Raw genomic sequence first — 55,292 nt, forward strand, 5'->3', positions numbered from 1 at the left:
CCCCCTTCCCGGTGGAGATTCGACCCCGGGCAGGTCCGGCCACGCGCTGCTCAGCAGTCGACAGCGTGTGAGCGATGCGTGAGCGGACGGTCCGGCAAGGGGCGGCACGAGCCGGATCAAGTGGCTCGCGGGGCAGGGGGAGGGGTGAGCCTCGTCGTAGCGACGTACGAGACCACGACGGCGACGATCACCAGCGGCATGACGGTGAGCCCCTGCGACCCGATCAGCAGTGTGGCGAGCAGGACGGAGACCAGCGGAAGTCTCAGCATTGCGGCGCTCATCGCTCCGATGCCCATCGCGAACCCCGCGACCAGGCTCAGGCCTGGCAGGTGGGAGAACAGGATGCCGCCCGCCGCTCCCACGAACATCGCGGGAAAGATCGGGCCTCCCCTGAAACTGCTGAGCGATACGCAGTAGGCCAGGCCCTTGCACAACACCAGCAGCGACAACGCCCCGACCGAATACGCGGCGCTGTGCGTGAGGAGTGGATCCAGCGCCGTCTGCCCCGAGTACAACACGTCGGTCGCTTCTTTGCCGGTGCCCTCCGCGTAGCCGATCGCCAGCCCCGCCACGACCAGGCCCATGACCATCGTGGCCGGCACCCGTCGCCTCTCGACGTGCGCCTTGAGCCGGACGGCGAGCCATCGGATTCCCACGCCCACGAGTGCGGCTGAGAGTCCGATGACCAGAGCCCAGCCGAATTCCGCCGCTGTCGGGCGCGTCGCTTCGGGTACGGCGTGCAGGGCCAGCGAGTAGGTGCCCAGACCGGTCCAGTTTCCCAGTCCGACGAAGACGAGTGCGCCGATGCCGGCGGCCAGCAGGCCGGGCACCAGCACCAGAGCCATCATCGGACCCCCCAGCCCCAAGGCTTCCATCAGGAGGAACGCTCCGAGCAGGGGGGATCCCAACAGGGAGCTGACGGCCGCGAAACTGCCCGCCGCGCCCAGCAGCGCGCTCGCCTGCTCCGGCGGGTCCCGCTCGATCATGCGCACGGCGCCGGCGGCGAGCCCCGCGCCGAGCGCCAGGAGAGGGGACTCGGGCCCGAGGACGGCGGCGAAGCAGAGCGTCGCCAGGGCGGCGAAAAAGATGCCGGGCAGCTCGACGGGTGTGGGCGGGCCGGCGGTCCTGAAACCGGCCGTCGGCTCATGGCCGCCGTGTCCCGGCAGGTATCGAATCGTCAGCCCGGTGAACAGGCCGCCCAGGGCGAGCAGCGGCAACGGCCACCAAAACGGCGTTCCCCCGAACCCCAGCGACTTGGGCAGATCCGTGTAGAGCAGTGACTGGAGTTCATCGACCAGCGCGAGAAAACCGAACGCCGCCGCGGACACCGGCACGCCGATCAGCGCGGCCAGCAGCAGGAGCACCAGGTACTCGCGGCTCCGAAGAAGGGTCTGCGGGTCCGGGGGTGACGCGGCCTCGGGTCCAGCCCTGGCGACCGGCATGCGCATTGCCTCCTCGCGAACGCGGACCTCGTCGGTGGTCTCACCGGCCGCTTTCGGCGAACCTGAAACGCCCTGCCACCTGGTGCGGGAGGCGCGGTTCCGAGCCTGGCAGGCCTTTCCCTCGCGGGCACTTCAACGCCGCCCATGCGGGTAACTCCGACGCGTCGCCCTCGACCGACCGGATCTTTTGGGCCGGGTGGCCCGCCGAGCCGGCCGGCCGGGCATTCGGACCGCTCCGGCCCCGTCGGACGCTCTGGAGGCCGAGGTCGCGCATCAGCCGGGCGACCGTGCGGCGGGCCACCGGTATGCCCTCGCGGTGCGGCTGTCTGCGGATCTTCCGCACTCCGTGGGCGCCGACGTCGTCCGCGTGGACGCGGCCGATCCGTGTCTTCGGCTTCGCGTCTTCGGCTTCGCGTCTTCGGCTCCGTGTCTTCGGCTCCGTGTCCCGCACCGACCGCGGGCTGGACCGCCTCTTCTCGGCGGCGCAGTAGGTGCTCGTCGCGATCTTCAGCCCGTAGCCGGCCAGGACCTTGCGGACCGGCTCGGCTCCGGACACCTGCCGATGCCCGTCGATGAACGCTGCGAACGCTTCGACGGCCGGTCGGGCTCGGCCGCGAAGAAAGCCGAGGCGGCCTCGATCACCGGGTTTGGGTGGCTCTTCGCGCAGGTCACGGACCGTCCGGCGCCGGCGTGGAACCTGTACCGATGTCGCTGGGACGCCGGCGTGGCAGTGTCGCTCCACCCGAAGGATGATGGGTTGGGGGGACAGGAAGGGGCTACTCATGGATGGCACAAGGTCGCCGGATGTCGATCAGATCGTTGTCGGCGTCGACGGGTCGGAGGCGTCCAAGCGCGCACTTCGCTGGGCACTGGAGGAAGCGGAGGTACGACACGCGACGGTCAAGGCGGTTTCCGCCTGGCAGCTTCCGGATGAGGCGCGCGGACTGGTCCCGCACCGTGATTCCTTGACGGCGTACGAGAGCGCCGCACGCCGGACGCTGGACGAAGCCGTCCGTGATGTCGCCTCGGCGGCGGGGCTGAGCGCGCCGGGGAGCGCCGTCCTCGAGGGCAACCCCGCCGAGGTCCTGGTCAGCGAGGCACGGGATGCCGAATTGGTGGTCGTCGGGAACCGGGGGCACGGCCGCTTCGCGGAAACCCTGCTCGGGTCGGTCGGCCAGCGTGTCGTAGAACACGCGACCTGCCCTGTGGTGGTCATCCACTGACGCGGCCTTCGCCCGATGGCCTGTGGGCCTGTGTGCCTGGGGCCTGGGGAGCCGGGGCACGCTGTCCTGCAGCACCGCGGTCTTTCGGAAGGACACAGGCGCGGGGCCGGCGGCAGTGAGGCGGTTGCGGACCTCCACGACGCCTTCGACAACGATGGCGAGAGGGCCCCTGGTGCCGTGGTGCCTGGTGCCCTCCCGTGGACCGGCGCTGTCGGGCCGAGCACGGCGGCCGGCACTGCCCGCCGCATCCACGAAGCCCTCCTCCCCACACGGAAGACCTCCCCACACGGAAGACCTCCTCACGCGGAAGGCCTCCTGCCCACCCGCGGCCGGCACCCGTCATCCCCATGGTCGACCCGGCCGCCGGGGACGGGGAAAGGTCCACGCGCTCTACAGGTCGTGGGGGTGTTGGGACATCGGGCGGAGCCGGCCGTCGCCGTCCTCGCCGGTGCTCACCGTGATGATCCGTGCCGGCCGCTGACCGGTGTGACGCCGTCCCGTAGCCGGCCGTTCCGGTTCGTCCCCGTAGCCGGCCGTTCCGGTTCGTCATCGGCCGCTCGTTCGCCGACCGTCAAACGAACGTTTCACCAGTTCCCACCGGAGGACCGCCCCGGGTGGAGGCGTCGGGAATCCTGGCCACGGCCGTAGGGCCCGGCGGGCGGCCAGTGCCCACGGCGCGGAGTCGGTGGAGTTCGGTCAGGCCACGGTGACACTGTCGTCGAGGTAGACGTCCTGGACGGCGTGGAGGAGTTCGACGCCCTCCTTGGTGGGCCGCTGGAAGGCTTTGCGGCCGGTGATGAGCCCGGTCCCGCCGGCCCGCTTGTTGATCACCGCTGTCCGTACGGCCTGCGCGAGATCCCCCTTTCCCGCGGAGGCGCCGCCGCTGTTGATGAGTCCGACCCGGCCCATGTAGCAGTTGGCCACCTGCCAGCGGGTGAGGTCGATCGGGTGGTCGGTGGTGAGCCCGTCGTACAGGCGTCTGTCCGTCTTGCCGAAGTCCAGTGCGGGATAGCCGCCGTTGTTCTCCGGCTGCTTCTGCTTGACGATGTCGGCCTCGATGGTCACGCCGAGGTGGTTGGCCTGACCGGTGAGGTCGGCCGACACCGAGTAGTCCACGCCGTCCTTCTTGAACGCCGCATTGCGCAAGTAGCACCACAGCACGGTGAACATGCCCAGCTCGTGGGCGCGCGCGAAGACCTCGCTGGCTTCCTGCAACTGGCGGTCCGACTGCTCCGAACCGAAGTAGACCGTCGCGCCGACGCCGGCGGCACCGAGCTCGAAGCACTGCTCGACGTTGCCGAACATGATCTGGTCGTAGTGGTTCGGGTAGGTCAGCAGCTCGTTGTGATTCAACTTCACGATGAAGGGAATCTTGTGCGCGTACCGCCGCGACACCGCCCCGAGTACGCCGAGTGTGCTGGCGACGGCGTTGCATCCGCCCTCGACGGCGAGTTCGACGATGTTCCTGGGATCGAGGTAGCGGGGGTTGGCGGCGAACGCCGACGCCGCGGAGTGCTCGATGCCCTGGTCGACCGGCAGGATCGACACGTACCCCGTGCCGGCCAGGCGGCCGTGGTCGAAGAGGGACTGCAGGTTGCGCAGCACCCGGGGTGAGCGGTCGGTCGCCGCCACGGTCCGGTCGACGAAGTCATGACCTGGGAGTACCAGGTCCTCCTGGGGAATCCCCTGGGCGGTGTAGGTCAGCAGATCCCCGGCCTCGTCGCCCAGCAAGCGTTGGATGTCGGTCATCGGCTCACCTCTCCGGTCGTTCGGAAGTGCCAGAGGCGAGTCCCGGGTTCCCCCGACCGCGGGGCCCACACGAATCCGTACCCGCCGTGCCGGTGTCCTTCTCCAGGTGCCGGTCCCGGCCGTACGCGGCGGTGCGGTCCTTCCGCCCCGACGACGGCGGCCGGCTGTTCGCGGCGGTGCGGTCCTTCCGCCCCGCCGACGGCGGCCGGCTGTTCGCGCACACGGTGTCGTCGCCCACGCTCCGCCGGCCGCTCGGCCCGCCGGCCGTCCGCCCCGTCGTGAGGCCGGGGCGCGGTGCCGCGTCCTGTTCCCGGCGGACGGGCCGTCCCTGGGCCGGGAGGTGAAGCGAGTGCCGCGGTGCGCATGCGGGATGTCGCCCACGGTGACGGCCGGAGCGTGGCACGTGTGGTCCCGTTGCAGGCGCAGTCCTCGACCGTGCGCACGGTCACGACGGGTGTTTCCATGACGGACCTCTCCTGGCGTTCGTGTTTCCCCGGCTCGTTCACGGCGAGCGGTGAGCCGCCGGCGCGGGCACGGGCCAACCGGATCGAGCGTGGCCGTCGGCGCCGCCGACGGCCAGTGGTCCGCCGCCGAACGGGACGACACCCGTGGGCTGTCCCGCGGGCGCTCGACGTGCGGCGTCCGGTCCGGGGGCCGGAGCTGTCCTGCCGTGGAACAGTGGAACAGGGGAGGCAGGGCGGTGTGCCGCCCGTGGAGGTGCGGGCCGGGCGAAGGAGGACAGGATGAGTCACCCAGTGCTGGCGGGTGTCGACGGGTCCGAACACAGTGCGACGGCAGCCGACTGGGCGGCACGGGAGGCCGCGCTGCGCGGCCTTCCCCTGCGCCTGTTCCATGCCTTTCCGTCCCTTCCGGGCACCGTCGTGCCCCGCCCGGCCCTGGACCGGCTGCGTGACGTCGGTGCGCGCATGCTCGAGCGGATGGTCACCGGCCTGGTCGACCGGTATCCGGATGTCGAGGTGCGGGGCGAGCAGGCCGACGACGCTCCGGCCCCGGCTCTCCTCGCCGCGGCCCGCACGGCCGGGCTCCTCGTCGTCGGCACCCGGGGGACGGGTGGTTTCGACGGTCTCGCGGTCGGTTCGGTGGCCCTGCGGATGGCGGCGGCAGCCCCCTGCCCCGTCGTCCTGGTTCCGCGGCGGCCCGGCGCCTTCGCGGAGGGGACGCGCGCGGAAGGCGGCGCTGCCCGGCTGGTGGTGGGGTTCGACGCGCATCGCCCGGTCGGGGAGGCGGCGGACTTCGCGTTCTCCGCCGCCGAGGCGCGTGGAGCACGCCTGCGGGTGGTCCAGGCATGGGCGTTTCCTGCCGAGGCGGTCTCCCCGATGACGCTGGTGGTGACCGAGGGGGACCGCGCCACGTGGGAGGACCAGGAGGTCCTGCGGCTCTCGGACGCGCTGCGCGGCTGGCGGGAGAAGTACCCCCGCGTGACGGTCCGCACCGATGTCATGTTGCTGCAGCCCGCGGAAGCACTCCTGAACGCGTCCCGGGAAGCGGCCCTGCTCGTCGTGGGCCGCCGCACCGACCCCCGGGCGGCCGAGGGCCGGCTGGGCCCGGTCGCGCACGCCGTACTGCACCACGCCCGCTGCCCGGTGGCGGTCGTACCGCACGGCGGATGACGGCCGTCCGGAGGTCTGCCGGGGAGACGGCGGAACGGCGGATCGCGGACCGGGAGCGGCCCGGTGGGCGGCGGGCCGGTCAGCCGAAGAACACCTCGAACTCGTCGTACAGCGCCGGGTCGACGAGCTTGGTCGTCGCCGTGGCGTCGGCGAGGGGGACGCGGACGATCCGGGTGCCCTGCAGGGCGACCATGACGCCGAAGTCACCGTCCTTGACCGCGTCGACGGCGTGCAGCCCGAAGCGCGTGGCCAGCCAGCGGTCGAAGGCGCTCGGGGTGCCGCCGCGCTGAATGTGCCCCAGCACCGTGGTGCGGGCGTCCTTGCCGGTGCGCTCCGAGATCTCCCGAGCCAGCCACTCGCCGATGCCGGACAGCCGCACATGGCCGAACTCGTCCAGCGACTGGTCCTTGAGGACCACCTGCCCCTCTTTCGGGGCGGCCCCCTCGGCCACCACGACGATCGGCGCGTAGTTGATCTTGAATCTGTTCTTCACCTGCTCACAGACCTCGTCGATGTCGAAGGGCCGCTCCGGGACGAGAATCACGTTGCCGCCGCCCGCGACGCCGGCGTGCAGGGCGATCCACCCGGAGTGCCGGCCCATGACCTCCACCACCAGGGCGCGCATGTGCGACTCGGCGGTGGTGTGGAGGCGGTCGATGGCCTCGGTCGCGATGCCGACCGCGGTGTCGAAGCCGAAGGTGTAGTCGGTGCCCGAGACGTCGTTGTCGATGGTCTTCGGCACGCCGACCAGGGGAATCCCCTGACGGCTCAGTTCGGTTGCCACGCCGAGCGTGTCCTCGCCGCCGATCACGACGAGCGCGTCCACGTCGTGCGCGGCGAGGGTGTCCTGTACGCGTCGCAGCCCGTCCTCGTGTGTGAACGGGTTCGTGCGGGAGGAGCCGAGGATGGTTCCGCCGCGGGGGAGGATCCCCCGCACGCCGGCGATGTCCAGTGGTACGACGTTGTCCTCGAGCAAGCCGAGCCAGCCGTCCCGCAGCCCGACGAAGTCGAAGGCGTATGCGTCGACGCCTTTGCGGACGACGCTGCGGATCACGGCGTTGAGGCCGGGGCAGTCACCGCCGCCTGTCAGTACTCCGACTCTCATGGGTTTTCTCCCATCCGCTGGACGGCCCGCGCGGTCGCGGCCTCCTGGGCGATCAGGACCGCTGCCGGAACGCCGAGAACACCAGGAACACCGGAAACGCCGGGAACGCCGGGAACGCCGGGAACACGGATCGCCTGCTTCCAGCGTCCCCCCGTTCGGTCCGCAGTGGCCACTCGACGGACGCCGGGTCCGGACGGCTCTCCCGTGGGGAGTTCTGTCCGGCTTCCGGGCGGCCCGGATCCCGGTGAACAGGTGCGGGCCGCGTCGATCGGTTCGTCCGGTCGACTCCGCGCGGGGCTCCCGCCTCGGCGGGGCCACCGTGGAACGGCGGTGCCCTGACCGGCCACCACATCGGCGTTCACCGAGGTGACATCCGGACGTCGGTCCGTCCTCGGCACGGAAGGGGACCACCGCCGTGGCCCACCGGCTGCGATGTCAGGTGTCGGGCGTCAGGTGTCGGGCGTCAGGTGTCGGGCGTCGGTTCGGGCGCGGGGCGGAGGTGATGCGTGACGTCGACGACACCGTCGACGCTCTCGGACAGGCGTACCGCGATGGGGATGAGGCTCTCCTGCGGCACCGTGCCGCTGAGCGTCACCCGGCCGTCGCTGACCTGGACGGTGACCTCGCCGGGAGGCAGGCCGAGGGTGCGGGTGAGGACCTCCGTCGTGATCTCCTCGTAGATCGTGAGGTCCCGCCGCAAGAAGACACGCAGCAGGTCACCACGGCTGACGATGCCCACCATCCGGTCGGCGTCGTCGACGACGGGCAGCCGTTTGACGTGGTTGCGGGCCATGACACGGGCTGCCTCCACGACCGACCACTGCGGCCGGGCCGTGACGGCGGGGCTGGTCATCAACCCCTGTGCGGTCAGTGCGCGGGCCTTGGCCCGTTCCGCGGGCGGCAGGTGCGCGGCGGTCAGGTGTCCGCCCGGATCGGCTTGACTCTCCTGTTTGCGCAGCAGATCCGCCTCCGACACCATCCCGACCGGGTGGCCCTGCTCGTCGATGACGGGTACCGCGGTGATGTCGTGCTTCGTGAGGCGCTCGGCGACGTCCTTGAAGCCCGTGTCCTGCCGCACACTCACCACGGCCGAGGTCATGAGGTCTCCGACCAGTCGATGCAGCATGTCCCGCTCCCTTCCCGGATGCCCGCGGCACAGGTCCCCCCTCCACTGTCCGCCTCCCGGAGAACGTCCGCACCGCCGGGAGACGCCGGGCCGGGCTCGTGGCCCGGCCTCCGCAGGGCGCCGGCCCGATCGACGGTCACCGGTGCGGAGAACACCTCCCTGAGGCCGGCACCCGGCGCTCGGCGTTGCCCCGGTGGCCGCAGCACCGGATCCCTCCGGCTGTACCGGCCGATGAGCTGTACCGGCTGATCAGCCGTACCGGACGGCGCCGGCGGTCTCCAGGGCCCGGCCGCGCCGGCGCCGAGCACGAGGGGCCGCACCGTGTATCGGGCGATCGTGGAGCGGGAAGCCGCTTTCCGGCACCGGCCCCCGCACGTCGTGTGCGCCGTCACGCCGTCGGTCCGGCCCCGGGGTGCTCTCCGTGTCTCCGGACCCGGTCGGCGCGCGATGCCGTGGGCCCGAGGGTGTACTGGAAGTGGGCAGGATCCGCGCGGCGGGAGATTCCGGGCGAGCGTGTGATCGACGACGACCTGGTGCGCACACCGCGCATCACTCCCGGTGGGCACGGCGACGGAGATCGGGAGACGTGTGCTTGCCCCGTCCGACGGTACGAGGCGGACGACGGTGGGCCTAAGCGGTGGCCGGAGCGGGACGCCTGCCTTTCGGATGACGGCTCGAGCAGGGGAGATTGCGGTGAGGGCGACGTTCGTTCTGGGGCGGATCGCCGGAGTCCGGGTCGGCGTGCACTGGAGCGTGCTGCTCATCTTCGGCATCATCGCGTTCGGCCTGTCGCAGGGCCGCCTCCCGGAGACGTATCCGGGGCATGCCTGGGCGGTGTACTGGGCGGCCGGCCTCTGTACCGCCGTGGTCTTCCTCGCCTCCCTGCTCGCACACGAGCTGGCGCACGCCGTCGTGGCCCGGCGCAACGGCGTCGAGGTGGACGACATCGTGCTGTGGCTGCTGGGCGGAGCGGCCCGGCTCAGGACCGAGGCGTCCAGCCCCGGCGCGGAGCTGAGGATCGCCGGCGTCGGCCCCCTCGTCAGCCTCCTGCTGGGCGGGCTCTTCGCCCTCGGTGCCTGGCTGCTCGACCTGGCGTCCGCGTCCGGGATCGTGGTGGAGATGGTGGCGTGGCTGGCGGGCATCAACGTGCTGCTCGCGCTCTTCAACTCGGTGCCCGCCGCCCCTCTCGACGGAGGCAGGCTGCTGCGCGCGTTCCTCTGGTGGCGCACGGGGGACCGGCTTCGGGCGACCGCCGGGGCGACCGCTGCGGGGCGGGTCTTCGGGTGGTTCCTCGTGGCGCTCGGTGTGATCACGTTCCTGACGAGCCGCGCGTTCGGCGGCCTCTGGCTGGCGCTGATCGGCTGGTTCCTCATCGCGACCGCCACCGCCGAGGGACAGCAGGCCCAGCTGCGCGGCGCGCTCGCCGGTGTGCCGGTGCGGGACGCCATGACGCCCGAACCTCTCACGGTTCCCGCGGACACCACGGTCGCGGACTTCCTCACCGGTCCGCACTTCCGCTACCGGCATTCGGCGTTCCCGGTGACCGACGACGGGGTCCCGGTCGGTCTGGTGACACTCGACAGCGCCAGGCGGACGCCGCAGACCGAGGCACGCTCCGTGACGGTGAGGCAGGTGATGGTGCCGCTGTCGCAGGTCACCGTGGTGGGGCCGGAGAGCCCGCTGGCGGATCTGCTGCCGCGCATGGAGCCGGGCGCCGAGCACCGGGTCCTGGTCGTGGATGACGGCAGGCTCGTCGGGATCGTCTCACTCTCGGACGTCAGCCGAACGGTGACCTGGCTGATGCGTCCCGCACCGGGGAAGCGCGGTGGTCCGTGACCGCGGGGGCCGGCACCTGGACGGGCCGTGTCACAAGGCGCCGTATCGCTCATGTGGCGCACTGCGCCGATTGGCGGCCGCTCGTTGATCGGGGCGTGGCAAGCCGGAAGCCGCCGGTCCCGAACGAGGCCGGCACAACAACCGTGTCCGCGGGCTACGCGGATCTACGGGACGGGCTGCGTCGTGCACTGGCGCGCAGCGAGGAGGCGTTCGCGCGGCGTCTGGGCTTCGCGGCCGCGGCCGTGGCCGCGGCCGACCAGGGTGATGGGCTTCTCCAGCCGCCGCCGAGGGCGGAGGGGCACGGCGGGGACCTCGCCGCGGTCGTCGCCTCGGCCCGTGCGGGAGGGCCGACGGCCGGCGCCCGTCAACGGCGACCGTCGCCCCCGGACCGGCCTGCCTGACCCTGACCCTGACCCGGGACCCGCGACCCTGACCCGGGACCCGGGACCCGCGACCCTGACCCGGGACCCGGGACCCGGGACCCGGATCAAAACGAACCGAAACGGCTCCGGCACCGCGGCTGGCGGCTGGTGACTGATGGCTGCCGTGACGCGCCCGCTCCACTGCGGACGTCGCAGCCCTCGGGCGCCTCCGGCGGCGGCCGGTCGGACGCGGCGTGCCGTCACCGCTTCACCGAAGCGGCCGGCCTCGTTGCAGGGAAGGCGTCGCGCGAGGTCGGCTCCGCTTCCCCGCGCCGGTGCGTCAGCCGTCCTCTTCGGGTCGCCGTCGGCGGCCGGGCCGGAGCGGGTCGCGTCACGATGCGCGTCTGCTCGCTGCGCGAGTGAGGATGGAGGTACGGGGCGGGTGTCGCCCGCCGTGTTCCTCCGGGACGAGGAGGTCGGGTCGTGTTCTTCAGGGATCGTCGTGATGCCGGCCGGCAGCTGGCCGTACGGCTGGGGCATCTGAAGGGGGCCGAGGTGGTGGTGCTGGGGCTGCCCCGTGGAGGGGTGCCGGTCGCCGCGGAGGTCGCAAGGGCGCTCGGCGCGCCGCTCGACGTCTGCCTGGTGCGCAAGCTGGGCGTGCCGTTCCAGCCGGAGCTGGGGATGGGGGCGATCGGCGAGGGCGGCGTGCGTGTGATCAACGATGACGTGGTGCGCACCGCGCGCGTCGCCCCGGACGAGCTGGCCCAGGTCGAGGCCCGTGAGCGGGAAGTGCTGGAGCGCCGGGCACGGCGCTACCGGGCGGGGCGGGAACCGGTCGGCACGGAGGGCCGCACGGTGTTGGTGGTCGACGACGGGGTGGCCACGGGGTCGACGGCGCGTGCGGCCTGCCGGATCGCCCGTGCCGGGGGCGCGGCACGCGTCGTGCTCGCCGTCCCCGTGGCACCGCACGACTGGACCGCACGGCTCGGCGAGGACGCCGACGAACTGGTGTGCCTGCACACCCCGTGGGACTTCTATGCGATCGGGCAGTTCTACGCCGACTTCTCCCAGACCGACGACGACGAGGTCGTCGCCTGTCTGGAAGAAGCCGTGGCCCGTCCGCCGACCACCCGCAGGACCGAGCCGCGTCACGCGGTGCCGGACGACCCGGAGGTGGACGTGCGGGCCGGTGCGATCGTGCTGCGCGGGCAGCTGACGTTGCCCGCGGACGCGGCCGGGGTGGTGCTGTTCGCGCACGGCAGCGGCAGCAGCAGGCACAGCCCGCGCAACCGGTTCGTCGCGCTCGGGCTGAACCGGGCCGGGCTCGGCACTCTCCTGTTCGACCTGCTCACCGAGGAGGAAGAGGCGGACAGGGCCAACGTGTTCGACACGGGTCTGCTGGCCCGGCGGCTGGCGGACGCCACCGACTGGGTGCGCGGCCGGCCGGAGACCCGGGGGCTGGCTGTCGGCTACTTCGGTGCGAGCACCGGCGCGGCCGCCGCGTTGTGGGCGGCCGCCGAGCCCGGCGCGCGGATCGCCGCAGTCGTCTCCCGGGGCGGCAGGCCCGACCTGGCCGGGCCACGGCTGCCGGCCGTGACGGCGCCCACACTGCTGATCGTCGGGGGCCACGACGAGTTGGTGCTCGAACTCAACCGCGACGCGGAGGCCCGGCTGCGCTGCGAGAACCGGCTCGCGGTCGTCCCCGGCGCGACCCACCTCTTCGAGGAACCCGGTGCCCTGGAGGAGGTCACCGATCTGGCCCGTGACTGGTTCACCGACCACATGGCCCCGGCCACGCACGCGGCGCGCTGAATCCTGAACGCGTGCTCCGGCCACGGGCCGGGTGCGGCGAGTGGGCCCCTCCGGGGAGCGTGCACGGCGTCACGGGGCAGGCGGGAAGGCAGGGAGGTGACGAGGTGACGAGGTGACGAGGTGACGAGGTGACGAGGTGACGAGGTGACGAGGTGACGAGGTGACGACAGGGTCTAGCGGTGTCCGTACAGCCGGTCGAGGCCGACGAGGACCACGTGTCCCTCGGCTTCGGCGGCGCGCAGGGCGGGGGTGAAGCCGGCTCCGCCGTAGCACGCGGGACGGGCGCGGGTGACGTCGTCCCCGCGGTCGGCCAGGAGGGCGAGCAGGCTGCGCAGCTGTTCGAGGTGGTGCGTGTCCATGACCTCGTCCCAGCGGGCCAGGCCGACCGACAGGAGGGCCGCCTCACGCCCCGTGCCGTGGCCGTGCACGACCACGTCCGCCGCCACGTCCCGCCCGCCGGAGTGCTCCGGGTCGGGCAGGGCCCCTCGGGCGGCGGAGACCGGGTGCGCGCCGAAGACGTCCGGGCCGGCGAAGCCGAGGACCCAGTCGCGGCAGATCTGGGCGAAGTGGGACCGCGCCACCACGGAGTCGAAGACGGGTCGTGCGCGCTTCCAGACCCCGGCGGCGTCCTGCTGCTCCAGGGCCGACCGGCGGGGGCCCACGGCCACGTGCTCGAAAGCCAGTAGCGGCTCGGCGACATGCAGCCGGATCAGGTGCGGCCGGAACGCGTCGGGCGCGCTGTGCAGCAGTCCGTTCTCCACCAGGAGCCCGAGGCAGCGCGCGGTGTCGGTGAGCGGGGCAGCCAGGCAGTCGGCGACCTGGCCCTGCGTGGAGCAGCCCGAGGCGACCGCCGAGAGGGCCGAGTGGCACAGCGCACGGTCGACGTGGTCGGTCTCCTCCTGCAGCAGGTGGTAGGCCTCCCGGAACAGGGGCTTACGGGGGTCGAGCACGGTCCTGCACACCCAGGCGTCGAAGTCCTGCCGGTCCCCGGGAGCATCGTCGCAGACGTAGTCGCGCCGGTACGCCGGAGTACCGCCCACGACCGCGTGCACCAGCAGGGCGAGGGCGGGATCCTCGATGCCCCAGAACCGTGCCGCCCTCCGGAAGTCGAACGGCCCCACGGTGAGGTCCAGGCCGGCCAGTTCGCGCAGCGGCGAGGCCGTGCTGAAGACCCGTCGCATCAGCGGCAGGTCGCTGCCGCTGAGCAGCAGGCGAGCCTGCCCGGAGCGCCCCCCGTCATGGCTGCGGAAGGCGCTGTGCAGGACGGAGGGCAGCGAGGGGCTCTGCCGCACCAGGTGGGGGAACTCGTCGATGACCACGGGCACCGCCCCCCGGCCGCCCAGTGCCAGCAGGGCATCCACGGCGTCCTCCCAGCCCCGCCAGTGGCGTGAGGAGGGCTCGTTCGTGTACCGGGCGAGCTCGTCGGCGAGACGGCTCAGCGCATCGGCCTGCGTCACCTGCTGCGCCCCGAAGTAGAAGCCGCCGAGAGCACGCGTGAGCGCCTCGAGGAGGAAGGTCTTGCCCTGCCGCAGACGCCCCGTCACCACGCCGAGACGCGGCTGGGCCCCGCCGTCGCGGGCGAACGCGACGAGCGCGTCCCACTCGTCCTCACGGTCGAAGACCCTTTCCGGCTTCTCCGGCAGGGAGGCTTCGGTCGACGACACGGTCGTTCCCCTCGCTCTCCGGTATCCCCGACTCCAGTACACCCCCGGATGCCGGGCACCGCGACACGCACTGCCGGGGTCGGCCGGGGTCGGGTGTCGGCCGGACCGAACGGCTCCGCGCCGCCCTTCCTCCTCCTGCCCGGCCTTGCGCCCCGTCCGGGGGGGCGAGAACGAGGCGTCGGCCTTCCCCGGGCGCGGGGCCGCACGGCCCCCTGGGGGTACCCGATCGGCCCATCCCACGGGCTGGTCCATGGGCGACCCTCGAAAGGGAGAAATTATTAAATATCGGACAAAAGTGAAGACATCTGTCCCCGAGACGGGCGAGGAGTGAGCGACAATGCGCGCACAGGCCGGTGACGTCATGCGCTTCACCAGCAGAAAAACCGGAGACCCGGAACACCGTGCCACCGTGGTCGAGGTACTGGGCCGAAACGGGGAACCGCCCTACCGTCTGCGTTACGACGACGGCCACGAGAGCGAGATCTTCCCCGGCCCCGGCTGCGTGATCGAGACCCGCCCGGCACCTGATGCCGCGCGGCCGCACACGATTCGGGAGAGCCCGTGACCAGCAGCGACGGAGAAAAGCCGTGGGCCGGCCGGGACGCCGGCGGTGCCAGGCTGCCGGCACGCCGCGCCGCACGCGACGCGGGCGTGGCACCAACGGCGGGCCGCACCGCACGGCCGGGCGGTCCGGGCGTCGCGGGTCCCCGGCTGCGGCTGCCGGGGACCGGACGGAGAGGTATCGACACGATCAGGGTGCGACGGTTCTTCGGCTGACGCCGCCCGGGTGGCGCGGTGACGCGACGCCCGCCCGAAGGTCACCGCTGGAGTCGCCCACGATCAGGAACAGGAGGACGCCGTCATGACCGGAGCGAGATGGACGACGAAAGGCGTGTTCACCGGGCACGGAGGCGCTCGTGCGGACGGGACCGGGATCATGACCGGCAATCTGACGGTACGCACCACCTGGGACGGCAAGCAGGCCGATGTCGCGGTGCGGTACACGGACACCGAGCGGTGGTTCGCCCTCGCCGGCAGCCCGGTGCCCTGCCACTCCGAACAGGACAGCAGGCAACTGCACCAGGCGGTGGTGGAAGCCGTGCGGGCCGGCGGCGGCGCTGCCGTTCCGCAGCCCACGCAGCTGGGCGGATGGCTCTGAGCACCGGAATCCGGCAGTTCCAGGCCGGGAGCGCGGGAAGCGCCGCAGGCCGGACGCACCGTGCCTGAGACGCCCGCGGTGCTCGGAGCACCGCGGGCGTCACGGCGGGCGCCACCGCGGGCGTCACGGCGGGCGTCACGGCGGGGCGACGGGCTCCGTTCGGGGCTCGTCGGCCACCGGCCGGCCCCCTCCCCCGCGATTCGCCCGCGCCCCGCACGGGGTGGAGATCGCCGTACGCGTACCCGAGGGACCGGTGTACGGCGACGACGCCGCCGGCGGAGCGGCACAGGCGTCGGTCACCGGGACGAGATGCCCGGCGCCACGCAGCCGTCGTTCCCACCGTCGCACACCGCACCCGGGACGGGGAGCCGACAGCTCGGGCCGCGTCCGGCCGGTCGTGCGGACGTGCCCGGAACGGCGATGACGGGGCAGCAGGCGCCCGTCGAGTCGCTCGGTGGCGCGCTGCGGACGGGGAGGGGACGCTGGTGGTAGGGGCAACGTGAGGGAGGGACACCCCATGGTTCAGAGCAACGACCGCAAGGCCCACACGCCGTTCCTTTCGCGGCCCGGTGTCCGCCGCCTCGCACCGTTCGTCGTGACCACCGCGATCGCCCTGATCTTCATCTTCGAGAACCGCGCGAGCGTCGAGATCCGCCTCCTCGTCCCGACCGTGACCATGCCGCTCTGGGGCGCCCTCCTGATCGCCTGGGGCCTGGGCATGCTCGCCTGCTTCTTCAGCGTGCACCGACGGTCGAAGCGGCGCTGACGACGGGCGGGGCGAGTCCTCGGTGCCCGAGTGGCCGGCGGCCTCGACGACCGCCGCCGGCGGGCGGACACCCCGGCGGGGACCGTGCCGGACGGCCCGGTGACGGCCGGCCCCGTCGGAGAGCGCGCAGACGGCGCCGACGGGCCCCGCGGCAAGGTCAGTAGACGCTGACCCTCCACCGCTCCACCCACCGCAGCCACGCGCCGCCCGCGCCCCGTACCTGGACGCGGTCGGGTTCGACCTGCCAGGCGGTGCCGTAGAGGGTGGCGTCGGGGAGGTCCACCCGGACGGTGTCGAGGGTTTCCAGGTCGTCGTCGAGGGGGCGGGACCAGGTGTGCGCGCAGCGGTCGCAGGTGCGGGCGACGGCGGTGTGGGGGCCGGCCGCCGGTGTCGGGGTGCCCGGACGGAACGCCTCGGTGCGGCAGCGGGGGCACGGGTCGGCCGTCCGGGTGCCTGTGGTGCGGGACATCACCCGATCCTTCGGTGTGCGGCGGCGGACGGCAACCTCCGTCTCAGCCCGACGCCCGCTTCGCGTCGTACTCCTCGCGGGCCTTCTCGACCGCCGGCATGCGTTCGTCGACCCACCGGCCCAGGGCGCGGACCTGTTCGGCGGCCTCCCGGCCGAGGGGTGTCAGGGAGTAGTCGACGCGGGGCGGGATCACGGGTTTGGCGTCGCGGTGCACCAGGCCGTCGCGTTCCAGCGTCTGGAGGCTCTGGGTCAGCATCTTCTCGCTGACCCTGCCGATCGCCCGGCGCAGTTCGCTGAACCGGTAGGAGCGGTCCAGCAGCGCGATCAGGATCAGGGTGCCCCAGCGGCTGGTGACGTGTTCCATGACCAGGCGGTGGGGACACGGGCCGTCGCCGCCCTCGCCGCGGACGCGGTCCACGAATGTCAGGTCGCTCACTCCCATGCCCATACCGTACGGGGGAGACGGCGCTTTCCAGCGGTCGGTGCCGCGTGCGGGGGCGCCGGCACGCTCCCCGCGGTCATCCCGGCCGGTGCCGTCGCGCGGCCGTCCCGCCCATGGCCCGCGCGCCCGCGCCGACGCCCGCCGCGGTCAGGGCCAGCACCAGGACGCCCGGGTTGACGTACGCGGGGACGGTGTCGCTGCGGTAGCTGCCGCCGCCGGACGTCTCGCAGACGAAGCCGAGGGGGACGTAGGACACCGTGTGGTCGACGACGTGCGACGCCCGTTCCTCCCGGCCCGGGGTCAGGCAGGGCGGCAGCGGGGCGGATTCGGTGCCGCCCTCCCACGTCTCGGCGACGGCCGCGACGACGTGCAGCAGGCCCCAGGTGTAGAGCAGGGCCGCCACGGCGGCGGCGAGTGCGGCGGCGCTGCGGAGCCATGCGGTGCGGTCGGCCGCGCGCAGGCCGACGCGGCCGAGTGAGCCTACGGCGTAGCCGGTGAAGGCGAAGGCCGCGACCGGGCCGGCGGGGACGATCAGGAGGAGCAGGAGCGCCATCCGCAGAGTCCAGCAGCAGGCGTGGCACGTGGACCGTGACGCGGGCCACTCCACGGGTAACCGTTCTGCTGCAGAAGCGGCCCGGCGCGGGTCACGTGGCGCGTCCGTCGGCGAGGCGGGGCTCGGCGGGGCTGCGGACCTGTCGGCGGGAGGCCACCGCCAGGGTCAGTGTCACCGTGATCGACGCGAGCGCCAGCGTGGTCATCGCCGTGGCGGGTGAGGTGAGTTCGGCCGCCGTGCCCGCCAGGGCCGCGCTGACGCCCTGGAGGGTGAGCATGCCCGCCGAGTGCAGCCCGAGGGCGTGGCCGCCGAGTTCGGCGGGTGTGAGGGCCATCAGGTGTTCCTGCTGGACCAGGCTCGCGCCGAAGCCGACCGAGGCGAGCGTGGCGCAGAGCGCGGCGACGGGCAGCGGCGGGTGCAGGACGAAGAAGACGTACGGGGTGGCCAGGAGCAGCAGGAGGGGGGTGGCCAGGCGGGTCCGGACGGCGGGCGGGAGCAGTCGGCCGACGGCGAGGTCGCCGGCCAGCATGCCCAGCGCCCCGCACGCGAACAGGGTGCCCGCGGCGCCGGGGTCGTACGACACGAAGAGGGCCTCGCAGCCGACGACCAGGCCGTTGGGGAGCCACAGGCCCAGGTAGACCAGGCGGCGGGGGCGGGACGACCACAGGACGGCGTTGGCGCGCCAGGTCGCCGCGACGGAGGGGCGGCCCGACGCGCGGGGCGGGCGGTCGGTCAGGCCGAGGCGGGCGGTCGCGCTCGCGGTGGCGTGCAGGAGGGCGGCGAGGAGGAGGACGGTGTGGGGTGAGAGGGCGGTGACGAGGGCGCCGCCGAGGGCGTAGCCGGTGATCTGCGTCAGCCCGCTCATCATGTTGAAGACCGAACGGCCGGGCAGGTAGCCGTCCTTGGGGAGGATCTCGTTGAGCAGCCCCCAGCGGACCCCGCCGCCGAGCGCCGCGACCACACCCGTCGCGAGGACGACCGCGAAGACCGCCGCGACCGGCAGGCCGGGGACGGCGAGGACCGCTGTGAGGGCGGCGAAGGCGAGGGAGAGGCCGGCCAGGGCGGTTCTCGGCGGGAGGCGGTCGGCGCCCGAGAGGAGGAAGGTCGCGCCCAGGACCTGGACGAGGGAGGGGCCGAACATGCTCACCGCCGACAGCAGCGGTGAGCCGGTGGCGCGGTGGACGAGGGTGCCGAGGGCGAGACCCGCGACCGTGTGGGCGGCGGTGTGGGCGGCGGAGGAGAGCAGGAGCGGGGTGAACTCGGGCGTGCGCAGGAGCTGTCGGTAGCCGGTCATGCGGGAAGTCTCGGGCGACGGCGACGGCGGTCGTTACTGTTTCGCGGGAGCGCGAAACGTCGTGCGTTCCGCGTCGTGGGGGGCTTCGTGGGCTGGTGGCAGGTGAACGCCGACACGCTGGCGGGCAGCCGGTTCGTGGTCTCGCCGCTGGCCGAGACCTTCGCGTGCCTGAAGCTGCTGCACGCCGGGGCGGGCGCACATCCCGGCGAGACGGCGTGGCTGCGGCAGTGGCTGCCCGCCCATCGCGCCCGGCTGGCCGCCGACCCGGTCGCCGCCGTGCTCGTGCGGGCCGGGCTCGGCCGGGACTGGATCGCGGACTTCCTCACCCCCACGCCGAGGGACGGGGAGAGCTTCGAGGACGGTGTCGCCCGGGTCCGCGCGGTACGGCCCGCCGACGCCCGCGCCCATCTGCGGACCTCCCTCGCCGGACCGCTGCCGGCCCTCCTCGACCGCGACGACCTGCCCGCACGGGCGGCGGACCTGCTGACATGGCTGTGGGAGAGCGCCGTACGGCCCTCCTGGGAGCGGCGGCGCCGGGTGCTGGAGGCGGACGTCGTCGCGCGGACCGCGCAGGTGAGCCGGGGCGGCTGGGCGACGGTGCTGGACTCGCTGCGGCCGGGGACGCGCTGGCTCGGGGAGAGCCGGTTCCAGGTGAACCTGCACGAGTATCCGCCTCGGGAGATCTCCGGCGCGGAGCTGCTGTTCGTGCCGGTGACGCCTCGGGCCGGGTGGGTGTCGTGGGAGGAGCGGGAGCGGTACGCCGTCGTCTACCCCTGTTCCGGGGTCCTCGCCGCCGATCGGCGCGAGCGGGACGTGCCGGCCGCGCTGAGCGCGCTGCTCGGGCCCGGCCGGGCGGCCGTTCTGGTCCTGCTCGGGCAGGGGCCGCTGAGCACGACGCAGCTGGTCGCGCTGACCGGGCAGGGCCTCGGGTCGGTCGGGCGGCACCTGCGGGTGCTGTGGGACGCGGGGCTGGTGGAGCGGGGCCGGGTCGGGCGGTCGGTGCTGTACTCGCGGAGCGGGGCCGGAGAGGTGCTGGTGCGGGCCCGGCAGGAGTCGGAGCCGGAGGACCGGCGGGGAACGGTGAGGCCGCAGGTGCGTGGAACGGAGTGGGCGGCGCAGCCGGGGCGGCCCCCGCAACCCGTGCGCCGTCCGGCGGAGCTAGCATCCGGGGATGACTACTGATGCCGGTGCTTCCCCCCTCGATGTCGAGATCGGCGCCCTCAAGGGCGGTTCCGCGGACCTCTCGCAGTACGCGGGCCAGGCCGTCCTGATCGTGAACGTGGCTTCCAAGTGCGGACTGACCCCGCAGTACAACGGCCTGGAGAAGCTCCAGGAGCGGTACGCCGCCCAGGGCTTCACCGTGCTCGGGGTGCCCTGCAACCAGTTCCTCGGGCAGGAGCCCGGCAGCGCGGAGGAGATCGCCGAGTTCTGCTCGGCGACGTACGGCGTGACCTTCCCGCTGACCGAGAAGACGGAGGTGAACGGGGACGGGCGCCACCCGCTGTACGAGCGGCTCGTCGGGTTCGCCGACGGCGAGGGGCACAGCGGGGACATCCGCTGGAACTTCGAGAAGTTCCTCGTCGGCCGGGACGGCACCGTCGTCGCCCGCTTCTCGCCGCAGACCGAGCCGGAGTCGCCCGAGATCGTCGCCGCGATCGAGAAGCAGCTGGGCTGACCTGCCCGCTTGACCTTGCCCCTGGGGCAGGACCGAGCGTTCCCGTCGCCGGGCGGAGAAGGCCGCCCGGCGACGGAGGACGAGGGACCGGATGGACGACGAGGCGCTGCTCACCATCGGCGCGTTCGCCGCGCGGGCCCGGCTGTCGGCCAAGGCACTACGGCTGTACGACCGGCTCGGGCTGCTGCCTCCGGCGCAGGTCGACGAGGTCAGCGGGTACCGCTACTACCGCGCCGGCCAGGTGGAACGCGCCCGGCTGGTGGCCATGCTGCGGCAGCTCGACATGCCCCTCGCACGGGTCGCCGAGGTGATCGACGCGGCGGACGGTGACGAGGCCGCCGGCCGGCTCGCCGCCTACTGGGCGGACGTCGAGACGCGGCTCGCCGCCCAGCGCACCCTCGCCGAGTACCTCCGTGGACGTCTGTCGGGGAGGAGCTCCGAGATGCACGGAACGTTCGAGGTCGAGACGGTCGAGGTGCCCGCGCAGGTGGTGATCACCGAGAAGCGGCACACGCTGGCGGACGAACTGCCCGCCTGGATCGGCGCGTCGCTCGGCCGGCTGGAGGAGGCCGCGCGGGCCTGCGGGGGCGTCGCCGGGGCGCCGTTCGTCGTCTACCACGCCGAGGTGACGGCGGAGAGCGACGGGCCGGTGGAGTCCTGCGTGCCGGTCGCCGACGAGGCGGCGGCGCGGGCCTGGGCGGCGGCGCGGGGGCGCGGACGGGAGGTCGCGGTCCTGGTGGAACCGGCCCGGCGGCTCGCCTTCACCCGGATCGGCAAGGCACAGGTCGCGTACCCCCGGATCCTGGCCGCGTTCGAGGCGGTGGAGGCGTGGGTGAGGCGGGAGAACCTGGAGTACGACGGCCCGTGCCGGGAGGTCTACTTCGCCGACTGGTCCTCGGCGGGACCGCAGGACCCGGTGTGCGACGTGGCGTTCCCGGTGCGGTGAGGCCGTAGCGGCCGGGAAGAAACCGAGCCCTCTCGGCAAGGACGGCGAACTCGTCGAGAGGGCTCTCTCCGGCACCGCGTGAACAGTGGTGCCGCATGAGCAGTGGTGCCGCGGGTGAAGTTGTCAGTCGTGGCACGGGCCGAGGGGTCGGAAAGCCTCTCCCCCCTTACGCCTTGACCGAGGCGACGAAGAGGTTCCACGCGTCGGCGGGGAAGTCCAGCACGGGCCCGTCCTGGACCTTGGAGTCCCGTACGGCCATGGCCGCGACGACCGGCGACCTGACCTCGACGCACGCGCCGTTGCCCGTCGAGTAGGAGGACTTGGTCCACATGTCCGTGACGCCCTGACGAATTGCCATTTTTGCTCCGGATTGCCAGATGTGGTGAGTTGCTGTCGCCGCACGGAGGGCCCGACTGCGGGCCCACGGCACGGTTTCCGCCAACGGTTTGCCCGGTGGCGTGATCGACGCTACTCGCCACCCCCGAAGCCCGAAGCGACTATTCACTCGACCGGATGGCATATTCCAGGCGGGACTTCCGTCCCGGCCGGGTGAGGGTGTACCGTGCGGCACTTTCCCGGCCGGGAGGCTCCGGGGAGCACGTCAGAGTGTGTACTGCTTGGCGATGTCGGCGATGAACTGGCGGGACTGGTCCACGTTCAGGGCCTGCGCCCGCAGGTGCTCGTACATCACGCTGTACTTCTGGACGTCGTTCGGCTTCTCCAGGTACAGGTCGCTGGTGACACCCTCGATGTAGACCACGCTGGAGTCGGCCGCGTCGGGGAACTCCAGGATCGCGTACTGGCCGTTGAGACCGGGATGCGCGCCCATCTCGAAGGGGATCACCTGCACGGTGACGTGCGGCAGCCGGGACTGCTCGACGAGATACTCCAACTGATCGCGCATCAGCGACTTGTTGCCGACGATCCGGCGCAGTGCCGCCTCGTCCATCACCGTCCACAGGCGCAGCGGGTTCTCGTCGGCGCTGATGCGTTCCTGCCGCCGCATCCGCACCTGCACCCGCTTCTCGATCTCGGTCGCCGCGGTCTCCGGCAGTGCCCCCGCGATCAGGGTCTCGGCGTACTGACGGGTCTGCAACAGGCCGGGCACCACCTGCGGGTCGTACACGCGCAGGCTGGCCGCGTCCGTCTCCAGGCCGATGTACACGCTGTAGGGGACATCACCGAAGGCGTGCCACCAGCCCTGCTGGCGGGAGTCCTTCGCCATCTGCATCAGCGAGTCGACGATCCGCTGGTCCTCCACCTCGTAGACCCCGCACAGGTCGCGCACGTCGCGCTGGCTGATGCTGCGTCTGCCGTTCTCGAGGCGGCTGATCTTCGACTGGGACACCAGCAGGCGGTCGGCGACCTGTTCGGCCGTCATGCCCTTGTCCTCGCGGAGCCTGCGCAACTCCTGCCCCAGCCGGCGCCGCCGGACGGTGGGATTGACATTCGACGCCACGGGACGTGCACCTCCGACTGCGTGCCTGAACTGACACTTTGCGTATCTGCTGTTGAGCAGACTGCCACCAAGGCACTTCACACCGCTGGAAAACCAGGGATATGCGGCCGCCCGGCAGCCCGTTCGCGGACATGCGTCCGCGCGGGGCGGCGGGCCCTGCGTCACGGGGACGTAGGGCGTCACCACCCCGCGCGGGCGCGGCGGCTCCCGAACGGGTCTGTCTCGGCCTCACGGCCTGGCGGCTGCGGTGTCGTGGGACCGCGGCTCAGTGCGCCACGACACGTGCCATGGAACCTCGGTACGGTTGCGCCGGAACGCCACGGGCGGGTTCCGGAGCGGGCCCGGCTCCCGGTCCGGCCTGACGGCCGGCCTGGGCCGGGTTGCGGCGCGGCTGTGCGACCGCGCCGTTCTGGACGTCCATCACGGCGTGCGCCACGAGACCGCCCATGGGGTCGTGCCTGATCAGGTCCCGCAACCGGGATCGGGACGAGCGTCCCTCGTTCCCCGGGTACAGGTGCTTGCCGAGACCGACCGCGTGCGCCAGCGCGGCGAGCGCCGCCGTCCGCGGGTCCGGCGGGACGCCGGTGCGGATGGCGGTGTCCAGCCGGGCCTTGATCTCCCGGCTGATCGCCGTCTCCGTCGCCTGGTAGCGAGTCGTCGGCAGCACTCCGCACATCTGACCCGCCACGGCATGCACCATGCCGCACCGCTCCAGATGCGAGAGGTACGTCTGACGGAGCCCCAGTCGGGGTCCGCCGATCCAGTGGACCGCCCGTACGGGAGCGCCACGCCTTCGCAGCAACTCCAACGCGCAGTCCAGAGTCGGATCTCCGGTCGGCCGTGGGGACACCACGGCGATACGATCCCCGTCCGGGGCTATCCGTCCGGCCAGTGCCAGCTCCACTAGCTGTGCTCCGGCCAGACCAAGGTCGAGCGACTGCGGCTGTGCAGTGGTACCCGTGGCCGGGTCCAATGCCAGCAGAAGAAGCTCTTCCGGAATTGTTCTGCGGCTCCTGCCCATCCATGCCTCCCCGCGTGGATGAATGACAGGGTGACCCCTCTCACATTCATCTGTCGAGAGTGCGTGACCGGTTCGTAGTGGAACCAGTAGGTATGTCGTTCTCGTCTACCGCAGGAGCCAAGCCCACTACACAGGACACTGGTACATGGTTCGGACACTGCCGTGAGGCGGGTCCCGGGCGGGCGGTTCACGGTTCGGCAGGCGCGCGGTGGGCGTGCGGCACAGCGAGGAGGCATCGGTGGCGGGCGAGTCCCCCGACAGGTCGAAGCAGCGCGAGTCGTCGGCGGAACCGACGTCGGGGAGCGCGGGAGCGGTTCCCGAGGCACGCGATCCGCGGCTCGCGGTGGCACGGGACGCCGAGAGCACCTCCACGGCGTCCTCGGCCACGTCCCGGGGCGGGGTGGACACGGCGACGCGGGTCTTCTCCGTACGGGAGCTGACGGCCGAGGAGACGGACGAGCCGGCCGAGGCGCCGGAGCGGCCGGACGAGGTGGACGAAGCTCCGGCCGGCGAGCCCGGCGCGGACGCCGGCGAGGGTTTCGCCGAAGACGCCGAGGACTCCGAGAACGCCGAGGAGGCGCGCGGCCCGGAGGAGCCCGCGGAGGCCGAGCAGGCCGCCGAGGGCTCTCCGGAGGGCGCCGAGGATCCGGATGACGCCGGGGACGCGGGAGCCTCCGAGACGGCGGCCGACGGCGCCGGGGGCCGTGACGACCGGCTGCGGGCGGCGGTGGCCCAGTGGGTGACCTCGGCGGACGGGAAGCCGGACGAGGCGGCGGACAAGAAGCCGGAGGGGCCGGACGAGGCGTCGGACGAGGCGGAGGGTTCCGCTCCCCGGGGCCCGTCCAAGGCCGCGCCGAAGTGGGCGAAGGACGGTGCGAAGACGTCCGGGAGCGCCGGGAGCGCCGGGAGCGAGCAGCCCGAGGCCGACGCCGCCGACCCGGCCGAGGGTTCCGGCGAGGACTCCGGCGAGGACTCCGGCTCCGAGGCCGACGCCGCCGACGGGAACGACACGCCCGGTGCCCGTACGGGCACCGGGGCCGCCAAGGGCGCCAGGACCGAAGCCCCACGGCTCGGCACCACCGCCGCGAAGACCGGCGAGCCGAAGGCGGACGCGGCCGGTGACACCGGCGCGGACGCGAACGCGGCGGACGCGCCTCAGGACGACACCGTCGACGTCGACCAGGACGCCGAGTCCGAGTCCGGGGCCGACGAGCCCGACTCCCCCGTCGACCAGCCCACCGCCGTCTTCAAGGCCGTACGGCCGCCTGCCGGGCGCGGGGTCGATCAGCCGACCACCATGCTGAAGCTGGGCGACGTCCCCAAGGCCGAGAAGTCCTCCGGCGCGAAGGTCTCCGACGCCGAGCCCGGCGCCGACGCGAAGGCCCCGGGAACCGGAGCCAGGTCCGAGTCCGAGCCCAAGTCCGGACCCGGGGCCGAGCCCAAGTCCGGACCCGGCGCCGAGCCCAAGTCCGATGCCCCCGCCGAGCGGGCCAGCAAGTTCGTCGCGCTGAAGCCGCTGGACGATTCCGCCGGCCGGTCGCTGAAGCCCGCCGCCGAGGCCACCGCCGTCGTGCCGCAGATCGGGCCCGAGCGGACGACCCAGCAGCCGTTGCCGCCGAAGCCGCCGCTGGACCTGCTGGCCGAGCTGACGAACACCCCGCCGCCGCCGCCGACCCCGCTGCGGACGCTGGCCCGGCGGGTGAAGATCTGGACGCCGCTGGTCATCCTGCTGGTGATCGCCTTTGCGATCGTGCAGGCCGTACGGCCGCTGCCGGCGACCGCGCTGACGCTCACCGCGAAGGACTCGTACACCTTCGAGGGCGGGAAGCTCTCCCTGCCGTGGCCGTCCGAGGGCCAGGGTGCGATGGACGTGAACGGCATCGGCACGATGGACGGCTTCGGCGACCAGAAGCCGGTCGCGATCGGCTCCGTCGCCAAGGCGATGACGGCGTACGTCGTCCTCAAGGACCACGCGCTGAAGTCGGGCCAGGAGGGCGAGACCGTCCCCGTCGACGCCACCGCCGAGAAGGAGGGCGGCTACGACGCGGACGGCGAGTCCACGCTCAACACCGTCAAGGAGGGCGACAAGCTCACGCTCCGCCAGGCCCTCTCGGCGGTCATGATCCCGTCGGCGAACAACATCGCGCGGCTGCTGGCCCGCTGGGACGCCGGCACGGAGGCGGAGTTCATCAAGAAGATGAACGACGCCGCCAAGGACCTGGGGATGACGAACACCACGTACACCGACGCCTCGGGGCTGAAGGAGACCACCGTCTCCACCGCCGCGGACCAGGTGAAGCTGGGCAACGAGCTGGTGAAGATCCCCGCCCTGATGGAGATCACCAAGCTGCCGGAGTGGACCGACCCGTCCGGCCAGAAGTGGCGCAACTACAACACGCTCGTCCCCTACAACAACGCCCTCGGCATCAAGACCGGCTCGACCACCAAGGCCGGCGGCAACCTGCTGTTCGCCGCCACCAAGGAGGTCGGCGGGGAGACCGTCACCGTCGTCGGCGCGGTCCTCGGCCAGCACAAGTCGCCGATCATCGACACGGTGAACGCGGTCAGCAAGACCGCGATGCTCGCCGCGCAGGACGCCATGACCTCGGCGAAGATCCTGAAGAAGGGTGACGTCGTCGGCTACGTGGACGACAGGATGGGCAACCACACCCCGGTCGTGGTGGCGGAGGACGTCACGGCGGTCGGCTGGGCCGGGCTGACGGTGAAGCTGTCCTTCGCCGGCGGCGAGGTCCCGCACACCGCGAAGGCCGGCACCCAGGTCGGCACGCTGACGGTCGGCGACGGCTCCGGCGACGCGGTGAAGGTGCCCGTCTCGCTCCAGCGGGAGCTGACCGAGCCGGGCTTCGCGGACAAGCTGACGCGCGTCGGCTGAGCCGCCGCACGGGCACCGTCGTGCACGCACCCCGCCGGGCAGCCGCTCGGCGGGGTGCGTGCTAGCGTCACGAAACGGGACAGGTCGGCGGTCGCGGCGACGCGGCCGCGAAGCGGTCGCGAACGGGACGCGTCCGAGAGCAGAAGACGGGACACGGGGAGTGCCTTCAGGTGGCCACTGCGGAGCCGACACGCGCCGGCGGAACCGGTCCGGACCCGGACGGCGGCCGGCGGGTGCGCCTGCCCGCACCCCAGTCCGGTGACCACGACCGCGGCCACGCGGCCGATCAGGACCGCGCGCCGGCCGCCGGGTCCGCCCCCGGCTCCGCCCCGGAGACGGATGAGCGGGAAGCGGCCGCCGGGGACCCCCGCGTGAGAGCGCTCGCCGACCGGGTGCGCGACCGGCTCCGCCGGCATCTCGTGCTCTCGGTGACGGTCCTGTCCGGTGTGCTGCACCTCGCCTGGTTCTTCGCGTTCGCGAACAGTGGCGGGGATCTCGCCGCCCAGGACGCGTGGGCCGAGTTCGTCGGCCGGCACCCCGACTCCGCGTACAACCTCGCCTGGTACGGCGGTATGCACCCGGTGTCGTACAGCGTGGTGTCGCCGTACCTGATGTCGGTGCTCGGCGTCCGGACGACGATGATGATCGCCGGGACGATCTCCGCCGGGCTGCTGACGCTGATCCTGCTGCGCTGCCGGCCGGTGCGGGACCCGGTGTGGCCCGCGCTGGCGGGGGTGTTCGCGCTGCTGTGCAACGCGGCGTCGGGCCGGGTGACGTTCGGGCTCGGCAACATGTTCGCGCTGGGCGCGGTCGCCGTCGTGTTCTGCTGGCCGTACCGCTGGCGCTACAAGCGGTGGGCGAAGGCGCTGTGCGCGGCGCCGCTCGCCGCGCTCGCCACGATGGGGTCGCCGGTGGCGGGCCTGTTCCTGGGGCTGGTCGCGGTCGCGCTGTTCCTGCAGAAGCGGCGGCCGGGCGCGTGGGCGCTCGGGCTGGCCCCGACCGCTGTCGTCGCGGTGTCGGCGTGGGCGTTCCCGTTCTCCGGCACGCAGCCGATGTCCTTCGGTTCGGCGTCGCTGCCCCTGGTGTTCTCGGTGATCGTCTTCGCGGTCGTCCCGCGCGACTGGAAGACCGTACGGATCACGGCGGCGGTCTACGGCCTCGGGGTGCTCGGGGTGTGGGTGGTCAGTTCGCAGATCGGGTCCAACATCACCCGGCTCGCGATGCTGTTCTCGGGCGTGGTGCTGATGGCCGCGCTGCCGTTCGCGGTGCCGCGCAGCCGCAAGTGGTACGCGATCGTGGTCTCCTCGCTGGTCTTCGTCGGCTGGATCGGCTTCAAGTCGGTCGACGACGTCTACCGGACGACTCCGGCGGCGTCCTGGGCGCGCGAGCTGGCGCCGTTGGTCAACGAGTTGCAGGAGGTCGGCGCGGAGAAGGGCCGGGTGGAGGTCGTCCCGGCGCGCTCGCACCGCGAGGCGTCCGCGCTCGCGCCGTACTTCAACCTGGCCCGCGGCTGGAACCGGCAGGCCGACATGGAGCGCAACCCCCTCTTCTACGACGACACCCTGAACTCGGCGAACTACCGCGAATGGCTCAAGCGGTGGGCGGTGCACTTCGTGGTCGTGCCCAAGGACGTGCCGGACGGGGACGGCGGGCAGCGGGAACGGGAGCTGGTGCAGCGCGGGCTGCCGTATCTGGAGCAGATCTGGGGCGACGCCAACTGGCAGCTGTTCCAGGTGAAGGCCCCGGGGTCGCTGGCAGAGCCGAACGCGGTCGTGCAGCGGGCGGCGCAGGGCGAGATGACGATCGACGTGCGCAAGGCGGGCCGGATCCTGATCCGGATCCCGTACTCGCCGTGGCTGAGCATCGTCGACGCGGAGGGCAGAAGCCTGGAGCCGCCGCAGGAGACGGAGGCGTCCAAGAACCGGGCCGAGGGGGAGCCGAAGGCGTACGACAACGCCAACGGCTGTCTCTTCGAGACGGAGGAGGACGCGGACGGCGACCGGTGGACGGTGCTGATCGCGCCGGAGGCGGGCACCTACCGGCTGGCGGCGCCCTACCAGCTGCCCCGCGGCACGCCGTGCCCGGACGAGCTGAAGAAGTAGCCGCCGGGCGGAACGTACGGGCGGTACTCCCCCGAGGGGCGCACCGCCTCGGGGGAGTACCGCCCGAGGGGGCGCACTGCCTCGGGGCGCGTACTGCCCCGGGGGTACTGCCGCGCGTCGGCGGCATCGATCATCCGGAGAACCGGGCGCGGGCGCGCACCGGGCAGTCGCTGCTGGTCAGCGCCGGAGAACCACCGCCATCGGTTCACATAGGTGAACCGAGGCCACCATACAGAATGATTTTGCCTCCCCTTGACCTTACGCCGCCTTGTCGTGTTCACGCACCAACGCCCACGATGAGCGCCGGGCTGAACCCTGGGAGGACGCACATGAACGGTCTCGACTGGGCCGTGCTCATCGGCTACTTCGGCGTGATGGTCGCCATCGGTGTCTGGTCCCACAAACGGGTCGACAACGTCAGCGACTTCTTCACCGCCGGCGGCAAGATGCCGTGGTGGCTGTCGGGCATCTCGCACCACATGTCGGGCTACAGCGCGGTCATGTTCACCGGTTACGCCGGCATCGCCTACACCTACGGCGTCACCTCGTTCGTCACCTGGTCCTTCCCGATCGCCCTGGGCATCGCGATCGGTTCCAGGCTGTTCGCACCCCGCATCAACCGGCTGCGTTCACGGCTGCACGTGGCCTCCCCGCTGGAGTACCTGAAGAACCGGTACGACCTCAAGACGCAGCAGGCGCTGGCCTGGTCCGGGATGCTGCTGAAGATCGTGGACGTGGGTGCCAAGTGGGCCGCGATCGCCACCCTGTTGTCCGTGTTCACCGGGATCTCGCTGAACCAGGGCATCCTCATCACCGGCGCCATCACGGCCGTCTACTGCACGATCGGCGGTCTGTGGGCCGACGCCCTCACCGAGTTGGGGCAGTTCATCATCCAACTCCTCGCGGGTGTGGCCATGTTCATCGCCGTGGTGATGGAACTGTCCGACCTCGGCATCGGTTTCCTCGGCGCGTGGGACGAGCCGGAGCTCCAGGGCCACGGGAAGCCGCTGGTGGGGCCGTACGGCACGGTGTTCCTGCTCGCGTTCCTCTTCATCAAGCTGTTCGAGTACAACGGCGGCATGCTCAACCAGGCCCAGCGCTACATGGCCACCGCCACCCCGAAGGAGGCCGAGCGGTCGGCGCGGCTGTCGGCGGTGCTGTGGCTGGTGTGGCCGCTGGTGCTGTTCTACCCGATGTGGATGTCACCGCTGCTGGTCGAGTCGCAGAAGCCGGACGGCTCCGACTCCTACGGCCTGATGACCGAACAGCTCCTGCCGCACGGGCTGCTGGGCCTGGTCATCGTCGGCTTCTTCTCCCACACGATGGCGATGTGCTCCTCCGACGCCAACGCCATCGCCGCCGTCTTCACCCGTGACTGCGCGCCGGTGATCTCGGCACGGGCGCGGGCCTGGAACCAGCGGTCGGGGCTGATCGCGGCCCGCGTCGCGACGGTCGTCTTCCTCGCCCTGTCCATGGCGGCGGCCACCCAGGTCAACTCCCCCACGTTCAAGGACATCATCACCGTCGTCATCAAGTGGGTGGCCGGCCTGATGGGCCCGATGGCGATCCCGATGATGCTCGGTCTGCTGCGGCCGTTCCGCCGCTCCGGCCCGACGGCGGCGCTGGTGAGCTGGTCCATGGGCCTGCTGGCCTTCTGGCTGGTCAACTACCCGATCAACTGGAACGTCGACGGCGGCGTCCCGCTCCAGTACCAGGTCTCCGTGCCGCTCGCGGTCTCCCTCGTCCTCTACGTCCTCATCGGCTTCCTGAAGCCGGAGGACACCCCGGAACGGCTCGCGATCATCGACCGGATCAACACGGACGGGGGCGGCGGGGCGGCCGCGGCGGCGACCGGGGTACCCGCACCGCGGGACTCGACGCCGGCACCCGTGAAGGACTAGGGCGGGGCTAGCCGCCCCGCGGGTACCGGGCGAGCCAGCCCGGGGAGGCGCTCGCCGGGGTGTGCAGGGCCGGGCCCTGGGTCATCTCCATCGCGAAGTCGTCCGCCAGTTCCAGGATCGTGGGACGGCCCTCCAGTTCGGCCAGCCAGGCCGGCGGGAGGGCCGTCTCGCCGTGCAGGGCCCCGAGCAGGCCGCCGGCCAGAGCGCCGGTCGCGGCCGACGGGGCGCCGTGGTTGACGGCGAGCCGCAGCCCGTGCCGTACGTCCTCGGCGACCAGGGCGCAGTAGACGGCCGCCGCGAGCACGGCCTGCGCCGTCCCCGGCCCGGCCAGCGCCGCCACCCGCGCCGGGCCCGGCGCCCCCTGCCGTACGGCGTCCAGCGCCTGCCGCAACGCCTCCGACACCGGCTCGTGCCCCGGCCGGGCGGACAGCAGGGCGAGCGCCCGCCGCACCGCGCCGTCGAGGCTGTCGCCGCGGGCCAGCGCATGCACGGTGACCGCGTACGCGCCCGCCGCGAGGTGTCCGCACGGGTGACCGTGGGTCTGCGCCGCGCACTCCACGGCCAGTTGCGCCACCAGTTGCGGCTCCCAGCCGACGAGCAGCCCGAAGGGCGCCGAACGGGCGGTGGCCTCGGGTCCGTCCTCGCCGGGGCCCTTGGGTGCGTCGAGGGTGCCCATGGTGTCGTCGCCGAAGCCGATCAGCAGGGACCGGGCGGGGTCGCGGCGGACGTACAGCCACTCCTCGTGGGCCAGCCAGCCGTCGTCCTTGCGGCGCAGGTCGGGCCCCCAGTCGCGCTGGGTGGCGGCCCATCTCCGGTACGCCCGGTGCAGATCGGTCGGCGGATGCCAGGCCCCGGTGTCGCGGCGGACCTGGGCCCGGATCAGCCCGTCCACGGTGAACAGGGTCAGCTGGGTGAGATGGGTGACGGCGCCGCGCCGCCCGTGGGCGGGCGCCAGGTCGACGAGCCCCTCGGGCCCGTGCGCCCGCCGTATCTCCTCCAGCCCGAGCCGGTCGACGGCCGCCCCGAGGGCGTCCCCCACGGCGGCGCCGAGCAGGGTGCCGCGCACCCGGCTGCGGAAGTCCTGCTGCTCGGTACGTCCCCAGACGGCACCGCCTGTCGCACCCACCTAGACCTCCCGGGCACCGTCCGTACGTACGACGTTCGTCACTGTAATCGAAGGGGGCCGGGGGATTGGGGGGTTGGGAGGGGCGTGAACATGTCAGCCACCGTTTCCGGGCAGACCTCCCCCATGACAGCCACGGCCTCCACCTCCACGTCACGCGCCCTTCGCCTCGCCGTCACCCTGCTCACCGCCTCGGTCGCGCTCTGGACCGCGCTGGTGGCCTTCGGGAACATCACCGACTTCGGGACCAACCAGCAGTTCGTGCGGCACGTGCTGGCGATGGACACGACGTTCGGGGACGACGACCTGATGTGGCGGGCGATCACCACGGAGGGGTTGCAGGACACCGCCTACGTGCTGATCATCGCCTGGGAGACCGTCGCCGCGCTGGTGCTGACCGCCGGGGCGTGGTTGTGGGCGCGGCGCGACGTCGGCAGGGCCCGGCAGGTGTCGACGTACGGGCTGCTGATGGTGCTGCTGCTGTTCGGGGGCGGGTTCATCGCGATCGGCGGGGAGTGGTTCGCGATGTGGCAGTCCGAGGACTGGAACGGGCTGGACGCCGCGACGCGGGTGTTCGTGTTCGGCGGGGTCGTGCTGCTGGCGCAGTACCTGCCGGTCGACGCCGAGGCCTGAGCCCGCGGTCGCCCGGCGACCCGGACGTCCGCTCCCGCCCGGCTGCCCGACGCCGGCCACTCGACGACCCGGCCGCTCGAGGACCCGGCTACTCGACGACCCGGACGTTCGTCCCCGTCGCGCCGAACGCCCACAGGGCCGCGCCGTCCGCCTTCGGCATGCGGATGCCACCGGTCTGCGTCCCCGAGGCGGGGGGCGGGGAGGAGCCGTCGACCGCGTTGGAGAAGGCGATGTTGACGCCCGACTTCGCGGAGAAGTAGATGATGTGCTCGATCTGCACGCCGTCGGAGCCGGTGGTGGCGTCCTTGCGGAGGGACACCGTGTAGCTGCCGGACGCCGGGTCCACGGTGCCCGGCCAGACCGTGAAGGTGCGGCGGGCCGCGTCGTCGGCGTCGACCAGCCAGACCCGGTCCCGGCCGAGGGAGTAGACGATACGGCGGCCCGTGCCCGAGCCGTCGGGGACGGGCTCGGCCGTCGGGGTCGGGGAGGGCGAGGCCGAGGGCTTGGCGTCCGCGGAGGCGGGGGCGGAGGGCTTCGCCGCCGTCGCCGTCGGGTGCGGGCCCTTGTCGGCCTGCACCGTCAGGGCGCCGACCACGACGATCGCGCCGGCCGTCAGACCGGTGACCCAGGCCCACGAAGGAAGCCGTCGGGCAGGCACGGGCACGCATCTCCTCAGTCTCGGGCCCCCGACACCGGGAGCCCGATCATCGTACTGCGAGGCCCCCGCTCCCTCGGCCCTCAGCCCGGCGCATGCCCCGGTCTCCCGCTCCCCCGGGCTCTCAGTCCAGCACCGGCAGCAGCTCCGGCAGGTGGCCGTCGGACGCCGCGGCGGCCCGCTGCCGCTCCTCGGGGACCTCGCCGTACAGGGTCGTGCGGGGCCTCGCCGGCCGGCCGGCCGCCTCGGCGACCGCGATCAGGTCCCGGACCGACTTGTAGGAGCCGTAGGAGGAGCCCGCCATGCGGGAGATGGTCTCCTCCATCAGGGTGCCGCCGAGGTCGTTCGCCCCGGAGCGGAGCATCTCCGCCGCACCCTCGGCGCCCAGTTTCACCCAGCTGGTCTGGATGTGGGGGATGTGCGGGTGGAGCAGCAGGCGGGCCATCGCCGTGACCGCGCGGTTGTCCCGCATCGTCGGGCCGGGCCGCGCGATGCCCGCCAGGTACACCGGCGCGTTGGTGTGGATGAAGGGGAGCGTCACGAACTCCGTGAAGCCGCCGGTGCGTTGCTGGATCCCGGCCAGGGTGCGCAGGTGGCCGAGCCAGTGCCGGGGCTGGTCGACATGGCCGTACATCATCGTCGACGAGGAGCGGATGCCCAGTTCGTGGGCCGTCGTGACGACCTCGATCCAGGTCGCCGTCGGCAGTTTGCCCTTGGTGAGCACCCAGCGGACCTCGTCGTCGAGGATCTCCGCCGCCGTGCCGGGGATCGAGCCGAGGCCGGCCTCCTTCGCGGCGGTGAGCCACTCGCGGATCGACAGGCCGGTGCGGGTGGCGCCGTTGACGACCTCCATCGGCGAGAAGGCGTGCACGTGCATCCCCGGCACCTGCTCCTTCACCGCCTTCGCGATGTCGAAGTACGCCGTGCCGGGCAGGTCCGGGTGGATGCCGCCCTGCATGCAGACCTCCACCGCGCCGACGTCCCAGGCCTGTTGGGCCCGGTCGGCCACCTGGTCCAGGGAGAGCGTGTAGGCGTCGGCGTCGGTGCGGCGCTGTGCGAAGGCGCAGAAACGGCAGCCGGTGTAGCAGACGTTGGTGAAGTTGATGTTCCGCGTGACGATGTAGGTGACGTCGTCGCCGACCGCCGCCCGCCGGACGTCGTCGGCGACGCGGCACAGGGCGTCGAGCGCGGGCCCGTCGGCGTGCAGCAGGGCCAGCGCCTCGTCGTCCGTCAGCTTCGTCGGGTCGTCGGCAGCCGTCGCCAGCGCCTGCCGCACGTCGGTGTCGATGCGCTCCGGTGCCATGCCGGGCGCGGCGGCCTCCCGCAGGGCACCCCAGTCGCCGTACACCTCGTCGAAGTCGTCGCGGCGGTCAAAGGTGCGGCCGTCGGTGTCGATGGTGCGGTGCAGGTCGGTGCGGCCGGTGGCCTCGAAGGTGTCCTCCGGTTCCTGCCACGGCCGGCCCTCGACGACGGCGTCCGGCACGGCCAGGCCCGTCTCCGGGTCGGCGAGCGCGCGCACGTGCGGCAGCAGGCGCGGGTCCAGCCACGGCTCGCCGCGCCGGACGAACTCCGGGTACACGCACAGCCGTTCGCGCATCTCGAAACCGGCCGCCGCCGACCGTGCCGCGAGTTCGTCGATCTGCGGCCAGGGGCGTTCGGGGTTGACGTGGTCGATGGTGAGCGGGGACACCCCGCCCCAGTCGTCGATGCCCGCGCCGATCAGCCGCTCGTACTCGCTGTCCACCAGGTTGGGCGGGGCCTGGAGGCAGGCGCTCGGGCCCATGAGGTGGCGGGCGACGGCCACCGTCGCCACCAGTTCGTCGAGTTCGGCGTCGGGCATGCCGCGCATCGCCGTGTCCGGCTTGGCGCGGAAGTTCTGGATGATCAGTTCCTGGATGCCGTGGTAGGCGCGGGAGACCTTGCGGAGCGCGAACAGCGACTGTGCGCGCTCCTCGTACGTCTCCCCGATGCCGATCAGGATCCCCGAGGTGAAGGGGACCGAGGAGCGGCCCGCATCCTCCAACACCCGCAGCCGTACCGCGGGTTCCTTGTCGGGGGAGCCGAAGTGCGGGCCGCCGGGCTCGGACCACAGCCGGGTCGCGGTCGTCTCCAGCATCATGCCCATCGACGGGGCGACCGGCTTGAGCCGCTGGAAGTCCGTCCAGGTCATGACGCCCGGGTTGAGGTGCGGCAGCAGGCCGGTCTCCTCCAGGATGCGGATGGAGACGGCGCGGACGTAGGCGATGGTGTCGTCGTAGCCGTGCGCGTCGAGCCACTCGCGCGCCTCGGGCCAGCGGTCCTCGGGCTTGTCGCCGAGGGTGATCAGCGCTTCCTTGCAGCCGAGGGCCGCGCCCTTGCGGGCGATGTCGAGCACCTCGTCGGGGGACAGGAACATCCCGTGCCCGGCGCGCCGCAGCCTGCCGGGAACGGTGACGAACGTGCAGTAGTGGCACTTGTCCCGGCACAGCCGGGTCAGCGGGACGAAGACGCTCTTCGAGTACGTGATGACGCCGGGCCGCCCGGCCGCCTCCAGGCCCGCGTCCCGCACCCGGGCGGCGGACGCGGCCAGGTCGACGAGGTGCTCGCCCCGGGCCTGGAGCAGGACCGCCGCCTCGGCGACGTCGAGGGCGACGCCGTCCCGGGCACGTTTGAGGGCGCGACGCAGCGAGTTCTCGGTGGGGCCGGTTCCGGAGGTCGCGGAAGTCGTCATCCCTTGAGCATACGTTCGGGCTGATCAGGACCGGCGGGGCGGCGGGAACGCCCCGCGGTGGCATGCGTTACGCGGTGCCACTGGCGCCCGGCGCCCGTGGCGGTCGGCTTCACGCGGGGCCGGCCGCTGCGGGCAGGTAGGGGGCGCACGCGTCGAGGGCCTCGAGGACGTCCGCCTCCCCGGCCGGCGGGAGCTGCACCACGACCTCCTCGATGCCCAGCCCGGCGTAGTGCGCGAGCTTGCCGGGCGACGGGTGGACGGCGTACGGCACGACCTGGAGGCCGGCGGGGTCCCGGCCCGCGTCCGCCCAGGCCGCGCGCAGCACGGGCAGCGACTCGGACAGGCCGCGCCCGCCGATCGGCAGCCAGCCGTCGGCGTACTCGCAGATGTGCGCGAACAGCTTCGGCCCGGCGGCGCCGCCGACGAGGGTGCGGGGTCCGGTGACCGGGCCGCGCGGCTTCTGCACGGGCTTGGGGTACGCGTGGCTGGCCCGCACGCCACCGAACTCGCCCTCGTACGCGGTGGGTTCCTCGCTCCACAGCGCCCGCATCAACGCCATCCGGTCGCGGACCAGCTCACGGCGGGTACGCCACTCGACACCGTGGTCGGCGGCCTCCTCCACGTTCCAGCCGAAGCCGAGCCCGAGGGTGAGGCGGCCGCCGGAGAGGTGGTCCACGGTCGCGATCTGCTTGGCGAGGTCGATCGGGTCGTGCTGGGCGACGAGGGTGATCCCGGTGCCGAGCCCCAGGCGCTCCGTCACGGCCGCCGCCTGGCCGAGGGCGACGAAGGGGTCGAGCGTACGGCCGTACTCGGGAGGCAGGTCGCCGCCCGCGGGGTACGGGGTGGTGCGCTCGACGGGGATGTGCGTGTGCTCGGGAAGGTACAGCCCGGCGAAGCCCCGCTGCTCCAGCTCACGGGCGAGGCGGGTGGGGGTGATCGTCCCGTCGGTGAGGAAGATGGTCACGGCGATGCGCATGAGTGGCCTTTCGGGGCGGGCGGCTCCCCGGCGCGGGTGCCGTCGCCGTCATCTGTACCGGGAGACCGGCCCGCTGTCCATACCGACCGGTCGGGATATTCGAGTGACGCCGTGCGGACGTCGTGGACCGTGCACCTGGCGCCGGGCATTGCCGGATTCCCCGGACGGTCACCGCAACCGACCGGCCCCTGCCGCCGTCATGACGTTCATGGCACAGGGTGGAAGCACGATGGGCGAGGAACCGGGGCTGCCGGAGCTCCTGCTGACCTTCGCCCTCGCGGCGGCCGTCCCCGTCGTCGTCGGGGGGACGCTGGTCGTCTCCCTCGTGGGGCTGACGGTGTGGGCGACGGCACCGCTGCGACGACGCCGACGCGCACGCTCCACCGACGGTTAGGACCCCGCCTCTTCCGCGCCGCTCGCCCTTCCCGTCCCGGCGTTTCTCGCCACGAAGGACAGTATGATGACGGCATGACGATCAACATGACGATGAGTCTTCCCGACGAGGTGGCGGCCTTCGTGAAGGCCAAGGGCAACGCCTCCGCCTATACGGCTCGCATACTGCGCCGGGAGATGCTCGCCGAGGAGATGGCGAAGTCCGCGCGGGTGCGCGCCGAGGCCGGCATCACGACGACGGTCGCGGAGCCCTCCGAGAGCGAAGAGGCCACGCTGGAGCGCTGGGGACGGGTGGCCGGCCGGTGAAACGAGGGCACGTCTACGAACTGCGCTTCGCCGGGGGCCCCGCGCACGTTCTGGTGATCTCGTCCGACGCCCTCAACGACCAGCACAAGTCGGCCACCTGCGTGCTGATCTATCCGCAGCGGGTCCGCGAGGCCACGCTCGTGGACATCCCCGTGGGTTCGCCTTCGGCGGGCACCATCGTGCTCGGTGAATTCCGGACCCTGTCCGCCACCCGCTTCACCGAAGATCTGGGGCCGGTGGACGAGCGGGTCATGGAGGCCGTCGAGATCGGGCTTCGAGCCGTACTCGACCTGTAGACGACCGTGATCGCCTCGGCCGAGTCGCGGGCGAGGGGTGTCGTGTACGTGTACTCGACGGACGGTGGCCGCCATCCGGGGATCTCCCGGCCCACCGCCGGGTCCCGGCCGATGGCCACGAGCGCTTCCCGGACCACCTCCCGCTCCCCCTCCGTCAGGTCACCGAACGCCTTCCTCGCCGGCTCGGCCTCCTCCCCCGCCACCATCCGCCTCACCGAATCCGCCGACCCCGCCCGAGCCGTCCTCACCGCCACCCCCGCCGCCTTCGCCGCCCTTCTGGCCACCGTCAAGGACGGCTGAGGTCCACCACCACCGCCGCGTGGTCCACGGGCCACCCGCCGTTGGCCTGATGGCACGTCAACATCCCTGCCGAGGAACTTCGGTGGGCGCCGACGGGCGAAAGTGTGCGCAGATCGTGTGGCGACCGTGTGGACTCCCGTGCGCCGCCCTGTGATCGGCGTCTCCCACGGCTGACGGTCCGGGCACGCACAGGGCAAACTGACATGGTTGGTCATCATGCCTAGGGGGAGCCCGATGGACGACCGTGTACCGCGCGTGCCGGAGCAGAAGCGTCACGACTCCCACCGGGAGCCGGCGACGTTGCGCTTCGACGTGCTCGGCCCGGTGCGCGCCCGGCGCGGCGAGGAGCCGCTGGCCACCGGCTCACCCCAGCAACGCGCCCTGCTCGCCGCCCTCCTGCTGCGCGAGGGCCGTACGGCCACCGCCGCCGAGCTGATCGACGCGCTGTGGGGCGAGGAGCCGCCGTCGCAGGCGCTGGCGGCGGTGCGGACGTACGCCTCCCGGCTGCGGAAGGTCCTCGACCCGGGCGTCCTGGTCAGCGAGTCGGGCGGGTACGCGGTGCGCGGGCTCGGCGAGGGCGCCCTGGACCTGGCGGTGGCTCAGGAGTGGGCCGTCGAGGCGGAGAAGGCGCGGGCGGCCGGCGCCCTCGGCCGGGCGCGGGACCTGCTGAACCGCGCGCTCGGCCTGTGGGACGGGGAGACGCTGGCCGGCGTGCCCGGCCCGTACGCCGAGGCGCAGCGCGTCCGGCTGGAGGAGTGGCGGCTCGGCCTCCTCGAATCCCGCCTCGACCTGGACCTGGAGCAGGGCTGCCACGCGGAGGCCGTCTCCGAACTGACCGCGCTGACCGCGGCGTACCCGCTGCGCGAGCGGCTGCGGGAGCTGCTGATGCTGGCGCTGTACCGCGGCGGCCGGCAGGCGGAGGCCCTCGCCGTGTACGCCGACACCCGGCGCCTGCTGGCCGAGGAACTCGGCGTCGACCCGAGACCGGGCCTGCGCGAGCTCCAGCGCCGCATCCTGCAGGCCGACCCGGACCTGGCGGAACCCTCGGCGCCGCAGGCCGAGCCGTCCGCCGCACCGGTGCGTCCCGCGCAACTCCCGGCCACGGTGCCCGACTTCACGGGCCGATCCGCCTTCGTGACCGAGCTGAGCGAGGTGCTCGCCGGGGCGTCCGGCGAGGGCGGCGGCGGTGGCCGGGTGATGGCCGTGTCGGCGCTGGCGGGCATCGGCGGCGTCGGCAAGACGACCCTCGCCGTGCACGTGGCCCACGGGGCCCGCCCCGCCTTCCCCGACGGGCAGCTCTACGTCGACCTCCAGGGCGCCGGCGCGCGGGCCGCCGAACCCGTCACCGTCCTGGGCGCCTTCCTCCGCGCCCTCGGCACCCCCGACTCGGCGATCCCGGACTCCCTGGAGGAGCGGGCGGCGCTGTACCGCTCGGTGCTGGACGGCCGGCGCGTGCTGGTCCTGCTGGACAACGCCAGGGACGCGGCCCAGGTCCGTCCGCTGCTGCCGGGCACGGAGGGCTGCGCGGCCCTCGTCACCTCACGGGTGCGGATGGTGGACCTGGCCGGGGCGCACCTGGTCGACCTGGACGTGATGTCGCCCGAGGAGGCGCTCGCGCTCTTCACGAAGATCGTCGGCGAGGAGCGGGTCGCGTCGGAGCGCAAGGCCGCGCTGGACGTGGTCGCCGCCTGCGGCTTCCTGCCCCTCGCGATCCGTATCGCCGCGTCCCGGCTGGCCGCGCGGCGCACCTGGACGGTGTCCGTCCTCGCCGCCAAGCTCGCCGACGAACGCCGCCGGCTCGACGAACTCCAGGCCGGCGACCTCGCCGTCAAGGCCACCTTCGAACTCGGCTACGGCCAGCTGGAGCCGGCCCAGGCCCGCGCGTTCCGCCTGCTCGGCCTGGCCGACGGCCCCGACCTGTCCCTCGCGGCGGCGGCGGCCGTGCTCGACCTGCCGCCGGAGGAGACCGAGGACCTGCTGGAGTCGCTGGTCGACACCTCCCTCCTGGAGTCGGCCGCGCCGGGCCGCTACCGCTTCCACGACCTGGTCCGCCTCTACGCGCGTGCCTGCGCGGAGCGGGACGAGTGGCCGCCGAGCGAGCGGGGGGAGGCACTGTCGCGGTTGCTGGACTTCTACCTGGCCACGGCGGCGGAGGTGTACGCGATCGAGCGGCCGGGAGACCGGCTGGTGGACGACCTGGAGCCGACGGAGTACACGGGGCTGACCTTCACCGAGGGATCGGCGGCCCTCGACTGGCTCTACTCCGAGGCGGCTCCCTTGCTGGCCTGCGTACGGCAGGCGGCGGGGACGGCACGACTGCGGCGGGCGGTGGATCTGCTCTGGGCGGCCCGGGACCTGGTCGAATCGGGCGCCAACTCCCGGCAGTACGAGACGACGGCCGTGGCCATGTGCGAAGCGGCGCAGGCAGCCGGGGACGTCCGGACGGAAGGCAGGGCACGCAATACCCTCACCAGCGTGCGGCTGGTCTCCGGCCGTATCCAGCAGGCCGCGGAAGAGGCGCGACTGGCCATGGAGAGCGCGACTGCCGCCGGGGACTCCACCGCCGCGAGCTGGGCCGCCCAGGACCGGGGGCTCATCGCCCTGCACCAACGCCGGTACGAGGACGGCAAGGTCTTCTTCGACCAGGCCATCGCGGGTTTCCGGGCAGCCGGCAACGGGCTGTGCGAAGCGACCGCCCTGTGCAACCTCTCGCGGGCGTACATGGGGATGGGCGACATCACGAGAGCCGTGGAGTTCGCTCAGCGCGGCCTCGCCGTCCACATCGAGGTCGGCAGCACGATGCGGCTGGCCAACGGGTACTACGCACTGGGTGTGGCGCTGACCAAGGCCGACCGGCACGCCGAGGCCCTCAGCCAGTTCTCGGAGGCCCTGACCATCTTCGTGGACCACCGGCAGCGGCTCTGGGAAGGCACCACCCACTTCAGGATCGCCGAGGCGCACATCGCCGCGCGCCGTCCCGCCCAGGCGGCGCAGCACGCCGAACAGGCTCTCGCCATCGGGTGCATCGGCGGAGACCGGACACGAGGTGGTGTCCTGACGCTCCTCGGGCACACGCTCTGCGCGCTGGGCCAGGCGGACCGGTCGAAGGCCTGTTGGCGCGAGGCGCTCCAGCTCTACGAGCAGAACGGCGCGGACGAGGCCGAAGACGTACGCGCCCTGCTCTCACCCGCCACCGCGGCGTAGAGGGCGGCACCGGACCACCTGCTCCGGGTGCGTTCAGCGTTCGTTTATCACCGTCCGCCACTCTCTTACGTGTCACACCGTCGCGTCGGGGGGCAGGCGGTCTGACCAGAAGCCGAGCGGTTACTGTGCGGCTTCGAGCGCCCGTCCGGCGGCCCTCGGGGGAGCTTCTGGACGGGCGTTCCTCATTCGTCATCCGCAGCAGAGGAATCAGGACCATGAGCGACAAGAAGAACGCGGACGTCACCGCCCTGGACAACAACATGCCCAGCCCGCCGAAGACGGACGAGACCATCACCACGATGGACAACAACATGCCGGCTCCGCCGAAGACGGACGAGACCATCACCACGATGGACAACAACATGCCGGCTCCGCCCGCCCTGGACCTGGGCGGCGGCAAGTAGGGCTTCATCCCGACGGGAACCGATCGGCCGCGGCGGCGCGGAGGGGGGCCGCCGCGGCCGTGGTGTGTCCGGGGGTCGCCGACGGTGCGGAGCGGTGCGGAGCGGTGCGGAGCGGTGCGTCATGTTCCGCTCGCCTGCCGCATCCCGGAGTTCACGGAGCCGTCGGCCTGACGGGGTGTGAGCCCACCCCGCCGAAGGCAACTATTTTGACATGCACCTGTTGCCCGAGGGGCGGGCGCACCGCCCCGCCCGGGGCGTCACGCCGTCCGCGCCGTGCCCGTGCCCTTCTCCGCGTCCAGGGCGTAGACGCAGCGGTCCTTGCTGCACGCGTAGACGACGCCGTCGCGGACCACCGGGGAGCCGGTGATCTCGCCGCCGGTCGCCAGCTTCCAGCGCAGGCGGCCGTCGTCGGCCTTGAGGGTGTAGAGGAGGTGGTCGGTGGAGCCGAAGTGGATGCGGCCCTCGGCCACCACGGGGGCGCCGACGATGTCGCCGCCCGCCTGGAAGCGCCACTTGGGCGTGCCGGTGACGGCGTCGAGGGTGTAGAGGCCCTTGCCGCTGCCCACGTGGACGTGGCCCGCGGCGACCAGCACCGGGTCGACCGAGGAGCGGGACTCGGTGGCGATGCGCCAGCGGTCGCGGCCGTCGGTGGCGTCGAGGGCGTAGACCGTGCCCAGGTAGTCGGCGAGGTAGACGCCGCCGCCCGTGACCGCCGGGCCGGGGACGAAGGCGGGCGGGGAGAGGAAGACCGCGGGGGCCTCGAAGTGCCAGCGGACCATGCCGCTCGCCACGTCGACGGCGAGGACGCGGGTGCCGGCCGAGACGTAGACGTAGCCGTCGGGGGCCGCGGTCACCCGGACCGGGACGCCGCCGCAGGAGGCGGAGTCGCCGATGGGGTACGACCAGCGTTCGTCGCCGGTGCGGGCGTCGAGGGCGCGCAGGCGGGCGTCCTGCCAGAGGTAGACCGTGCCGTCGTGGAGGGCGGGGCCCGCCTCGGGGGACTCGAAGTCGGTCTGGCAGCCGGTGACCTCCCACAGCTTCTGCCCGGTGGAGGCCTCCCAGGCCTGGACGCCACCGCCGCGGGTGCCGGTGACGACGGTGCCCCGGTCGGCCCGGAGGCAGTACACCCAGGAGTCGGTGGGCAGCCGCCACAGGTCGGTGCCCTCGCGGGCGTCCAGCGCGAACAGGGTGGGGCCGTCGGAGGCGACGACACGGCCGTCCGCCACCGCCATCGACCAGGCCACGTCACGCGTCTTGAAGCGGCGCCGGCCGGTGGCCACGTCCAGGGCGTGCACCTCGAAGGAGGTGACGTAGACGAGGTCGCCCGCGACGGCCGGGGTGCCCCACACGTCGTTGGACATGCGGAACCGCCAGGGGCGCCAGCCCGCCGGGGTCGCGGCGGCGGCCGGGGGCGCGGCCGTGGGCGCCGGTTCGGCGCCGTTGACGCCGGGGCGGGGCCGGGACCAGGAGGCGACCAGGCCGGGATCGGGCACGGGCGCCTTGACGGCGGCGGTGGCGCGCACGTCGGCGACCCGCGGGCCGGGTCCGATCGGCACGGCCGCTCCGGCGAGCCGGACGGGCCCCGCGTCGGGGGCGCCGGCCCCGACGGGCGCGGGCGCAGTACGGGCGGGCACCACGGGGTCGTGCGCGGGCGGCGGCGGCACGGCGGGACGGGCCATGCCGACACCGCCGCGGGAGCTCGCCGCCGCCTTGACGGGTGGCCGGCCGCCGCGGCGCGTCTCGATGAGGGTGACCGCCTTCTCGGGCAGCCAGGCCGACGCCGTACCGCTGTCGTCGGAGCCGGAGCCGAAGAGGTGCGGGGCCAGCTGGGCCTGGAGGTCGGCGGGGCTGGGCCGGCCGGTGGCCTCCATCTGCATGCAGGAGTCGATGAGCGGGCGCAGCTCGTCCGGGAGGCCCGCCAGGTCGGGGCCCTCGCGCAGCAGCATGAAGACCGTCTCGACCGGGTTGGCGCCGTGGAACGGGGGGTGTCCGGTGGCCGCGAAGACGAGGGTGGAGCCGAGGGAGAAGACGTCGCTGGCGCCGGTGACGCTGCGCGAGTCCTTGGCCTGCTCCGGGGACATGTAGGCGGGGGTGCCGACGGCGACGTTCGTCATCGTCAGACGGGTGTTCGAGACGCCGGAGGCGATGCCGAAGTCGATCACCCGGGGGCCGTCCTCGACGACGAGGACGTTGGAGGGCTTCAGGTCGCGGTGGACGAGCCCGGCGCCGTGGATGGACTGGAGGGCCTCCGCGATGCCCGCCGCCAGCCAGCGCACCGCCTGGGCCGGGAGCGGCCCGCAGTCGTTCACTATTTCCTCGAGGGAGGGCGCGGGCACGTAGGCGGTGGCCAGCCACGGCACGGCGGCCCGCGGATCGGCGTCCACGACCGCGGCCGTGTAGAAGCCGGAGACCGCCCGCGCCGCCTCCACCTCGCGGGTGAAGCGCACCCGGAACAGCTGGTCCTCGGCCAGTTCCGTGCGGACCGTCTTGATCGCCACCCGCCGGCCCGAGGCCGAACGCGCGAGATAGACCAGCCCCATGCCGCCGGCCCCCAGCCGTCCCAGCACCTCGAACGGCCCGATCCGCCGCGGATCGTGCTGCGTCAGCTGATCCACCACTTGCCTGCCACCTCCCCGTACGGGCCACGTCACCCACATGTGTACGCGACCCCGTGCAGCGTCTCACCACCGCACCGCCATGGCGGCACGCACCCCGATTCTTCCTGGCCGGGCCACCGGTTGCGAACCCCGCGACAATCGGGGTGTCTCATTTCATATACGCGCAAGTAGGCACATGCACGGGTGCCCGGCCCGCACGCACGCCCCCGCACCCGCTCCCGCCCCGGGCCGCCCGCCGGGGGCGGCTCAGCGCTGGAGCAGCGCGAACGACGCCCCTTGATTGTCGGTGACGACGGCCACCGTTCCGTACGAGGCGGTGAACGGCCCCGCCTGCACCCGCCCCCCGAGCCGGCTCACCGCGCCGAGCACCGCCGCGCAGTCGTCGACGCCGAAATGGACGAGGAAGTGCGGCGGCATGACGTCGGGGAAGACGTCCGAGACCGGCGCCCGCCCGAAGTCGGGCTCGGCACCCGGACCGAACAGGGCCTCGTGGAAGAGGTGGCCGTAGAAGGTGTTGGCGGCCCCGGTGTCACGGGCGTACAGCTGCGCCCAGGCGAACGCGCCGGGTCTGTGCCGCACCCCGAAACCCGGGTGGCTGCCCGCCTGCCACAGGCCGAAGACCGCGCCCTCGGGGTCGGCGGCCAGGGCCGCGACACCCGCCCCGTCGACCGGCGCCGGCGCGGTCACCACCTGCCCGCCGGCCGTGCGGATGCGGCGCACGGTCGCCTCCGCGTCCGGGGTGGCGAAGGACACCGTCCACACGGTGGGCATCCGGCCGTCCGTCTTGCGGCCGAGCGCGGCGACCGGCTCACCGTCCAGCCGGGCCCACACGGAGGAGCCGTACGCCTCCTCGAAATCCCACCCGAACAGCTCCCCGTAGAACCGCTTGCCCGCGTCCACGTCGGGGAGCTGCGCGTCCACCCAGCAGGGGACGCCCTCCGCGTACACCGGTGCCCTGTTTTCGGCCATGCAGCCAACGTAACGGCGCTTCACGCAAGCCGCAGACCAGGCACACCCGCCTCCGGACCCCCGCGCACCCCATTTGCAGTCGGCCGAATCGCGCTCCGATCACCCGTCGGTAAGCTGACGGCATGACAGGACAAGTGCGTACCGTCGACGGCCGCGTGGCCGGTCGGCGCGGGCAGGCGACGCGGCAGAAATTGCTCGACTGTCTCAGCGACATGCTCAGCTCCTCTCCCTACCGGGACGTCAAGGTCATCGATGTCGCCCGGAAGGCGGGCACTTCGCCCGCGACCTTCTACCAGTACTTCCCGGACGTCGAGGGCGCCGTCCTGGAGATCGCGGAGCAAATGGCCGCCGAGAGCGCCGGGTTGACCGAGGTGCTGGAGGGGCGGTCCTGGGTCGGCAAGGCCGGCTGGCAGACCGCGCAGGAACTCGTCGACGAGTTCCTGGAGTTCTGGAAGCGCAACGACGCGATCCTGCGCGTCGTCGACCTCGGCGCGGCCGAGGGCGACAAGCGCTTCTACAAGCTCCGCATGAAGATCCTCAACTCGGTGAACAGCTCCCTCGCGGACGCCGTCGCCGAGTTGCAGTCCAAGGGCAAGGTCGACAAGGACGTGAACCCGGGCGCGATCGCCGGTTCGCTGGTCGCGATGCTCGCGGCGGTCGCCTCGCACCAGAAGGGCTTCACCGCGTGGGGCGTCAAGCAGACTGAACTCAAGCCGAACGTCGCGCTGTTGGTGCACCTGGGCATCACGGGCAAGAAGCCGACGAAGTAGCCCGCGGCAGCCGCGATCCTTCTTCTCCCCACGTCCCCCGTCCTGTCTGGCAGGCGGCGGTTCGTCCGGTGATCCGGACGGGCCGCCGCCTGTTGCGCTGTGCGGGTGTTCCACTCCGCGGCGCCGGCGCCGTCGGGGGTCAGGTCTTCGACACGAGCCAGTCCTGCAGATTCTTGTCCGCCAGCGAGACGGCCACCGCCGTGGCCACTTCGTCGCCCGTGATCGTCATCGCGTGGAGGATGCCGTGGGCGTCCATGACCGGTCCCCCCGAATCCCCGTGGGCCTGGATTCCGTCGCCCCTGCCGAGATTGAGGTGGATGATGTGGTTCTCGTTGATCCGGTACTCGTCGACCCGGACCGTGGCCACGTTCAGTCGCGTGGGCCACTGGCCGCCCGCGACCCGGCCCCAGCCCGAAGCGGCCAGGTTGGTGCCGACGGCGGGGTACACACCCGCCTGCGGGGCGATGGGCGTGGCCAGGGGTACGGGCTGGTCGAGCTCCAGCAGCGCGACGTCGGCCTGGCTCCACCCGGTGAATCCCTTGAGCCCCCGCTTGTAACCACTGTTGAGATGCAGGGATCCCGCGTAGACGGTCATGCTCGAGGGACTGGGTCCCAGGCAGTGCTTCGCGGTGAGCACCCAGGTGTCGTCGATGAGGACGCCGCTGCACCGCGCGAGCGAACCGTCGGCCTTGATGGTGTCGACCTGCACCGTGTCCCGGGTCTTCCCGGCGGTGGCGCCGCCGATGATGGCCCCCGCGGGGGTCGGCGCGAACACGCCTGACCCGAGGACGATCGAGGCGACCGCGATCCCGGCCCACGCCGGTTTCGTCTTTCCCGTTCCCATGTGCGTTCCCCTCCGGCCGGCGAGGTCCGCCGGCACGACCAGTGCCTTCGCTGTCTCCCGGGATCCTGACGGCCCGCTCCGCTCGGCCACCAGGCCGGACGACTGCTCAGCACTGACCACCACTGATCACTTCGGGGGGGGCCGTGTACGAGGCCCCGCGGCGGGCGATAGAGGCCCCGCGGCGGGCGATACTCGGACCATGGGAACGGATCTTCACGAGCTGCTGAGGTCGCTGCGGGTGTGGGACCCGGAGGTGACCGAACTGCCGCCCTTCGACCCGTCGGCGGCCCCCGCCGAGCCGCTGGCGCTGTTCGCCGGCTGGTTCGCCGAGGCGGTCGCGGCGGGCGAGCGGGAGCCGCACACCATGACCCTGTCGACCGCGGACGGGGACGGCCTGCCGGACGCGCGGATCGTGATCCTGCACGGCGCGGACGAGGACGGCTGGTCCTTCGGCACGCACGTGACCAGCCGCAAGGGCGGCCACCTCACGGCCCGCCCGTTCGCGGCCCTCACCTTCTACTGGCCCGTACTGGGCCGCGAGGTGCGCGTGCGCGGCCCGGTGACGTCCGCCTCCTCGGCGGAGGCCCGGGCGGACCTGCACGCCCGGTCGACGGGGGCGCTCGCGGCGGCCCTCACCGGCCGCCAGAGCGAGACCCTGACGTCCCTGGAGGAGCTGGCGAACGCGTCGTCCGCCGCCTGGGACCGGGCCCGCGCGGACCCGGCCGCCGAGTCCCCCACCTGGACCCTGTACCGACTGCGCCCGGACGAGGTGGAGTTCTTCCAGGGCGAAGCGCGGCGCCGGCACGTCCGGCTGGCCTACCGGCGGACCGCGGACGGCTGGTCCCGGGGACTGCTGTGGCCGTGAGGGTCAGGCGGTCCGGCCGCTACGCGCCAGGGGCCCGGTACTGGACGAGCTGGGCTGCGCGCAGGGCCTTCAGCGTTTCGTCGACGGTCAGCAGAACGGTCGTCTCGAACGAGCTGAGCGCACCTCCCCCGCTGATCGCCAGCGCGACCGCGGCCATGGACACGTTGTCCGGGGCCTCCCAGAGGTTGTAACCGTCGCGCGTGCCGAAGGCGTACCAGAAACCGTGGAGCGTCCCGCCGACGGACTCGATGTAGGACCGAGCGGCCCGTGCCCGGTCCTCGGGGTGGTCGATCAGCCGTGCCCAGGTCTGCGGCGTGTAGCTGAACCTCGACAGGTAGAGCGGCATCATGTCTCCCTTTCGTCCCGTCAAGGGATGCCCCGGGGGGCGGGGAGCGCGCCGACGGCGGGCGCCGCATCCCCCGAACGGCCGGGAAAACCGCTGAGCGCCCGAGGCGGTGCTTCCGCCACCCTGGGGCGATGAGTCGCTGGAAGCTCTACGACCACTGGTACGCCGATCTTCCCGGCCTGTCCGTCGGGCAGTTGCGGGAACGCCGGGCCTTCGCCGCTCGGCGGGCCGGGCGGGCCGCGGCACGCGGCACGGGCCGCAGTCCCAAGGCCGCTCGGGAGTGGCGCGAGAAGCTTCGCGCCGTCGAGGACGAACTCCTCCGGCGGGGCGTCGACCAGGCCGGTTGAGCCGCGGTGACCGTGACGAGAACAGCAGTCAGGGGTGCTCCGGCCGCTCGTCCGGGCACATCATCCCCCACTGCGCAATTCCGGCGAAACCCACCAAAAAGACTATTATTTCTCTTGTGAGTGCCGTGCGGGCCTCACAAGGGAGGAATGTCCCGATGACTGAGAACACCGGCGTACGACACGGTGGAGCGCCCGGCTCTCGCGGCCGGACGTCCATCGCCGACGTGGTGGTGGAGAAGATCGCCGGAATGGCGGCACGCGACGTGCTCGGCGTCCACGCCCTCGGCAGCGGATTCGCGCGCTCGATGGGATCCATGCGCGAACGGATGCCCGGCGCCGGTAGCGGCAAGTCCGTCACGCGCGGGGTCAGCGTCGAGGTCGGAGAGCTTCAGGCGGCCATCGATCTGGAGATCGTCGTCGACTACGGCGTCTCGATCACGGACGTGGCCGGTGCGGTGCGGGAGAACGTGATCTCCGCGGTGGAGCGGATGGCGGGCCGGGAGGTCGTGGAGGTCAACATCATGGTCAGCGACGTGAAGCTGCCCGACGAGGAGGACGAGAGCGAGGAACGGCAACGGATCCAGTAGCCGGGCGGAGCGGCACGCTCGATCGGAGGAGCGCGTGATGAGCCTCGAGCCAAGGAGCGCGTGATGAGCAAGGCCGTGGTGGGCTTGATGGCCGGAATGACGCTCGGTTTCGCCGCGTATTTCGGCAACTTCTGGACTTTCCTGCTCGTGCTGGGGCTGGGAGTCGTCGGTCTCCTGGTCGGGCGGCTCATGGAAGGTGATCTCGGACCGAGCGACTTCGTCCGCCACCGGGACCGGCAGGAGCGCATCCGCGACGACCGGCGACGGGCTCGGGGGGACTGGCGTCGGTGAGCCGGTGAGGCCGACCGGCGCCCTGTCGGCCGAACGGCCCGGCCATGGGTGGCCCACGTTCCGCCGGGCGTGAGGCCGTTCGGGGGCGCCCCGGTGCCGGACCGACCATCCGTCCGTACGGCCGAGCCGGTGCGGTTCTTCCGGGGCGACGCGGGACGGCGACGCGTCCGGCCGACCGCGGTGGAGCGGTTCGGGCGGGTGACCGGTCGTCGCACGGGGGATCGGCCGTGGGAACTGCGTGGCCGTAAGCGACTGACTGCTCTGCGGTTACGCGGCGCGCTCCTCGAATACCAGTGTGTTGCGCCCGTCGGAGACGACATGCAGGTCCACCGTGACATCCAGCGCTCCCGACAGCCGGACCAGCAGATCGGCGGTGAGGGGCAGCAGGCCGCCGAGTTCCACGGCCTCCACCTCGTCCTCGGACATCCCGATCCGCAGCCCCAGCGCGGACTGGGTCAGCCCGAGGGCGACACGACGGCCGTGAACCAGTTGCCCCAACGCATGGGCCAGCCGGATCTGTTCCCGCTCCGCAACCACCTCCGGCGGCTCGGCACCCCCCTCAGCAGTTCTCCGCTCCCGCGACAGCTTCCAGCGGGTGTGGCTCACAGGTCCTCCCGGAACTCACGAGTGAACTCGTCATGCGCGGGGCCATGCTCAGCCTCGCACCGTTCTTTGGCCAGTCTGGCGCGCTTGACCTCTGCGTCCTTCCGCATCCTGGTCTTCCGGAAAACGGTGAGCAGCACGATCCGTCGACGAGGCGCCAGCCAGTACGTGACTCGCGTGGCACACCCGCTCAGAACGAATCGCAGTTCACGCACTCCCTCTCCCAGGTTACGAGAGTGCGGCTCCCCGAGCGTCGTCGGCTTCTCGACGAGAAGGTCGACTTTCTCCTCGACCTGGCGACAGTGCTGCGCGGACAGGTGCTCGAGCCGGAACCGCACTTCCGGCTCCAACTCGATCACACAGGGTTCGGTCACTGCGCAAACGTAGGAACTCCCGTGAGGCACGGCACCCCGTTCACCGTTGTCGTCACTCGTACGTGCGGTCGCCCGGGAGATACCCGCTCGCCCCCGCGTACGGCAGCACCGCCCACATGCGGGTGCCCGTGCTCGACTCGCGGTCGCCGCCGATACCCCACTCGCCGCGGCAGGCCCGCACCACCCGGTCCAGCACACGGAGGGAGACCCGGCGGCGCAGGTCGCAGGCCGCACCCAGGCGGGCGTTGGCGTGGCGGCCGTGGCCGTCGTAGACCGTGACGCGCAGGCCGCCGTCCCGGTGGCGCAGCGACACGTACACGTCCGTGGCGGAGAAACGGCAGGCACAGGCGGTCAGTTCACCCACCACCTGCACGACCGCGTCGGTCGCCTCGGCAAGGCCGTGCGCGGGGAGCACCATACGCGTGACGGCCCGCGCGACACCGGGACTTCGCGGCGCGGCGGGCAGTGTGAGGCTGTACGCGAGTTCCTCCGGGAACGCCTGGCGGAACGGGCCGTCGGCGGGTGCGGCGGTCGGCGACTGGCAGGACGCGGTGTCGAGATGCATGACAACTCCCTTGCGTGAGGGCGAGGTGGAGAACCCGGTGGCCTGTCTCCCTGACACGGGCCCGCCCCTCCCGGGGAGGAGAGCGCGGGCGGGTACGGGTGATGCACTTCCGGGGATGCCGTGACGGCTCTGTAGTCGAGCCATCACCGAATGTAGAGATCAACCGGTAACAGTGTCCAGCAGAATGGGGGTAATTACCTCCATCGCTGATGGACTTGGCCGCGGTTCCCTCGACAGACTTGGGGCGTCCACAGCGCGAAGGGGCAGCATGACTACGAGAAGCACGCCGACCGAGCGGCAGAAGCGCCTGGGTTCGGAGTTGCGAAAGATGCGGGTCGCGGCGGGGGTCACCACGGAGTACGCCGCCGGAATCCTCGGCATCAACCGGACGCGCCTGTCCAACATGGAGTCGGGCATCCGCCCCTTCTCCGCAGAGCGGATCCGCACGCTCGCGTGCAACTACATCTGCCCGGACGAGGCGTACGTCGAGGCGCTCGTCGCGATGGCCGACAGCAAGGAACGCGGCTGGTGGGAGCAGTACCGGGGCACTCTGCCCGCCGGACTCCTGGACATCGCGGAACTGGAGTGGCATGCCTCACGGGTAAGGACTGCGCAGGTGATGCACGTGCCCGGTCTTCTCCAGACCGAGGACTACGCCCGCGCCGTCTTCTCCGCCGGGCTCCCCGCCATGAGCCGGCTCGAGGTGGAACTGCGCGTCGCCAACCGCATGGCTCGCCGACAGGTCTTCGAGCGGCCAACCCCTCTGCCCTACACCGCCTACGTCCACGAGGCCGCGCTGCGCATGCCCTACGGAGGCGTCGAGGTGACCCTCGCGCAACTGCACCACCTCGCAGACCAGTCCGAGCGGGACGCCGTGGAAGTACGCGTGATCCCCACCAGTGTCAGCGGCTTTCCCGGAGCGGGGCACGCACTGCTGTACGCGGACGGCCCCGTGCCACAGCTCGACACCGTGCAACTGGACTCGGCTCACGGACCGGAATTCATCGGCTCCGAGGCTCAACTCACCAAGTACCGTGCGCACCTGAGCTGGATGGAGGACGCCTCGCTGTCACCGACGGCCTCACGCGACCTCATCCTCGACATCGCCCGCGACCTCTGAGGGACGGCCATGAGCACCAAGATCACCTGGGAAGACCCCTACTGCGCCGAAGGCAACAACTGCTTCCGCATAGGCACCGACCTCACCGGCAACGCCTACATAGCCGTCGCCGGACAGGAGGACACCCCCCTCACCGACACCCGCGAAGCCCTCCGCGCCCTCATCCTGGAAATCAAGGCCGGGAGGGCTGACCACCTGCTGTAAGCGGGGGTGTGCACCGATCTCCGGCCCCTCGTACGGGCGGGGGCGCCTGACTCAGTTCCGGCGCCAGGCGGTCAGCAGCTCCTCCGGTCCGATCGACCCGTGCCGCACGCTCCACTCAGGAATAGTATCTCCGCCGGTACTATTCCTGATGTAACCATTCAGCCTGTGCGCGGGCCTCGCACGGCGATCGCCGACACCAGGCTGAACGACGCGTAGAACGGCCCCTGCGACAACCCCTCGAACCAGCGGCGGCCCCGCTCCTCTTCGATGTGGCCTTCTTCGATGGCCTGTTGGAGGTTGCGGCCCAGGCCGAGGGTGTGGTCGGCGTCCGGGAAGTCGCGGAAGACCGGGGTCGTCGCGGTCACGTCGTCGACCTGGAAGCCGGCCGCGGTGGCGAGGCGGGCGAGGCTGCGGCCGACGGTGGCGTTCCGGACCACGTGCCCGGTGGTGTAGCGGGTGAAGGCGCGGCTGGTGTCGAGGTCCTCGGAGTCCACCACGAGGGTGTCCCAGTCCGGTTCGGCGAGGGCGACGACGGCGCCGGGGCGGGTCACGCGGTGCAGGTCGGCCAGGGCGCCGGCCGGATCGGCCACGTGCATCAGGACACGGTCGATCCTGGCCCGGTCCACCGTGCCGGAGGCGACGGGCAGCGCGTGGACGTCGCCCTCGCGCAGGTCCACGGCCCGCAGCCCGGCCGTGCGCTCCCGGGCCCGTTCCAGCATCCGCGGGTCACGGTCGACGCCGATCACCGCGCCAGCGTCGCCCACGCGTTCGGCCAGGGCGGGCAGGTCCGTGCCGGGACCGCAGCCCGCGTCGAGCACGGTCTGCCCCGGCGCGGGGTCCAGCCGGTCGAGCAGCCGCGCCTTGTACGTACGGCCGGCTTCCGCCGCCGCTGCCCGCAGCATGTAGGCGGCCTGGTCCGGCCGGGGTGCCCCGAGGGTCGTCGACATGGCCGCGAGTCAATCACGCGGGCCGGGGGCGGGGGCCTCGGTCGCGCAGATCCGGCAGCGGAAGACGCCCGGGGGACGACGTCGCCGTCGCGGAACCTGTGGACGTGGGCGCCGGAGCCCGCCAGGTCACCCGGGCCCGGCCGGGTCGGGGTCCGTCGCGAGGCGGGCGTGGCCGTGCACGTCCCGCCAGGCGTCCCGGCGGCCGGCCTCCCACATCGCGCCGCGCAGGGTGCCCTCGTAGCGGAACCCGCAGCGCTCGGCGATCCGGCAGGACGCCTCGTGGCCGAGGGCGTGGCCCAGCTCCAGCCGGTGCAGGCCGAGCCGGGCGAAGAACCAGTCCGTGGCCAGCCGCAGGGACCGGGTGGCCACCTGCCGGCCGCGGGCCTCGGGCAGTACCCAGTAACCGACGTTGGCGCAGCTGCGGACGCGGTCGACCGCGTTGAGGCCGACCTGCCCGAGGACCGTCCCGTCCTCCGCGTCCGTGACGCAGAGGACGACCGCGGTCCCGGCCTCCGTGGCCGCCGTCCTCGCCCGCAGCGACTCCCGCGCGCCGGCGGTGTCCGTGACGGCCCGCAGCGGGGTGTTCCAGCGCAGGAACTCGGGGTCGAGGTGCGCGCGCAGCCACGCGTCGACGTCGGCGGCGGATGCGGGGTCCCAGGGCCGCAGACGGAGGCCGTGGCCGTCGAGCACGGGGGCGGGCGGGCCGTCGTGCGGCTCGGGGAGATCGGTCATCCCGCCATTGAACACCGGCCGCTTCCCCTGAACACCGGCCGCTTCCGCCCACATGCCGGAACGGTCCCTCCCTGCCCGCGTGTGCCGTTCCCCCGGCTCCGTGAAAACAGGCTGTGTCCCCGCCGTGAACCTGTGCATCCCCCATGAGGTGCGCGGGATTGTTGGCAATTTTGTCCGCGATCCGGCTACGTTCGCTGACGTCAGCACCCGCAGCGAGGGAGTCGAACCGTGAAGCACAGGGCAGTCAAGCGCAGGTCGGTCGTCATGGGCATCGGGGCCGGCGCCGGGGTCGCGGCGGTGGGCGGCCTCGCCCTCAGCGCCCAGGCGTCGGCCGGCGGGACCTCGGCCTCGTCTTCGTCCGGCTCGGGCTCCCTGGGCTCCCTGGCCTTCGACCCGGACGCCCACACCGAGCTGACGACCACCGTCACGGACACCGAGGGCACCGAGCACTCCGTGACCTACCACTTCTGGAAGGCGATCACCTACGTCGCCAAGCCGGTGGACGAGAAGTACCAGAGCCTCAACGTCAGCGTCCCGGTGAAGATCGACGGCACCGCGGTGGACGCCTCGGACGCGCCGATCCTGTTCGCGAACTCCGTCGGCGGGTACATGCCGTCCTCCGTCGCGGACGCCACCGGCGTCGGCGGCCCCGCCGGCGGGCCCATGGGAGGCGGCGGCGCCCCCGGCGGTGCGACCGCCCCGACCGGCTCGCCCAGCCCCTCCGCCTCCAACGCGACGGGCGACACCAACGCCACCGGCGGCGCCCTGAACACCAACCAGCTGCTCGCCCTCGCCGCCGGTTACGTCGTCGTCGAGCCCGGCGCCCGCGGCCGTACCCTCAAGAACTCCGCCGGCGAGTACTACGGCGTCGCCCCCGCCGCGATCGTCGACCTCAAGGCCGCCGTGCGGTACGTCCGCGCCAACAAGGGCCGCATCCCCGGCGACACCGACCGGATCGTCTCCGCCGGCACCAGCGCGGGCGGCGCCCTGTCCTCGCTGCTCGGCGCGTCCGGCGACAGCCCGCTCTACGCGCCCTACCTGGAGGAGCTCGGCGCGGCCGACGCCTCCGACGCGATCTTCGCGACCGGCGCCTGGTGCCCGATCACCGACCTGGAGCACGCCGACGGCGCCTACGAGTGGAACTGGGGCACCAACGCCACCTCCGCCGGCACGGCCGTCGACCAGTCGGTGTCGAAGGAGTTGCGGGCCCGGTTCGCGGAGTACCAGGCCGGCCTCGGGCTCAAGGGACTCGGCGGCTTCGGCACGCTCAACGCCCGCAACTACGACGAGTACCTGGTCAAGCAGTACCTGGAGCCGTCGGCCACCACTCACCTCGCCGCCCTGTCGGACTCGGCGCGGGCGGCCTACCTCGCCGCGAACCCCTTCATCACCTGGAAGAACGGCCGGGCCTCCTTCTCCTGGACCGACTTCCTCACCCACGTCGGCGCCCGCAAGAAGAACGTCCCGGCGTTCGACGCCT

Annotated in this window: 54 protein-coding genes and 1 pseudogene (2 of these 55 only partly in view); 29 read left to right on the forward strand and 26 right to left on the reverse strand. The window is 72.6% G+C overall.

Going from position 1 to position 55,292, the window contains the following annotated elements; translation table 11 throughout:
- Positions 1–71 (forward strand): annotated as a pseudogene (locus ACIP5W_RS22645) (hypothetical protein) (its annotated part extends 145 nt beyond the left edge of the window); the annotation flags it as partial.
- 45 nt (positions 72–116) lie between these two features.
- On the opposite strand, the gene ACIP5W_RS22650 reads toward ACIP5W_RS22645, so the two are convergent.
- Both ACIP5W_RS22650 and ACIP5W_RS22655 read right to left on the reverse strand, forming a co-directional pair.
- Complete coding sequence (locus ACIP5W_RS22650; RefSeq protein ID WP_401476352.1) at positions 117–1,442, reverse strand: chloride channel protein; 1,326 nt, start codon at positions 1,440–1,442, stop codon at positions 117–119.
- Positions 1,443–1,482: 40 nt separating this feature from the next.
- Positions 1,483–2,226 (reverse strand): IS3 family transposase, encoded by a 744-nt coding sequence (locus tag ACIP5W_RS22655; protein ID WP_401476355.1) that lies wholly within the window; start codon positions 2,224–2,226, stop codon positions 1,483–1,485.
- Here ACIP5W_RS22655 and ACIP5W_RS22660 point away from each other — a divergent pair.
- The gene (locus ACIP5W_RS22660) at positions 2,225–2,665 is read left to right on the forward strand and encodes a universal stress protein (RefSeq protein WP_401476358.1); all 441 of its coding nucleotides are present in this window, start codon (positions 2,225–2,227) and stop codon (positions 2,663–2,665) included. The two genes, ACIP5W_RS22655 and ACIP5W_RS22660, sit on opposite strands and share 2 nt — an antisense overlap.
- A 696-nt stretch (positions 2,666–3,361) precedes the next feature.
- On the opposite strand, the gene ACIP5W_RS22665 is transcribed toward ACIP5W_RS22660, so the two are convergent.
- A complete protein-coding gene (locus ACIP5W_RS22665) occupies positions 3,362–4,414 on the reverse strand; it encodes a class I fructose-bisphosphate aldolase (protein ID WP_401476361.1) in 1,053 nt (350 codons plus the stop codon).
- A gap of 743 nt (positions 4,415–5,157) precedes the next feature.
- Between ACIP5W_RS22665 and ACIP5W_RS22670 the strand changes: the two genes are divergently transcribed.
- Positions 5,158–6,045: a universal stress protein gene (locus ACIP5W_RS22670; protein WP_401476364.1), complete on the forward strand. Its 888-nt coding sequence runs from the start codon at positions 5,158–5,160 to the stop codon at positions 6,043–6,045.
- 79 nt (positions 6,046–6,124) lie between these two features.
- Here the strand turns inward: ACIP5W_RS22670 and ACIP5W_RS22675 are convergent, their stop codons facing one another.
- Positions 6,125–7,150, reverse strand: coding sequence for a 6-phosphofructokinase (locus ACIP5W_RS22675; protein WP_401476367.1), 1,026 nt, complete (start codon positions 7,148–7,150; stop codon positions 6,125–6,127).
- A gap of 463 nt (positions 7,151–7,613) precedes the next feature.
- Entirely contained in the window at positions 7,614–8,276 is a 663-nt protein-coding gene (locus tag ACIP5W_RS22680) for a CBS domain-containing protein (RefSeq protein WP_401476370.1), read from the reverse strand.
- A gap of 693 nt (positions 8,277–8,969) precedes the next feature.
- On the opposite strand from ACIP5W_RS22680, the gene ACIP5W_RS22685 reads away from it, so the two are divergent.
- Both ACIP5W_RS22685 and ACIP5W_RS22690 read left to right on the forward strand, forming a co-directional pair.
- A complete protein-coding gene (locus ACIP5W_RS22685; RefSeq protein ID WP_401476373.1) occupies positions 8,970–10,112 on the forward strand; it encodes a site-2 protease family protein in 1,143 nt (380 codons plus the stop codon).
- Positions 10,113–10,957: 845 nt separating this feature from the next.
- Positions 10,958–12,286: a phosphoribosyltransferase family protein gene (locus tag ACIP5W_RS22690; protein WP_401476376.1), complete on the forward strand. Its 1,329-nt coding sequence runs from the start codon at positions 10,958–10,960 to the stop codon at positions 12,284–12,286.
- Between the two features lie 173 nt (positions 12,287–12,459).
- Here ACIP5W_RS22690 and ACIP5W_RS22695 read toward each other — a convergent pair whose 3' ends face one another.
- Positions 12,460–13,950, reverse strand: coding sequence for an ATP-binding protein (locus ACIP5W_RS22695; protein WP_401476379.1), 1,491 nt, complete (start codon positions 13,948–13,950; stop codon positions 12,460–12,462).
- Positions 13,951–14,287: 337 nt separating this feature from the next.
- Between ACIP5W_RS22695 and ACIP5W_RS22700 the strand changes: the two genes are divergently transcribed.
- From ACIP5W_RS22700 to ACIP5W_RS22710, 3 genes are all read left to right on the forward strand, one after another.
- Positions 14,288–14,515, forward strand: a complete 228-nt coding sequence (locus ACIP5W_RS22700; protein ID WP_401476382.1) for a DUF1918 domain-containing protein — start codon at positions 14,288–14,290, stop codon at positions 14,513–14,515.
- Positions 14,516–14,887: 372 nt separating this feature from the next.
- Positions 14,888–15,109: a hypothetical protein gene (locus ACIP5W_RS22705; RefSeq protein ID WP_401476385.1), complete on the forward strand. Its 222-nt coding sequence runs from the start codon at positions 14,888–14,890 to the stop codon at positions 15,107–15,109.
- A gap of 517 nt (positions 15,110–15,626) precedes the next feature.
- Positions 15,627–15,875, forward strand: a complete 249-nt coding sequence (locus ACIP5W_RS22710; protein ID WP_401476387.1) for a hypothetical protein — start codon at positions 15,627–15,629, stop codon at positions 15,873–15,875.
- A 157-nt stretch (positions 15,876–16,032) separates the two neighbouring features.
- Here the strand turns inward: ACIP5W_RS22710 and ACIP5W_RS22715 are convergent, their stop codons facing one another.
- The 4 genes from ACIP5W_RS22715 to ACIP5W_RS22730 form a co-directional block, all read right to left on the reverse strand.
- Positions 16,033–16,344: a hypothetical protein gene (locus tag ACIP5W_RS22715; protein WP_401476390.1), complete on the reverse strand. Its 312-nt coding sequence runs from the start codon at positions 16,342–16,344 to the stop codon at positions 16,033–16,035.
- A gap of 43 nt (positions 16,345–16,387) precedes the next feature.
- A complete protein-coding gene (locus ACIP5W_RS22720; protein WP_401476393.1) occupies positions 16,388–16,786 on the reverse strand; it encodes a winged helix-turn-helix transcriptional regulator in 399 nt (132 codons plus the stop codon).
- Positions 16,787–16,862: 76 nt separating this feature from the next.
- Entirely contained in the window at positions 16,863–17,339 is a 477-nt protein-coding gene (locus ACIP5W_RS22725; protein WP_401476396.1) for a hypothetical protein, read from the reverse strand.
- Between the two features lie 91 nt (positions 17,340–17,430).
- Positions 17,431–18,633 (reverse strand): MFS transporter, encoded by a 1,203-nt coding sequence (locus tag ACIP5W_RS22730; RefSeq protein WP_401476399.1) that lies wholly within the window; start codon positions 18,631–18,633, stop codon positions 17,431–17,433.
- 87 nt (positions 18,634–18,720) lie between these two features.
- Here ACIP5W_RS22730 and ACIP5W_RS22735 point away from each other — a divergent pair, with 87 nt between their 5' ends.
- The 3 genes from ACIP5W_RS22735 (at position 18,721) to ACIP5W_RS22745 (ending at position 21,254) form a co-directional block, all read left to right on the forward strand.
- Positions 18,721–19,815, forward strand: coding sequence for an ArsR family transcriptional regulator (locus ACIP5W_RS22735; protein ID WP_401476539.1), 1,095 nt, complete (start codon positions 18,721–18,723; stop codon positions 19,813–19,815).
- A complete protein-coding gene (locus ACIP5W_RS22740) occupies positions 19,805–20,308 on the forward strand; it encodes a glutathione peroxidase (RefSeq protein WP_401476402.1) in 504 nt (167 codons plus the stop codon). The genes ACIP5W_RS22735 and ACIP5W_RS22740 overlap by 11 nt, the downstream gene beginning before the upstream one ends.
- Before the next feature lie 91 nt (positions 20,309–20,399).
- The gene (locus ACIP5W_RS22745) at positions 20,400–21,254 is read left to right on the forward strand and encodes a MerR family transcriptional regulator (protein ID WP_401476405.1); all 855 of its coding nucleotides are present in this window, start codon (positions 20,400–20,402) and stop codon (positions 21,252–21,254) included.
- A gap of 166 nt (positions 21,255–21,420) precedes the next feature.
- Here ACIP5W_RS22745 and ACIP5W_RS22750 read toward each other — a convergent pair whose 3' ends face one another.
- The 3 genes from ACIP5W_RS22750 to ACIP5W_RS22760 form a co-directional block, all read right to left on the reverse strand.
- Positions 21,421–21,612, reverse strand: a complete 192-nt coding sequence (locus ACIP5W_RS22750) for a DUF397 domain-containing protein (protein WP_401476406.1) — start codon at positions 21,610–21,612, stop codon at positions 21,421–21,423.
- Positions 21,613–21,855: 243 nt separating this feature from the next.
- Positions 21,856–22,713, reverse strand: coding sequence for a helix-turn-helix domain-containing protein (locus tag ACIP5W_RS22755; RefSeq protein ID WP_401476407.1), 858 nt, complete (start codon positions 22,711–22,713; stop codon positions 21,856–21,858).
- 265 nt (positions 22,714–22,978) lie between these two features.
- On the reverse strand, positions 22,979–23,734 hold the full coding sequence (locus ACIP5W_RS22760; protein ID WP_401476410.1) for a GPP34 family phosphoprotein: 756 nt from the start codon (positions 23,732–23,734) through the stop codon (positions 22,979–22,981).
- A 238-nt stretch (positions 23,735–23,972) separates the two neighbouring features.
- Between ACIP5W_RS22760 and ACIP5W_RS22765 the strand changes: the two genes are divergently transcribed.
- The 3 genes from ACIP5W_RS22765 (at position 23,973) to ACIP5W_RS22775 (ending at position 30,630) form a co-directional block, all read left to right on the forward strand.
- Positions 23,973–26,627, forward strand: coding sequence for a serine hydrolase (locus ACIP5W_RS22765; RefSeq protein ID WP_401476413.1), 2,655 nt, complete (start codon positions 23,973–23,975; stop codon positions 26,625–26,627).
- Between the two features lie 170 nt (positions 26,628–26,797).
- Positions 26,798–28,729, forward strand: coding sequence for an MFS transporter (locus tag ACIP5W_RS22770; RefSeq protein ID WP_401476416.1), 1,932 nt, complete (start codon positions 26,798–26,800; stop codon positions 28,727–28,729).
- 329 nt (positions 28,730–29,058) lie between these two features.
- Positions 29,059–30,630 (forward strand): sodium:solute symporter family protein, encoded by a 1,572-nt coding sequence (locus ACIP5W_RS22775; RefSeq protein WP_401476419.1) that lies wholly within the window; start codon positions 29,059–29,061, stop codon positions 30,628–30,630.
- A 7-nt stretch (positions 30,631–30,637) separates the two neighbouring features.
- Here the strand turns inward: ACIP5W_RS22775 and ACIP5W_RS22780 are convergent, their stop codons facing one another.
- Positions 30,638–31,756: an ADP-ribosylglycohydrolase family protein gene (locus tag ACIP5W_RS22780; protein ID WP_401476422.1), complete on the reverse strand. Its 1,119-nt coding sequence runs from the start codon at positions 31,754–31,756 to the stop codon at positions 30,638–30,640.
- A 123-nt stretch (positions 31,757–31,879) separates the two neighbouring features.
- Between ACIP5W_RS22780 and ACIP5W_RS22785 the strand changes: the two genes are divergently transcribed.
- Complete coding sequence (locus ACIP5W_RS22785; RefSeq protein ID WP_401476542.1) at positions 31,880–32,386, forward strand: DUF2165 domain-containing protein; 507 nt, start codon at positions 31,880–31,882, stop codon at positions 32,384–32,386.
- An 88-nt stretch (positions 32,387–32,474) separates the two neighbouring features.
- Here ACIP5W_RS22785 and ACIP5W_RS22790 read toward each other — a convergent pair whose 3' ends face one another.
- The 3 genes from ACIP5W_RS22790 to ACIP5W_RS22800 form a co-directional block, all read right to left on the reverse strand.
- Positions 32,475–33,050 (reverse strand): hypothetical protein, encoded by a 576-nt coding sequence (locus tag ACIP5W_RS22790; RefSeq protein WP_401476425.1) that lies wholly within the window; start codon positions 33,048–33,050, stop codon positions 32,475–32,477.
- A 115-nt stretch (positions 33,051–33,165) separates the two neighbouring features.
- Complete coding sequence (locus ACIP5W_RS22795) at positions 33,166–35,751, reverse strand: bifunctional FO biosynthesis protein CofGH (RefSeq protein ID WP_401476428.1); 2,586 nt, start codon at positions 35,749–35,751, stop codon at positions 33,166–33,168.
- 109 nt (positions 35,752–35,860) lie between these two features.
- Entirely contained in the window at positions 35,861–36,727 is an 867-nt protein-coding gene (locus tag ACIP5W_RS22800) for an LLM class F420-dependent oxidoreductase (protein ID WP_401476431.1), read from the reverse strand.
- Between the two features lie 208 nt (positions 36,728–36,935).
- On the opposite strand from ACIP5W_RS22800, the gene ACIP5W_RS22805 reads away from it, so the two are divergent.
- The 6 genes from ACIP5W_RS22805 (at position 36,936) to ACIP5W_RS22830 (ending at position 41,630) form a co-directional block, all read left to right on the forward strand.
- Complete coding sequence (locus tag ACIP5W_RS22805; RefSeq protein WP_401476433.1) at positions 36,936–37,121, forward strand: hypothetical protein; 186 nt, start codon at positions 36,936–36,938, stop codon at positions 37,119–37,121.
- A gap of 74 nt (positions 37,122–37,195) precedes the next feature.
- Positions 37,196–37,426, forward strand: a complete 231-nt coding sequence (locus tag ACIP5W_RS22810) for a hypothetical protein (protein WP_401476436.1) — start codon at positions 37,196–37,198, stop codon at positions 37,424–37,426.
- Entirely contained in the window at positions 37,423–37,722 is a 300-nt protein-coding gene (locus ACIP5W_RS22815) for a type II toxin-antitoxin system PemK/MazF family toxin (protein ID WP_401476439.1), read from the forward strand. Before ACIP5W_RS22810 ends, ACIP5W_RS22815 begins: the two co-directional genes overlap by 4 nt.
- Positions 37,723–37,833: 111 nt before the next feature.
- Complete coding sequence (locus tag ACIP5W_RS22820; protein ID WP_401476442.1) at positions 37,834–38,022, forward strand: DUF397 domain-containing protein; 189 nt, start codon at positions 37,834–37,836, stop codon at positions 38,020–38,022.
- 234 nt (positions 38,023–38,256) lie between these two features.
- Positions 38,257–41,226 (forward strand): AfsR/SARP family transcriptional regulator, encoded by a 2,970-nt coding sequence (locus ACIP5W_RS22825; protein ID WP_401476445.1) that lies wholly within the window; start codon positions 38,257–38,259, stop codon positions 41,224–41,226.
- Between the two features lie 215 nt (positions 41,227–41,441).
- Positions 41,442–41,630 carry a hypothetical protein gene (locus ACIP5W_RS22830; RefSeq protein ID WP_401476448.1) on the forward strand — a complete coding sequence of 63 codons (189 nt, stop codon included), beginning with the start codon at positions 41,442–41,444 and terminating at the stop codon, positions 41,628–41,630.
- Positions 41,631–41,887: 257 nt separating this feature from the next.
- On the opposite strand, the gene ACIP5W_RS22835 is transcribed toward ACIP5W_RS22830, so the two are convergent.
- Both ACIP5W_RS22835 and ACIP5W_RS22840 read right to left on the reverse strand, forming a co-directional pair.
- Positions 41,888–44,248: a PQQ-binding-like beta-propeller repeat protein gene (locus tag ACIP5W_RS22835; RefSeq protein ID WP_401476450.1), complete on the reverse strand. Its 2,361-nt coding sequence runs from the start codon at positions 44,246–44,248 to the stop codon at positions 41,888–41,890.
- Positions 44,249–44,494: 246 nt separating this feature from the next.
- Positions 44,495–45,217 carry a VOC family protein gene (locus tag ACIP5W_RS22840; RefSeq protein ID WP_401476453.1) on the reverse strand — a complete coding sequence of 241 codons (723 nt, stop codon included), beginning with the start codon at positions 45,215–45,217 and terminating at the stop codon, positions 44,495–44,497.
- 134 nt (positions 45,218–45,351) lie between these two features.
- On the opposite strand from ACIP5W_RS22840, the gene ACIP5W_RS22845 reads away from it, so the two are divergent.
- Positions 45,352–45,987, forward strand: coding sequence for a TetR family transcriptional regulator (locus tag ACIP5W_RS22845; protein WP_401476545.1), 636 nt, complete (start codon positions 45,352–45,354; stop codon positions 45,985–45,987).
- Positions 45,988–46,126: 139 nt separating this feature from the next.
- Here the strand turns inward: ACIP5W_RS22845 and ACIP5W_RS22850 are convergent, their stop codons facing one another.
- On the reverse strand, positions 46,127–46,831 hold the full coding sequence (locus ACIP5W_RS22850; RefSeq protein ID WP_401476456.1) for a S1 family peptidase: 705 nt from the start codon (positions 46,829–46,831) through the stop codon (positions 46,127–46,129).
- A gap of 199 nt (positions 46,832–47,030) precedes the next feature.
- Between ACIP5W_RS22850 and ACIP5W_RS22855 the strand changes: the two genes are divergently transcribed.
- Entirely contained in the window at positions 47,031–47,696 is a 666-nt protein-coding gene (locus ACIP5W_RS22855) for a pyridoxal 5'-phosphate synthase (RefSeq protein ID WP_401476458.1), read from the forward strand.
- A 19-nt stretch (positions 47,697–47,715) separates the two neighbouring features.
- Here the strand turns inward: ACIP5W_RS22855 and ACIP5W_RS22860 are convergent, their stop codons facing one another.
- The gene (locus ACIP5W_RS22860; protein WP_401476548.1) at positions 47,716–48,042 is read right to left on the reverse strand and encodes a GYD domain-containing protein; all 327 of its coding nucleotides are present in this window, start codon (positions 48,040–48,042) and stop codon (positions 47,716–47,718) included.
- Positions 48,043–48,173: 131 nt separating this feature from the next.
- Between ACIP5W_RS22860 and ACIP5W_RS22865 the strand changes: the two genes are divergently transcribed.
- From ACIP5W_RS22865 to ACIP5W_RS22875, 3 genes are all read left to right on the forward strand, one after another.
- Positions 48,174–48,389, forward strand: coding sequence for a hypothetical protein (locus ACIP5W_RS22865; protein WP_401476461.1), 216 nt, complete (start codon positions 48,174–48,176; stop codon positions 48,387–48,389).
- Between the two features lie 155 nt (positions 48,390–48,544).
- Positions 48,545–48,976: an Asp23/Gls24 family envelope stress response protein gene (locus ACIP5W_RS22870; protein ID WP_401476464.1), complete on the forward strand. Its 432-nt coding sequence runs from the start codon at positions 48,545–48,547 to the stop codon at positions 48,974–48,976.
- Positions 48,977–49,039: 63 nt separating this feature from the next.
- A complete protein-coding gene (locus tag ACIP5W_RS22875) occupies positions 49,040–49,267 on the forward strand; it encodes a hypothetical protein (RefSeq protein WP_401476467.1) in 228 nt (75 codons plus the stop codon).
- A gap of 267 nt (positions 49,268–49,534) precedes the next feature.
- Here the strand turns inward: ACIP5W_RS22875 and ACIP5W_RS22880 are convergent, their stop codons facing one another.
- From ACIP5W_RS22880 to ACIP5W_RS22890, 3 genes are all read right to left on the reverse strand, one after another.
- Complete coding sequence (locus tag ACIP5W_RS22880) at positions 49,535–49,873, reverse strand: helix-turn-helix domain-containing protein (RefSeq protein WP_401476470.1); 339 nt, start codon at positions 49,871–49,873, stop codon at positions 49,535–49,537.
- Entirely contained in the window at positions 49,870–50,229 is a 360-nt protein-coding gene (locus tag ACIP5W_RS22885) for a type II toxin-antitoxin system RelE/ParE family toxin (RefSeq protein ID WP_401476473.1), read from the reverse strand. Before ACIP5W_RS22885 ends, ACIP5W_RS22880 begins: the two co-directional genes overlap by 4 nt.
- A 67-nt stretch (positions 50,230–50,296) precedes the next feature.
- A complete protein-coding gene (locus ACIP5W_RS22890; RefSeq protein ID WP_401476475.1) occupies positions 50,297–50,809 on the reverse strand; it encodes an ATP-binding protein in 513 nt (170 codons plus the stop codon).
- 268 nt (positions 50,810–51,077) lie between these two features.
- Here ACIP5W_RS22890 and ACIP5W_RS22895 point away from each other — a divergent pair, with 268 nt between their 5' ends.
- Positions 51,078–51,929 (forward strand): helix-turn-helix domain-containing protein, encoded by an 852-nt coding sequence (locus ACIP5W_RS22895; RefSeq protein WP_401476478.1) that lies wholly within the window; start codon positions 51,078–51,080, stop codon positions 51,927–51,929.
- Positions 51,930–51,938: 9 nt separating this feature from the next.
- Complete coding sequence (locus ACIP5W_RS22900) at positions 51,939–52,133, forward strand: hypothetical protein (RefSeq protein WP_401476481.1); 195 nt, start codon at positions 51,939–51,941, stop codon at positions 52,131–52,133.
- 158 nt (positions 52,134–52,291) lie between these two features.
- Here the strand turns inward: ACIP5W_RS22900 and ACIP5W_RS22905 are convergent, their stop codons facing one another.
- Together ACIP5W_RS22905 and ACIP5W_RS22910 are read right to left on the reverse strand one after the other, a co-directional pair.
- Positions 52,292–53,080 carry a methyltransferase domain-containing protein gene (locus ACIP5W_RS22905; protein WP_401476484.1) on the reverse strand — a complete coding sequence of 263 codons (789 nt, stop codon included), beginning with the start codon at positions 53,078–53,080 and terminating at the stop codon, positions 52,292–52,294.
- A 126-nt stretch (positions 53,081–53,206) separates the two neighbouring features.
- Positions 53,207–53,812: a GNAT family N-acetyltransferase gene (locus ACIP5W_RS22910; RefSeq protein ID WP_401476487.1), complete on the reverse strand. Its 606-nt coding sequence runs from the start codon at positions 53,810–53,812 to the stop codon at positions 53,207–53,209.
- Between the two features lie 264 nt (positions 53,813–54,076).
- Here ACIP5W_RS22910 and ACIP5W_RS22915 point away from each other — a divergent pair, with 264 nt between their 5' ends.
- A protein-coding gene (locus ACIP5W_RS22915; protein ID WP_401476551.1) for a subtype B tannase crosses the window boundary here: on the forward strand, positions 54,077–55,292 show its 5' portion. Its footprint extends 395 nt past the window's final position; only the first 1,216 of its 1,611 coding nucleotides appear in the window; it begins with the start codon at positions 54,077–54,079; the stop codon falls past the right edge of the window.

Origin of the sequence: Streptomyces sp. NPDC088766, from assembly GCF_044750845.1 — a bacterium.
Classification (GTDB): domain Bacteria; phylum Actinomycetota; class Actinomycetes; order Streptomycetales; family Streptomycetaceae; genus Streptomyces.

Bases quoted from the DNA above. Each gene is read 5' to 3' on its own strand.
- ACIP5W_RS22865 (WP_401476461.1), top strand. From the start codon at position 48,174: ATGAGTCGCTGGAAGCTCTACGACCACTGGTACGCCGATCTTCCCGGC.
- ACIP5W_RS22875 (WP_401476467.1), top strand. From the start codon at position 49,040: ATGAGCAAGGCCGTGGTGGGCTTGATGGCCGGAATGACGCTCGGTTTC.
- ACIP5W_RS22725 (WP_401476396.1), bottom strand. From the start codon at position 17,339: ATGGCGCTCCTGCTCCTCCTGATCGTCCCCGCCGGCCCGGTCGCGGCC.
- ACIP5W_RS22825 (WP_401476445.1), top strand. From the start codon at position 38,257: ATGGACGACCGTGTACCGCGCGTGCCGGAGCAGAAGCGTCACGACTCC.
- ACIP5W_RS22900 (WP_401476481.1), top strand. From the start codon at position 51,939: ATGAGCACCAAGATCACCTGGGAAGACCCCTACTGCGCCGAAGGCAAC.
- ACIP5W_RS22745 (WP_401476405.1), top strand. From the start codon at position 20,400: ATGGACGACGAGGCGCTGCTCACCATCGGCGCGTTCGCCGCGCGGGCC.
- ACIP5W_RS22750 (WP_401476406.1), bottom strand. From the start codon at position 21,612: ATGGCAATTCGTCAGGGCGTCACGGACATGTGGACCAAGTCCTCCTAC.
- ACIP5W_RS22855 (WP_401476458.1), top strand. From the start codon at position 47,031: ATGGGAACGGATCTTCACGAGCTGCTGAGGTCGCTGCGGGTGTGGGAC.
- ACIP5W_RS22910 (WP_401476487.1), bottom strand. From the start codon at position 53,812: ATGACCGATCTCCCCGAGCCGCACGACGGCCCGCCCGCCCCCGTGCTC.
- ACIP5W_RS22860 (WP_401476548.1), bottom strand. From the start codon at position 48,042: ATGCCGCTCTACCTGTCGAGGTTCAGCTACACGCCGCAGACCTGGGCA.
- ACIP5W_RS22870 (WP_401476464.1), top strand. From the start codon at position 48,545: ATGACTGAGAACACCGGCGTACGACACGGTGGAGCGCCCGGCTCTCGC.
- ACIP5W_RS22730 (WP_401476399.1), bottom strand. From the start codon at position 18,633: ATGACCGGCTACCGACAGCTCCTGCGCACGCCCGAGTTCACCCCGCTC.
- ACIP5W_RS22675 (WP_401476367.1), bottom strand. From the start codon at position 7,150: ATGAGAGTCGGAGTACTGACAGGCGGCGGTGACTGCCCCGGCCTCAAC.
- ACIP5W_RS22715 (WP_401476390.1), bottom strand. From the start codon at position 16,344: ATGTCCCGCACCACAGGCACCCGGACGGCCGACCCGTGCCCCCGCTGC.
- ACIP5W_RS22775 (WP_401476419.1), top strand. From the start codon at position 29,059: ATGAACGGTCTCGACTGGGCCGTGCTCATCGGCTACTTCGGCGTGATG.
- ACIP5W_RS22740 (WP_401476402.1), top strand. From the start codon at position 19,805: ATGACTACTGATGCCGGTGCTTCCCCCCTCGATGTCGAGATCGGCGCC.
- ACIP5W_RS22830 (WP_401476448.1), top strand. From the start codon at position 41,442: ATGAGCGACAAGAAGAACGCGGACGTCACCGCCCTGGACAACAACATG.
- ACIP5W_RS22795 (WP_401476428.1), bottom strand. From the start codon at position 35,751: ATGACGACTTCCGCGACCTCCGGAACCGGCCCCACCGAGAACTCGCTG.
- ACIP5W_RS22895 (WP_401476478.1), top strand. From the start codon at position 51,078: ATGACTACGAGAAGCACGCCGACCGAGCGGCAGAAGCGCCTGGGTTCG.
- ACIP5W_RS22890 (WP_401476475.1), bottom strand. From the start codon at position 50,809: ATGCATCTCGACACCGCGTCCTGCCAGTCGCCGACCGCCGCACCCGCC.
- ACIP5W_RS22680 (WP_401476370.1), bottom strand. From the start codon at position 8,276: ATGCTGCATCGACTGGTCGGAGACCTCATGACCTCGGCCGTGGTGAGT.
- ACIP5W_RS22760 (WP_401476410.1), bottom strand. From the start codon at position 23,734: ATGGGCAGGAGCCGCAGAACAATTCCGGAAGAGCTTCTTCTGCTGGCA.
- ACIP5W_RS22660 (WP_401476358.1), top strand. From the start codon at position 2,225: ATGGATGGCACAAGGTCGCCGGATGTCGATCAGATCGTTGTCGGCGTC.
- ACIP5W_RS22820 (WP_401476442.1), top strand. From the start codon at position 37,834: ATGGCCACGAGCGCTTCCCGGACCACCTCCCGCTCCCCCTCCGTCAGG.
- ACIP5W_RS22805 (WP_401476433.1), top strand. From the start codon at position 36,936: ATGGCACAGGGTGGAAGCACGATGGGCGAGGAACCGGGGCTGCCGGAG.
- ACIP5W_RS22670 (WP_401476364.1), top strand. From the start codon at position 5,158: ATGAGTCACCCAGTGCTGGCGGGTGTCGACGGGTCCGAACACAGTGCG.
- ACIP5W_RS22810 (WP_401476436.1), top strand. From the start codon at position 37,196: ATGACGATCAACATGACGATGAGTCTTCCCGACGAGGTGGCGGCCTTC.
- ACIP5W_RS22785 (WP_401476542.1), top strand. From the start codon at position 31,880: ATGACAGCCACGGCCTCCACCTCCACGTCACGCGCCCTTCGCCTCGCC.
- ACIP5W_RS22850 (WP_401476456.1), bottom strand. From the start codon at position 46,831: ATGGGAACGGGAAAGACGAAACCGGCGTGGGCCGGGATCGCGGTCGCC.
- ACIP5W_RS22800 (WP_401476431.1), bottom strand. From the start codon at position 36,727: ATGCGCATCGCCGTGACCATCTTCCTCACCGACGGGACGATCACCCCC.
- ACIP5W_RS22720 (WP_401476393.1), bottom strand. From the start codon at position 16,786: ATGGGAGTGAGCGACCTGACATTCGTGGACCGCGTCCGCGGCGAGGGC.
- ACIP5W_RS22705 (WP_401476385.1), top strand. From the start codon at position 14,888: ATGACCGGCAATCTGACGGTACGCACCACCTGGGACGGCAAGCAGGCC.
- ACIP5W_RS22700 (WP_401476382.1), top strand. From the start codon at position 14,288: ATGCGCGCACAGGCCGGTGACGTCATGCGCTTCACCAGCAGAAAAACC.
- ACIP5W_RS22905 (WP_401476484.1), bottom strand. From the start codon at position 53,080: ATGTCGACGACCCTCGGGGCACCCCGGCCGGACCAGGCCGCCTACATG.
- ACIP5W_RS22650 (WP_401476352.1), bottom strand. From the start codon at position 1,442: ATGCCGGTCGCCAGGGCTGGACCCGAGGCCGCGTCACCCCCGGACCCG.
- ACIP5W_RS22655 (WP_401476355.1), bottom strand. From the start codon at position 2,226: ATGAGTAGCCCCTTCCTGTCCCCCCAACCCATCATCCTTCGGGTGGAG.
- ACIP5W_RS22840 (WP_401476453.1), bottom strand. From the start codon at position 45,217: ATGGCCGAAAACAGGGCACCGGTGTACGCGGAGGGCGTCCCCTGCTGG.
- ACIP5W_RS22710 (WP_401476387.1), top strand. From the start codon at position 15,627: ATGGTTCAGAGCAACGACCGCAAGGCCCACACGCCGTTCCTTTCGCGG.
- ACIP5W_RS22665 (WP_401476361.1), bottom strand. From the start codon at position 4,414: ATGACCGACATCCAACGCTTGCTGGGCGACGAGGCCGGGGATCTGCTG.